This window comes from Rubritalea spongiae (genome assembly GCF_042652385.1).
Taxonomy (GTDB): domain Bacteria; phylum Verrucomicrobiota; class Verrucomicrobiia; order Verrucomicrobiales; family Akkermansiaceae; genus Rubritalea; species Rubritalea spongiae.
The window spans coordinates 1,608,443-1,666,113 of the sequence record NZ_JBHSJM010000001.1 but is presented as its reverse complement, the minus strand read 5'-3'; the positions used below and the strand labels follow the sequence as shown (position 1 = coordinate 1,666,113).

At 50.0% G+C, this 57,671-nt stretch carries 41 protein-coding genes (2 of these 41 running past the window's edge); 7 read left to right on the top strand and 34 right to left on the bottom strand.

Translation table 11 applies throughout. The annotated features are described in order from the left end of the window. The 4 genes in view from ACFPK9_RS07550 to ACFPK9_RS07535 are tightly spaced (at most 55 nt apart) and all read left to right on the top strand, a layout consistent with a single transcriptional unit that may run on beyond the window. Positions 1-226, top strand: partial view of an urease accessory protein UreF gene (locus ACFPK9_RS07550; protein ID WP_377094235.1) — the 3' end only. It extends 422 nt beyond the left edge of the window; 226 of the gene's 648 nt are visible here — the last part of the coding sequence; the start codon falls outside the window, past its left edge; it ends in the stop codon at positions 224-226. After that, a complete protein-coding gene (ureG, locus tag ACFPK9_RS07545) occupies positions 226-858 on the top strand; it encodes an urease accessory protein UreG (RefSeq protein ID WP_377094234.1) in 633 nt (210 codons plus the stop codon). The genes ACFPK9_RS07550 and ureG overlap by 1 nt, the downstream gene beginning before the upstream one ends. Before the next feature lie 55 nt (positions 859-913). Next, on the top strand, positions 914-1,693 hold the full coding sequence (locus ACFPK9_RS07540) for an urease accessory protein UreD (protein ID WP_377094233.1): 780 nt from the start codon (positions 914-916) through the stop codon (positions 1,691-1,693). 13 nt (positions 1,694-1,706) lie between these two features. Next, positions 1,707-1,919, top strand: coding sequence for a hypothetical protein (locus ACFPK9_RS07535; RefSeq protein ID WP_377094232.1), 213 nt, complete (start codon positions 1,707-1,709; stop codon positions 1,917-1,919). 332 nt (positions 1,920-2,251) lie between these two features. Here the strand turns inward: ACFPK9_RS07535 and ACFPK9_RS07530 are convergent, their stop codons facing one another. From ACFPK9_RS07530 to ACFPK9_RS07515, 4 genes are all read right to left on the bottom strand, one after another. Continuing rightward, complete coding sequence (locus ACFPK9_RS07530; RefSeq protein ID WP_377094231.1) at positions 2,252-3,040, bottom strand: SGNH/GDSL hydrolase family protein; 789 nt, start codon at positions 3,038-3,040, stop codon at positions 2,252-2,254. 79 nt (positions 3,041-3,119) lie between these two features. Continuing rightward, entirely contained in the window at positions 3,120-4,907 is a 1,788-nt protein-coding gene (locus ACFPK9_RS07525) for an arylsulfatase (RefSeq protein ID WP_377094229.1), read from the bottom strand. Between the two features lie 678 nt (positions 4,908-5,585). Beyond that, the gene (gene carB, locus ACFPK9_RS07520; RefSeq protein ID WP_377094227.1) at positions 5,586-8,810 is read right to left on the bottom strand and encodes a carbamoyl-phosphate synthase large subunit; all 3,225 of its coding nucleotides are present in this window, start codon (positions 8,808-8,810) and stop codon (positions 5,586-5,588) included. Between the two features lie 159 nt (positions 8,811-8,969). Next, positions 8,970-10,022, bottom strand: a complete 1,053-nt coding sequence (locus ACFPK9_RS07515; RefSeq protein ID WP_377094226.1) for a PIN/TRAM domain-containing protein — start codon at positions 10,020-10,022, stop codon at positions 8,970-8,972. Positions 10,023-10,149: 127 nt separating this feature from the next. Between ACFPK9_RS07515 and ACFPK9_RS07510 the strand changes: the two genes are divergently transcribed. Further along, complete coding sequence (locus ACFPK9_RS07510) at positions 10,150-10,623, top strand: dihydrofolate reductase (RefSeq protein WP_377094225.1); 474 nt, start codon at positions 10,150-10,152, stop codon at positions 10,621-10,623. A gap of 138 nt (positions 10,624-10,761) precedes the next feature. Here ACFPK9_RS07510 and ACFPK9_RS07505 read toward each other — a convergent pair whose 3' ends face one another. The 18 genes from ACFPK9_RS07505 to ACFPK9_RS07420 all read right to left on the bottom strand — a co-directional run bounded on the left by ACFPK9_RS07505 (position 10,762) and on the right by ACFPK9_RS07420 (position 36,653). Continuing rightward, the gene (locus ACFPK9_RS07505; protein ID WP_377094224.1) at positions 10,762-11,448 is read right to left on the bottom strand and encodes a PEP-CTERM sorting domain-containing protein; all 687 of its coding nucleotides are present in this window, start codon (positions 11,446-11,448) and stop codon (positions 10,762-10,764) included. 161 nt (positions 11,449-11,609) lie between these two features. Next, entirely contained in the window at positions 11,610-15,626 is a 4,017-nt protein-coding gene (locus tag ACFPK9_RS07500) for a sulfatase-like hydrolase/transferase (RefSeq protein WP_377094223.1), read from the bottom strand. 33 nt (positions 15,627-15,659) lie between these two features. Continuing rightward, complete coding sequence (locus ACFPK9_RS07495) at positions 15,660-16,379, bottom strand: hypothetical protein (protein WP_377094222.1); 720 nt, start codon at positions 16,377-16,379, stop codon at positions 15,660-15,662. Positions 16,380-16,557: 178 nt separating this feature from the next. After that, a complete protein-coding gene (locus ACFPK9_RS07490) occupies positions 16,558-17,280 on the bottom strand; it encodes a PEP-CTERM sorting domain-containing protein (RefSeq protein WP_377094221.1) in 723 nt (240 codons plus the stop codon). Between the two features lie 245 nt (positions 17,281-17,525). Further along, positions 17,526-20,792, bottom strand: coding sequence for a sulfatase family protein (locus ACFPK9_RS07485; protein WP_377094220.1), 3,267 nt, complete (start codon positions 20,790-20,792; stop codon positions 17,526-17,528). 116 nt (positions 20,793-20,908) lie between these two features. Continuing rightward, the gene (locus tag ACFPK9_RS07480; protein WP_377094219.1) at positions 20,909-22,924 is read right to left on the bottom strand and encodes a serine/threonine-protein kinase; all 2,016 of its coding nucleotides are present in this window, start codon (positions 22,922-22,924) and stop codon (positions 20,909-20,911) included. Between the two features lie 6 nt (positions 22,925-22,930). After that, positions 22,931-23,527, bottom strand: a complete 597-nt coding sequence (locus tag ACFPK9_RS07475; RefSeq protein WP_377094218.1) for an RNA polymerase sigma factor — start codon at positions 23,525-23,527, stop codon at positions 22,931-22,933. A 206-nt stretch (positions 23,528-23,733) separates the two neighbouring features. After that, positions 23,734-25,236, bottom strand: coding sequence for an arylsulfatase (locus tag ACFPK9_RS07470; RefSeq protein WP_377094217.1), 1,503 nt, complete (start codon positions 25,234-25,236; stop codon positions 23,734-23,736). Positions 25,237-25,319: 83 nt separating this feature from the next. Then, positions 25,320-27,701: a glycosyl hydrolase family 95 catalytic domain-containing protein gene (locus ACFPK9_RS07465; protein ID WP_377094216.1), complete on the bottom strand. Its 2,382-nt coding sequence runs from the start codon at positions 27,699-27,701 to the stop codon at positions 25,320-25,322. Positions 27,702-27,897: 196 nt separating this feature from the next. Then, on the bottom strand, positions 27,898-28,725 hold the full coding sequence (locus ACFPK9_RS07460) for a PEP-CTERM sorting domain-containing protein (protein WP_377094215.1): 828 nt from the start codon (positions 28,723-28,725) through the stop codon (positions 27,898-27,900). A gap of 74 nt (positions 28,726-28,799) precedes the next feature. After that, positions 28,800-29,471, bottom strand: a complete 672-nt coding sequence (locus ACFPK9_RS07455) for a response regulator (protein ID WP_377094214.1) — start codon at positions 29,469-29,471, stop codon at positions 28,800-28,802. 9 nt (positions 29,472-29,480) lie between these two features. Continuing rightward, positions 29,481-31,445 (bottom strand): sensor histidine kinase, encoded by a 1,965-nt coding sequence (locus tag ACFPK9_RS07450; RefSeq protein WP_377094213.1) that lies wholly within the window; start codon positions 31,443-31,445, stop codon positions 29,481-29,483. Positions 31,446-31,651: 206 nt separating this feature from the next. Then, positions 31,652-32,377 carry a hypothetical protein gene (locus ACFPK9_RS07445; RefSeq protein ID WP_377094212.1) on the bottom strand — a complete coding sequence of 242 codons (726 nt, stop codon included), beginning with the start codon at positions 32,375-32,377 and terminating at the stop codon, positions 31,652-31,654. A gap of 68 nt (positions 32,378-32,445) precedes the next feature. After that, the gene (locus ACFPK9_RS07440) at positions 32,446-33,189 is read right to left on the bottom strand and encodes a hypothetical protein (RefSeq protein WP_377094211.1); all 744 of its coding nucleotides are present in this window, start codon (positions 33,187-33,189) and stop codon (positions 32,446-32,448) included. A gap of 103 nt (positions 33,190-33,292) precedes the next feature. Further along, on the bottom strand, positions 33,293-33,961 hold the full coding sequence (locus ACFPK9_RS07435; RefSeq protein WP_377094210.1) for a PEP-CTERM sorting domain-containing protein: 669 nt from the start codon (positions 33,959-33,961) through the stop codon (positions 33,293-33,295). Positions 33,962-34,208: 247 nt separating this feature from the next. Beyond that, positions 34,209-34,868: a PEP-CTERM sorting domain-containing protein gene (locus tag ACFPK9_RS07430; protein ID WP_377094209.1), complete on the bottom strand. Its 660-nt coding sequence runs from the start codon at positions 34,866-34,868 to the stop codon at positions 34,209-34,211. Positions 34,869-35,130: 262 nt separating this feature from the next. Further along, positions 35,131-35,808, bottom strand: coding sequence for a PEP-CTERM sorting domain-containing protein (locus tag ACFPK9_RS07425; RefSeq protein ID WP_377094208.1), 678 nt, complete (start codon positions 35,806-35,808; stop codon positions 35,131-35,133). Positions 35,809-36,032: 224 nt separating this feature from the next. Further along, entirely contained in the window at positions 36,033-36,653 is a 621-nt protein-coding gene (locus tag ACFPK9_RS07420) for a PEP-CTERM sorting domain-containing protein (protein WP_377094207.1), read from the bottom strand. A 541-nt stretch (positions 36,654-37,194) separates the two neighbouring features. On the opposite strand from ACFPK9_RS07420, the gene ACFPK9_RS07415 reads away from it, so the two are divergent. Next, positions 37,195-38,547 carry an IS5 family transposase gene (locus ACFPK9_RS07415; RefSeq protein WP_377096537.1) on the top strand — a complete coding sequence of 451 codons (1,353 nt, stop codon included), beginning with the start codon at positions 37,195-37,197 and terminating at the stop codon, positions 38,545-38,547. Continuing rightward, a complete protein-coding gene (locus ACFPK9_RS16130) occupies positions 38,538-39,104 on the top strand; it encodes an REP-associated tyrosine transposase (RefSeq protein ID WP_417750559.1) in 567 nt (188 codons plus the stop codon). Before ACFPK9_RS07415 ends, ACFPK9_RS16130 begins: the two co-directional genes overlap by 10 nt. 378 nt (positions 39,105-39,482) lie before the next feature. Here ACFPK9_RS16130 and ACFPK9_RS07405 read toward each other — a convergent pair whose 3' ends face one another. The 12 genes from ACFPK9_RS07405 to ACFPK9_RS07350 form a co-directional block, all read right to left on the bottom strand. Then, positions 39,483-40,097 carry a hypothetical protein gene (locus tag ACFPK9_RS07405; RefSeq protein WP_377094205.1) on the bottom strand — a complete coding sequence of 205 codons (615 nt, stop codon included), beginning with the start codon at positions 40,095-40,097 and terminating at the stop codon, positions 39,483-39,485. 172 nt (positions 40,098-40,269) lie between these two features. Continuing rightward, the gene (locus ACFPK9_RS07400) at positions 40,270-41,679 is read right to left on the bottom strand and encodes a DUF1501 domain-containing protein (RefSeq protein ID WP_377094204.1); all 1,410 of its coding nucleotides are present in this window, start codon (positions 41,677-41,679) and stop codon (positions 40,270-40,272) included. A 28-nt stretch (positions 41,680-41,707) separates the two neighbouring features. Further along, a complete protein-coding gene (locus ACFPK9_RS07395; RefSeq protein WP_377094203.1) occupies positions 41,708-43,462 on the bottom strand; it encodes a DUF1800 domain-containing protein in 1,755 nt (584 codons plus the stop codon). 669 nt (positions 43,463-44,131) lie between these two features. Continuing rightward, entirely contained in the window at positions 44,132-45,619 is a 1,488-nt protein-coding gene (locus ACFPK9_RS07390; RefSeq protein WP_377094202.1) for a FecR domain-containing protein, read from the bottom strand. Next, complete coding sequence (locus ACFPK9_RS07385) at positions 45,616-46,161, bottom strand: sigma-70 family RNA polymerase sigma factor (protein ID WP_377094201.1); 546 nt, start codon at positions 46,159-46,161, stop codon at positions 45,616-45,618. The genes ACFPK9_RS07390 and ACFPK9_RS07385 overlap by 4 nt, the downstream gene beginning before the upstream one ends. Before the next feature lie 438 nt (positions 46,162-46,599). Then, positions 46,600-48,087, bottom strand: a complete 1,488-nt coding sequence (locus ACFPK9_RS07380) for a sulfatase family protein (RefSeq protein ID WP_377094200.1) — start codon at positions 48,085-48,087, stop codon at positions 46,600-46,602. A 126-nt stretch (positions 48,088-48,213) separates the two neighbouring features. Beyond that, positions 48,214-51,813: a sulfatase-like hydrolase/transferase gene (locus ACFPK9_RS07375; protein WP_377094199.1), complete on the bottom strand. Its 3,600-nt coding sequence runs from the start codon at positions 51,811-51,813 to the stop codon at positions 48,214-48,216. Positions 51,814-51,971: 158 nt separating this feature from the next. After that, positions 51,972-52,652, bottom strand: coding sequence for a PEP-CTERM sorting domain-containing protein (locus ACFPK9_RS07370; protein ID WP_377094198.1), 681 nt, complete (start codon positions 52,650-52,652; stop codon positions 51,972-51,974). A gap of 144 nt (positions 52,653-52,796) precedes the next feature. Further along, positions 52,797-54,560: a protein kinase domain-containing protein gene (locus tag ACFPK9_RS07365; RefSeq protein WP_377094197.1), complete on the bottom strand. Its 1,764-nt coding sequence runs from the start codon at positions 54,558-54,560 to the stop codon at positions 52,797-52,799. A gap of 3 nt (positions 54,561-54,563) precedes the next feature. After that, complete coding sequence (locus ACFPK9_RS07360) at positions 54,564-55,199, bottom strand: sigma-70 family RNA polymerase sigma factor (protein WP_377094196.1); 636 nt, start codon at positions 55,197-55,199, stop codon at positions 54,564-54,566. A gap of 116 nt (positions 55,200-55,315) precedes the next feature. After that, positions 55,316-56,746: a sulfatase family protein gene (locus ACFPK9_RS07355; RefSeq protein ID WP_377094195.1), complete on the bottom strand. Its 1,431-nt coding sequence runs from the start codon at positions 56,744-56,746 to the stop codon at positions 55,316-55,318. Positions 56,747-57,042: 296 nt separating this feature from the next. Beyond that, positions 57,043-57,671, bottom strand: the 3' portion of a protein-coding gene (locus tag ACFPK9_RS07350; protein WP_377094194.1) for a sulfatase. 751 nt of this gene lie beyond the right edge of the window; the window shows 629 of its 1,380 coding nt (coding positions 752-1,380); its start codon lies beyond the right edge, outside the window; it ends in the stop codon at positions 57,043-57,045.

The window sequence follows — 57,671 nt, the reverse complement described above, 5'->3', positions numbered from 1 at the left end:
CTTGTGTTATCAAACTTTTTCGATGGTGTTACAGTCGGCGTTGAAGCTTTTGCCAATTGGCCCCAGAGCAACACAGTCGCTTTTACACAGTGCGTTAGAAGTTTGTTGTGAGAAGCTCGGCGAGTCTCTTATAGTTCCGATTGATGAAATCGGAGCGTCAAATCCGATGTGGGATCTAGCTGCTGCTAGACATGAGCAAGCTCCCGCTAGAATGTTTATATCCTAATGAAAGAGAAATCTAACAATGCAATTCGCGTAGGTATTGGCGGGCCAGTTGGCTCAGGAAAGTCGACACTGTGTCTAAAAATTTGTGAGCGCTATGGCAAGGAGCGCAACATGGCGGTGATCACCAATGATATTTATACTCAAGAGGATGCTAAAATGTTGTTAAGGCATGATGCTCTTCCTGAAGATAGGATTGTCGGAGTGGAGACAGGAGGGTGTCCGCACACGGCGATTCGTGATGATATCTCGATGAATTTAGATGCAGTGGATCTGATGGAAGAGCGTCATGACGGGTTGGAATTTGTCTTGATAGAAAGTGGCGGAGATAATTTGACAGCGACTTTTTCACCTGAATTGGCTGATGTGTTTATCTATGTAATCGATGTGACCGAGGGTGATGATATCCCGAGGAAGGGTGGCCCGGCGATTGCGCATTCAGACTTTTTAGTGGTGAATAAAGTGACTTTAGCGCCATACGTGGGAGCGGATGTGGAGCGCATGCGTGGTGATTGTTTGAGCAAACGAAGTGGGAAGCCATTTGAGATGATGGACTTGAAAGAAGGGATTGGCTTAGTAGAGTTTTTTGAATGGTTTGAGCATGATGTGCTTTTTACAGATGTTGAGTTAGATTGAGATGTTAGCCACGTGTATACAGTCGAAAGCGCGTCTGAGGTTTGAATACTCAGAGATGGCTGCGCGCACTCAGATGGTGGAGCGGAAATTAGGTGGGCTGAGTCATGCAAGTAAGGCGTATCACGATGGTGATTTTTTATCGCTGCAACTAGTCAACCCAACCGCGGGCTTGTTTGCAGGTGATAGTTTGGAAATAGATTTAAGTATTGGGGAGCGAGCTAATGTTTCATTAACGTCTCCCAGTGCGACTCGATTCCACACGATGGGGGAGGGTGAGCATTCGGATTTTATCCAGAGGGTCGTGGTGGGCGAGCAAGCTGTGTTAGATTATTGGCCAGAAATGGTAATTGCTCAGCGTGGAGCTACGGTGCACCAGAGTACGATGGTTCAACTAGCGGCAGATGCTCGTATGGTATTGTTAGATAGTTTGGCTCCGGGGCGTATTGCCCATGGTGAAAACAATGCATACAGAAAGTACCGCAACGGATTCGACATTAAAGTGGGCGAGCGGTTGATTGCGCGCGAGAGAATGGAGCTGATGCCAGTGGATGGAGATTGGCAGCTGTTAGCACCAGATTGGAAGCAATGCTATATCGCCTCGGTTTGGTGCTTTGATCAAGAATGCGTGCAGCACGACTCTGAGTTTGAACGTGAGATTCGTGCGCTTGCATTGGAAGAGGGCTGCCTGTGCGCGTATAGCGATCTCGGTGAGGGACTAGCGGTGGTGCGTGTGCTGGCTGAGAACTCAGTGAACTTTCGTAGAATATTAGATTGTGTGAGAGAGGTCGCTCTTAAACACATTGTCCGTTACCCGATACAATTTAGGAAATTATAACCAAAATATAACAATGAAACTGAATACACTGAAAATAATTGTTCCGCTTACTTTGTTAGCGGCTTCGCAGTCACTGATGGCTCATCCAGGGCCTCCAGGACACTCACATGATGGTACTGAAGACTGGCCGTTCCCTGACTTTAGCTGGCCAATGGTGATTGCTGGCTTGTCTATTGGCGCTATTGCCTTAGCTGTCTATTATTATCAGAAGAGCCAGTCCGAGTAGGTATGATATATGCTAGCTTCGACCATAAATCTATCGTAGTCCGTCTCCCGTTAAAATCATACAATTTTAAGCGTGCTCTTACCCAGCGCGCTTTTTTCTTTAAATGATCTACAAGAAATCGCTTTCTCAGCGAGTATACCTTGTTGCTCCACCCCCTGCTCGTCGTCTTAGCAGTGAAAATCGACGGACAGCTTAGCGAATTGTACTCGGCCATGAGGAGTGCCGCCATTCCCACCCGACTCATGGTCGGCCTGCATCTACTCAAACATTCTCCGACGACGAGTCCACCGACAGTGGAAAGAGAATCCTTGTTTTCTTCTCATTTATGTTTCTTACTGATCCCCAGCCAACGTGCTTAGAATAAAGCGTGCTACTTCATCGCCCTGAGCATTTCGACCAGCCTCATTATAGTGGACGTCGCCAGGCGCGGCCCACCACTCGGAATGTTTCTTCTTTGTAAACGAAAACAGATCATTCACTGCGATCTCAGGAGTATTGCTCAACACTTCTAAAGCCGCTGCATTGTATTTCTCAGAATCACCTGCAATTCGTCTCGGTTTGAATGTTCCTTCCGGTACTGGGGTAGTCGTCGCGAAAATAAGTTTTGCATTGGGAGCAAGTTTCTTCAGGTACGTCACAATGTCACCGAGGTTCTTCTTATAGTCGTCAATCGATGTTCTCGACTCATGTGTGCCGTTTTCCTTATCTTCTTCTGTGACAGTGAGATCATGTAATCCCACGTTGAAATGAATCACATCCCACTCGAAGGTCCATGGATCCTCAAGCTGCTCGTCGCGCATAGCTTTGTGCATTTTTTCCATCATGGAAATGAGTTTAGTAGAGTTTCCTCCATTGTGGTATAACCGATAAATATTCGCCTTACCTTCCATCTTTGCCCGCAATGGCTGTGTGTAGCCGATGGATATTGAATCTCCATAGATCAGGACATTTGGAAGAGCTGGATCGTTTTTCACATAGGCAAATTCAGGGCGTTTTGCGAACCTTCCCGCCAGCTTAGCCCACGCGTCCTCCGCTGTTTCCTGTGCACCGAGAGGTACAGAAAGTGTTAGCGTGAGTAAGCTCAGTAAGGGCAGGCTAAAACAGTTTTTTATTCTCATCATAATAGTTTGTTTGTAGTTGTTAAGAGTTTGTATTCCAAGAGTGCTCAGAGGCACTTGTTAGTGAGAAAATTAGGGGCCTTTAGTCTAGTAACTCGACCTCGGTAAAGTAAGCCCCCCCAGCTTCACCTTTTGTATTATAGATATACGTAATCAAGTCTGTGTCACCTTCTGGCAAGTTGACTGTAAAATCTACACCTTTGCTGTCTTTTGGGATAGTGACCTCCTCAGTAATACCCGCGATTTCAATCTTAGCTTTAACTCCAACCACAGTCTTGTTAGTGGCCTTAGGGAGTTGACGCAGGGTGATACGGTAGCGACCAGCTTCCTTAACGTGTACCTTCCACGGAGCAATCACCTTAGGGAGCTTTTTGACTCGGCTAATGCTATAAGGTGGATAGCCTTTTTCCATAACCCAGTCTTGGGAGCACAGTTCTGTGGGATTATGATCAGGGTTTCCTAGATCAATACGTGCATAGCGATTCAGAATAATAGGTGAAACCTCATCCCAATAGGGCTGATGGTATTCCTTTAACCTCGCTACAACCTCTGGGAACTGAGCTGATACGTCTTTTTCCTGGGAGGGATCTTCCTGTATATCGTAGAGAGTGAACTTATGCTTTTGGGAAACCCTCCATGAGTTCACAAGCCGCCACTTTTGCGTCATCACGGCTACATCTGCATATTGTTCCGTGATAGGACTAGTGAACATTTTACCTCCGTGATGGTGAAGCACTAGATGGTCGCGCTGCCACCCTTCCGTCTCACCTTTGATAAGTGGGTTGAGTGAAATCCCATCCAGCTCATACTCCTCAGGAAGTGTAATCCCACAGAGTTCTGCGAGCGTGGGCAGGACGTCATAGTGAGCGGCTAGAGTGTCAATATCCTTCCCTCCTGTTAGCCCGCCATTAGCCCAATGCAAAAAGAACGGCACGCGGTGCCCTCCATCATAGAGAGAAGACTTCTTTCCTCTCATTCCTGCGTTATAGCCTTTCAGTGGCAGAGAATCTTGCTGCTGATTGAATTTACCACCACCCGAGGTTCCGTTATCAGTCATAAAAATCAGGATGGTATTATCCGCTATGTCTAACTTTTCTAGTTCGGCTCTGAACTTTCCAAAATTCCAGTCAATATTCGCGATCATCCCGTAGAAGTTCGCATTCACGATATCCTTGTTGTCTTTGTATGGAGCGGCCCATTTCTCATCGACATGGTAAGGTCCGTGTGGGGCGTTAAGTGGTAGATAGAGAAAAAACGGCTTGTCCTTATTTTCCTTCACAAATCGCAATGATTCTTGAAAGAAAACATCGGTGCAGTAGCCACTAAACTTCTCTAACTTTCCTTTCCTATCACCGGGAACGACTCTTTCATAAGTGTCATCAAAATAGTCGTTGCCTGGGTAATCCGTAGCTTGCCCGATGCCTCCAGCACGGTGCCAAACCACATCCTCAAACCCAAAATCCTGCGGGCGCTGCGGGGCATGATCTCCAAGATGCCACTTACCAAACATTCCCGTGGCATAGCCGTTGTCTTGGAATAAATTTGCGATGGTTTTATTCTCACGGAAGAGGATAGAGAGCCCACCCGTAGTGCGATATGCTCCAGTTTTGGCAGCATGTTTACCGGTCATCAGAGAGGCTCTGGTTGGAGTGCAAAACGGGCTAACATGAAAATTTGTAAACCTGATAGACTCTGCATGCATCTTGTCTAGCTCAGGAGTCTTTAAATAGGGATTCCCATGACACGCTAAGTCTCCATACCCTTGATCATCAGTCATGATCAGAATGACGTTAGGTTTTTCTGCTAAAGCTGCCACTGAGATTAGCAACCCAGTCACTCCATTGAGGACAATGCTTTTAAGTAATTTCACGGTTGTTGCTACTTAGATTATTTTGCGTTTCTTTCGTTTTTCTACAGACTTATACCATTCTCCCGGCTATATTGTCGGAATGGATGATTTTGATATGAACGCTAGTCAGCGGAGCTGATTACAATAAAGAGCGGCATTACTTCGGCTTCATTTCTGCGTTTTTCCTCAGTCATGTAGCCTGCTACAATCCTTCGTCATGCCTTGAGATGAAGGCCAAATTAACACCGCTATTCCGACAATCTATCCACTCAAATGGTATTACTACAGTTCGATTACCTTTTAAGTACCCTCAGCATGCAGTAATACCAAATCGCACTTCAAAAGAGACGAATGGTTCTTTTGTGTGGCTTGAAGAGTTGCGCTCCGCGAAAGAAAAGTGGTGTCGGGCACTTTGTTGATAAATCAGCGTTTCTCTTCAGTCACGATGCTCGCATCGCTTCTTCATCGAGCCTTGATTTCTTAACAAATTGTACCGCCATTCGTCTCTTTTGAATCGAGAAGTGGTATAAGTAGCTCGAAGACTAGGCCGTGTGGAAAATTGAATAAACGTTGCTGAAATTAAACCGGCTTACGAGTTTTTAGAAGAGCTTGCAGATTGTATCGTTCTTGTCTGGAAAAGAAAAAAAGCGCAGCGTGTTAGGCTGCGCTTTTGGAAAGTGGGGCGAGTTGTTTGGTCGATTAGATGAGGCCGTGGTAGGCTTGGATCGGTTTGACTTCAAACTTCTTGTTCTGCAGCGAGCGGATCGCGAGGACCGATGCTTCTGCAGCTGCGAGGTTGGTGCAGTGAGAGATCTTGTTAGCGACTGCGCCGGAACGGATACGAATCTCGTCTTCACGTGCTTCGTGACCACTTGGGGTGTTGATGACGAAGGAGATGTTTCCGTTTTTCATCATGTCGATCACGTTTGGACGCTTTTGCTCGGCGAGTTTGTAGACGCGCTCTACAGCGATGCCATTTTCCTTAAAGAACTTGTAGGTTCCGCCAGTGGAGTAAATGGTGAAGCCGAGTTCTTGGAGCTCTTTAGCTACCGGTATGGAAGCTGGTTTGTCGCGGTCATTGACTGAGAAGAAGACGTTGCCGCCAGTAGGAAGTGGGTTGAAGGCTGAGATTTGGGCCTTCGCGTAAGCGAGGCCGAGGTCTGCATCGATCCCCATGACTTCACCAGTGGATTTCATTTCAGGTCCGAGTACGATGTCGACGCCTGGGAATTTTGGCCATGGGAAAACAGCTTCTTTCACGCAGTAGTGTTCAGGGAGAACTTCTTCTGTGAAGCCTAGTTCCTTGAGTGTCTTGCCGGCCATGACTTTTGCTGCGAGTTTCGCGAGCGGGATGCCGATGGCTTTGGAGACGAATGGAACGGTGCGGGATGCACGTGGGTTGACCTCGATTACATAGAGTTCTTCGTCTTTCACGGCGAACTGGATGTTCATGAGACCGCGGACTTCGAGCTCGCGGGCGAGGTCTTTCGCTCCTTTGAGGATCTGCTCCTTGATATCTTCGGAAAGTGATGGTGCTGGGATGACACAGGCGGAGTCACCGGAGTGGATACCAGCGGCTTCAATGTGCTGCATGATTGCTCCAACTACGGATGTTTCACCGTCAGAGATACAATCTACATCTACTTCGACTGCGCCTTCGAGGAAGCGGTCGACGAGGATTGGGCGGTCTGGTGAAACGTCTGCTGCTTCGGAGATGTACTTGCGGAGTTCATCGTCTGAGTAGACGATCATCATGCCGCGACCACCGAGCACGAATGATGGACGAACGAGTACTGGGTAACCGATGCGGTCAGCGATGGCGACAGCTTCGTCTGGAGTGACGGCAGTGCCAGCTTCCGCTTGCTTGAGGCCGATTTTGTCGAGTAGCGCTGAGAAGAACTTACGGTCTTCCGCGAGCTCGATGGACTCAGGAGAGGTTCCGATGACTGGGACACCGTGGCGTTTGAGGTCTGCTGCGAGGTTGAGTGGTGTTTGACCACCGAACTGAACGATAACGCCGTCTGGCTTCTCTTGGTCACAGATATTGAGAACATCCTCAAGGGTGAGAGGCTCGAAGTAGAGCTTATCAGAGGTGTCGTAGTCAGTGGAAACTGTCTCAGGGTTAGAGTTAACCATGATGGTTTCGTAGCCGAGCTCTTTGAGAGCGAAGGATGCGTGTACACAACAGTAGTCGAACTCGATCCCTTGGCCGATACGGTTAGGACCTCCACCGAGAATCATGATCTTTTTCTGATCGTTCTCACGTGCTTCATTTTCGTCTCCGTAGGTGGAGTAGAAGTAAGGTGTGTAGGCTTCAAACTCAGCCGCACAGGTGTCAACGAGGCGGTAGGTTGGGATGATGCCGTGCTTCTTGCGAGCTGCGCGTACTGTGTCTTGGTCTGTGCCTTGAAGGTGGGCGATTTGAACATCGGAGAAACCATATTTCTTCGCTTTGCGGAGTTCGTATGGAAGCTCGAGAAGGTCATCAGATTTTGCAATGGAGAGACCTTCATCGACGATCTGCTTGAGGTTTTCGAGGAACCAGCGGTCGATGGCTGTTGCCTCGAAGACGTCTTCAACGGACCAGCCATTATCAAATGCAGTTTTGAGCCAGAAAATGCGTTCTGCGTTTGGAACGTGGAGTTTACGCTCGATGTCTTCACGCGTTGGCGCTTTCGCACCTTTTCCGTCGAAACCGAAACCAAAGCGGCCAGTTTCGAGTGAGCGGAGAGCTTTCTGCATGGACTCCTTGAAGGTACGCCCGATGGACATTGCCTCACCGACGGCTTTCATCTGTGTGGTGAGAACTGCGTCAGCGGTGGTGAATTTTTCGAAGGTGAAGCGTGGGAGCTTAGTGACACAGTAATCGATGGTTGGCTCGAAGGAAGCCGGTGTTACTCGAGTGATGTCGTTCTTGAGCTCGTCGAGCGTGTAACCGACGGCGAGCTTGGCAGCGATTTTCGCGATTGGGAAACCTGTTGCTTTGGAAGCTAGTGCGGAGGAACGAGAAACACGTGGGTTCATTTCGATCACGATGCAGCGGCCAGTTTCAGGATCGACTGAGAACTGGATGTTGGAACCGCCGGTTTCGACACCAATTTCACGGATACATGCGAAGGATGCGTCACGCATGATTTGGTACTCACGGTCAGTGAGTGTCTGGGCTGGCGCGACGGTGATGGAGTCACCTGTGTGCACACCCATCGGGTCAAAGTTTTCAATAGAGCAAATGACGACGCAGTTATCTGCACAGTCACGCATGACTTCCATTTCGTATTCTTTCCAGCCGAGGAGGGACTCTTCTACGAGAATCTCGCTTACTGGTGAGAGGTCGATGCCGCGGGCACAAATTTCTTCAAATTCTTCAACGTTGTATGCGATACCGCCGCCGGTTCCACCGAGGGTGAATGCTGGACGGATGATGAGAGGCATGGAGCCGATTTCTTTGGCAATTTCGCGTGCTTCTTCCATGGTGTGCGCGACACCGGATTGTGGGAGGTCGAGACCGATTTTGAGCATTGCTTCCTTGAAGCGGAGGCGGTCTTCGCCTTTGTCGATCGCGTCAGCGTTGGCGCCGATCATTTTTACGCAGTGCTTATCGAGTGTTCCGGATTTAAAGAGTTCCATGGAACAGTTGAGCGCTGTTTGACCACCGAGAGTTGGAAGTAGTGCGTCGGGCTGTTCCTTGACGATAATTTTTTCAACAACCTCAGGTGTGATTGGCTCAATGTAGGTGCGGAATGCAAATTCCGGGTCGGTCATAATCGTCGCCGGATTTGAATTAACCAAGATCACTTCATAGCCCTCTTCTTTGAGAGCCTTACAGGCTTGCACGCCTGAGTAATCAAATTCGCATCCTTGGCCGATAACAATCGGGCCGGAGCCGATAACTAGAATTTTTTTAATCGAAGTGTCCTTTGGCATGAAAGTAAGTCGTAAATTGAGGTGTTCATGCCTAAGCCGACCGAGTTTGTAAAGGATTGCTTGCAGCTTTTCTGCAGAAAGTTATTCGCAAATTGTGAATAAGTTGTGAGCAGTTGTGAAAGAGTTAAATCTACAAGGGTTTGAAGAGCTTAAGAACTTTTAATCAACTTTGTCCATTTCTGCAAAAACCATGACCCCTGCGGAGGTGTTGATTGTAGAGATGACGGTGACGTCTTGCGATGTGCCAATCTTTGATACTGCGTTATTTACGACGATCATGGTGCCGTCAGGGAGATAGCCAACTCCTTGGTGTTCTTCCTTGCCAGTGCGCACAATGGCTAGGTGGAGTTGTGCCCCAACAGCGACTTTGGGCTTAAGAGAATCTGCGAGGTCGTTAATGTTAAGAACTTTTACGTTCTGTAGGCGAGCGACTTTGCTAAGGTTGTCATCGGTGGTGAGAAGTTTGGCGTCTAGCAAGCGAGAGATTTGCATGAGGAGCGCATCGTGGCTCTCATCTGGGTTGGAAGTGGCAGCGTCATGAATGTTGACTTTGACGCGTTGAGAGTTCTGCAGGTCTTCGAGGCAGTCTAATCCACGTTGTCCTCGTTGGCGTCGGCTGGGTGAGGGGGAATTCGACATGATTTGCAGCTCTTCTAACACGAACCTAGGAATGATGAGGTTATTGTCGAGGAAGCCCGAACTCATGAGGGAAGTAAGTCGTCCGTCAGTGATGACATCGGTGTCTAGCAGAAGCGGTTGACCTTTTTGATTTTCTTGACGGAAGCGAACGTAGGGGATGACGAAGGCAAAGTCGTCTTGGTTACTGCGAAGAGCGAGAACGGTACCGATGAAGCCAAGAGTGGCGTACATGGTGACATTAAAGGTGATAATGAAGTCGTCAGGCCTTTTAATAATGCTTTCGAAGGTGACGGTGAAAAGTTCGCCAATTTTCACAGTGGTGAGGAGCCATGCGCAGAAGAGGCCGATAACGAGGCCGAATGTCGCAGTGGAGAAGCCTCTGATAGTAAACTGCTTCATCAAGCTTTCTACCATGATGAAGAACGCGCCCACAGCGAGACCTGTTAACACTCCAGCCCACATGTATTCTGGGCCGAAACTCTGGAAGGCGAGAGCGCTACCAGCTAGCTCGCATACTAACAGGTAGAGCATGCGAGTGATGTTTACAGAGGTTTTGGTGTGTTTTTTTGCCACAGTAAAGGTCGAGGATAGAGGGATATACTGTGGAATTGTTTGGGGTCTTTGCAAGCATAAGATAATGTTAGATCAAATCATTGTACTTGTGTGAAGTGCTCTTAGAGCTAAGAATTTCAAGGAATTTATGAGTGCAATAAAATTGATTGCGATGGTTGCAATGACTTCTGATAGAGTTATTGGAAAGGAAAATGATCTTCCGTGGCACCTTCCTGAAGATCTCCAACTTTTCAAAAAAACTACGAGTGGGCATCCGATTGTGATGGGAAGAAAAACTTACGAGTCGATTGGCCGGCCATTGCCCAAGCGTCAAAATATAGTGATCACCCGTGATCGTGAATGGTCTGCAGAAGGTGTCGATGTGGTGCACAGTCCAGAAGCTGTGAGAGAGTTGGACCTACAAGATGAGACGGTTTTCATCATTGGTGGGGCAGAGATTTTTGCGCACTTCATGCCGTATATCGATGAGTTGTTAGTATCTCACGTTTATAAAAATTACGAAGGAGATACATTTTTTCCAGAGTTTGTAGAGTATTTTACGGATTATGAAATGGTCGAGAAGTTTGATGGTTTCGAGCTGCGCCGCTATCGCAAGCTGTGAAGCCTTAAGATAGAAGTTTTTTTGGGGGAGGGAAGGTCTGACGATTACAATCAGGAGGGCTGTTATTTGCCCATAAAAAAGGCCCGTCGATTTTTCGACGAGCCTTTACATACATATGAAAAAATTCCCAGATCGCGCTTACTTGCGGCGACGGAGGATGAGAGCGAGTCCTCCGAGGCCAAGAAGGGCTGTGGAGGATGGCTCAGGAACAGCAACTGCTGTGAGTGTGAGTGCTGAAAGTGTAGAAATGGTGTTGGCGTTGAGGTCGTAAGTGGAAATTACGAGGTTGCCGCTACCGTCTGTGCTGAGATTGGTAAAGTTCACATAGGAGTCTGAGAGAGAGTCCGCAACTGTGCCTAGTTGGACGCCATCGACTTCCCAACCTGTATTACGGTTTTCTTTCTGTGCTGCAGTTCCACCGGCCCAGTATGAACCAATAGTGAGGTCATAGCTGAGTGAGTCATCAAGGCCTGAAAATGTGAGTGTCCACTGACCTGCATTTGATTCAAAGAAGGCATCATTTTGAGCGGCATTAGGGAATACTGAGGAGTAGTCTGAGCTGATATTGCTGTCACCGCCGTCACCTGAATTAGCAGGAGTGTTGGAGAAGGTGAAGTCTACACCTGTGAGAACAGTGCCACTGGTGTTGATTACATCGGTGAATGTTTGGTTGCCAGGAGCAGCGTCGATGTTGAAGTTCGTAGCCGAGCCAGCGTCAGTGCCGAAATCGAAGCCGATGACGTCGCCGACAACAATCGCTGCGCTTGAGGTGCTTGCGAGTCCTGCGAGAGCAAGAGCAGCAAGTGGTAGTTTGCTTAGTTTCATATTCTTTGAGGTGTTTTGTATTTTGAATTCAAAAATGCATGTTGTGTGGAGAGTATGATTGTCCACCATGCAACTAGGGATGTGCGTGCTAAGTGGGGGCTTGGGACAGAAAAGATTGTTTTTAATGGTTTTCTAACCGCCGCTTAGAGGTGGCACCAGTGCTACTGAGGGTTCTCTTGCAGGCGAAAAAACATCTTGGGTTCAGCGAGATCAATGGGGTGCTCGAGTGGGGTGTCGCTCGGTGCGTCGAGTTGCTGTGCTGGATCCACTGGGACCCAAGTTTCTAGATCCGAGGATTGTTCCATCTCGAAGCGTCGGCCTTCTGGTACCTGATTGAGCCAGAAACGGACATTTGACCCCGCCGTGATTTCATGGAGGCTCTGGGTGTGTTTCGCCGTGATGTGGATGGCATTAAGGGGGATGGCCTCGTCATCACTGAGGGTGATGGTGAGATTCCCCGAACCATCGGTACTGAGATCTTCAAAGCTTGCTGGCACTATGATTGGACGCGAGTAGAAGGGATTACTGAGTACAAAGTCACTGTTGGTGAATGGGGCCTGGTCGTTATTGATGTAAGGTCTGAAGGAGGCGTAGGTTCGGGTTTGTGAAGATCCTCCAGCTGTGATGGTGAGGTTTGTGAGGCTGGTGTTTGTCTCGGGCATCGCTAGAAGCTGGATGTCATAGCAGTAGAGGTCGTTGAGGCCCGAGAGCTGTACTTGGATCGATCCTGAAGCTGTAGAGACTCCGTCATTGGCGCTCAAGTCGGAGAAGGGGGTGTCGAGGTAATTCCCGTACTCAGCCTCTCCAAAGCCAAGGTTACTGGCGGTCATTTCACCTGTATTGATACCGGTGGTTTGAATGGTGACGCCAGGAAGTATGGTGCCGGTCTGTGCATCATAGACTTCCGTGAGGGTGGTGTTCCCCGCGATGCTGTTCCAGTTGGGTTCAGCACCACTGCCCTCGGTGTTGCCTCCATTGCTGAAATCGATCCCGATGGTGTAGGCACTTTCTGTCTCGCGTTCGGGCTGAATGGGAGCAGGGATGGACCAGCGTGTTCCACTAGCGCCGGTGAGAATGAAACGATAAATGTATTGTCGGAACGGGTTTAGCCCTGTGATTTCGTGGCCAATGGGATCTTGATCAGTCACCGCTCCTAGATTTGCGCTGCCGCCACCGGCAGCAGTCGCCCAAGTGGTGGAGTCCGCTTGGCCTTGGTCTTCATATGCCCAAACGAGTTCCACGGAGGAAAATACTCCAGGTTCATCATAGCTTACCCAAGCGCTATCTTTTTTCGTTTTCACGGAGATAGGGAGCCCTGTGAGTGGTTCATCCACGTAGGGTTTTGTGGCATTATTGTTGTAATCGGTGATGTCGGGACGTCGGGTGGCTGGGTCGTCGAAAAATCTGGCTCCAGAGCCAATGCGATCTTTGTCGCCAAGTTCGCTGCGGGCGATTTCTACCTGTTCAAGTAAGCGCTGTACGATTTCAGGATATTGCGCTGCAAGATTGGTGGTTTCTTCGGGGTCTGTATCGAGGTCATACAGTTCGACTTCGTCGACTCGGTCCTGCCAGCCGCGCCAGAATGCCATCCATGCAGATGCTGGATTATTTCTACGAGGTAGTGTGAGTTTCCAGCGGGTGTCGCGGATGGCAGCGAGCTGGGTGTAAACGTAGTAGTAGTAATACTCATGCGGGCTTTCAGTTTCGGTACCTTCTATGAGCCCACGTATGTTTTTACCATCAATCTCTAGGTCATCTGGGATAAGGACATTGGCGTAGTCCATAAAGGTGGGGAAGAGATCCATCAGGGTGACGATTTCGTCTGAGACAACATTTGGGGTGATGGTTCCCGGCCAGCGCACGATGAATGGGACTCGGGGGCCGCCTTCTAGTGAGCGCATTTTTGAACCACGGAGTGGGAAGGCGCTGCCGTAATAGCCTTCGAGGTTGCTTTGTGTCCACGGGCCGTTGTCGGAGCTGTAAATGATGAAGGTGTCTTCCTCGATACCCAGTTCGTCGAGCTTGTCGAGAATGGCTCCCATGCTCCAGTCGAGCTCTTCGACAACAGCGGTGTAGACATCTAGGCCTCGAGCTGCTGCGCTGTCACGGTAGCTTTGGCGCGTGGCCAATGAGACGTGAGGCATGTTGTGGGCGAGTTTAAGAAAGAATGGTTGATTGGCATTGTGGGCATTTTCCATGAAGTCCATTGCCTCATGGGTGTAGTTATAAATCATCTGGTCGGCCTCGCTTTGGGTGAGGTCTGAATCTGCGTGTGCGGAGCCGGTTATGTCCGCACGAACGATGGCTGTCTGCACATTGGTGCCTGTATCTACGGCGCGCACTCCATTGTGTGATGGGGTGCCGTAGAAGTAGTCGAAGCCTTGGTCAATAGGACCTCTTCCTGGGTTGAAGCTTGATGCTCGCGAGCCTTCTCCTGAGTTGTGCCATTTCCCAATAAGTGCGGATGTGTAACCGGCATTTTTGAGAAGTTCTGGGATCATGATTTCCTCGGCATGTGGCTCCGTGTGATGGTGCTTTTCGTTATTATGCTCAGCGATACGGATTGGGTAACAGCCAGTGAGGATACCAGCTCGGCAAGGTCCACAAACTGGCATAGGTACATAGCCAGAGGTGAAGCGAATGCCCTCAGCAGCCATGGCGTCTATTCTTGGGGTGAGAATGTGGGGAGAACCATAGACGCCGAGATCGTTGTACCCTTGGTCATCTGTGAGGAAGAGGATGAAGTTTGGTCCTTTCTCTGCAACGGTGATGGTTACAGTGACGATTTCACTGCCGTTATCGCCGTCAGTGACAGAGAAGGTGAAAGCGTCTGTCCCAGAAAAATCTCCATTTGGGCTGTAGCTCCAAGTTTGGCCGGAACCTGTCAGCACTCCATTGCCGGGGTCTGATTCGATGGTGTAAACGAGGTCGCTTCCGCTTCCTGTTAGGGTGATTTCGAGGGGGGAGCCAGGCTCGGTGCGTAGGTTTTGCGTAAAGGCTTGAGGAGGGGCATCGTCAAATGACTCCGCTGAGATGGTGAGCTCGGCAATCGATGCCCAGTTATCACTGGTGCTGATGTCAGAGATGGTGAGCACGATCTCACCTGCTGTAGGTGTGATGCCAGTGAAGTCCTCATAGCCATCCACATTAGTGCCGTCGTAGGAGTTACTACGAATGTCGGACCCTACTGTCCACTGGTGCTCGAAAGAGGCGCTGTTGCGGAGGAAACCTCCAGAAAGGTCGTAGGTTTTGCTGTCATCCAAACCGGAAATGGTGACGGTGAGGGTGTCATCAGGGCTCTCGTTTTGGGCAAAGATGTGATCGGCATAGATGGTGGCATCATCGCTGCCGGAGCCAGCAAGGTGGTTTGCTCCATTTCCTGAGATGCCAGAGATGCTAATGCCTACTGAAGTTGCTGAGCCATCGCTGGAGCGTACGAGATTAGGGAGCGAGGTGGTGGCGGATTCCATCGCAAACTGATTCCAGTGCGTGCTGGCTGGAGGGGTAGTACCAAAGTCGATTTTGATGCTCTCTTGAGATACTGGAGCAGGATCGATCGCTGTGAGAAGCAGTGCTGAGACCGCTCCAACAGTATTGCCGTCATTATCGGCGGAGGTGATGGTGAGCACGCCTCCTGAGGAGCTGAGTCCAGAGAAGGTCACATAAGCAGTTTCTGGGTCATCGACTACAGTGGTGATGGCATTGCCATTGACCTCCCAGCGAGTTGAACCATTGGCCTGTTGGGTAGCGTTTGCGCCCGTGCGGTTGGCGCCGATGGTGAGTGCGTACTCGAAACCGTCGTCGAGTCCTGAAAAGGTGAAAGTGAAAGCTCCCGCATTGGCGTTCTCGAACCACCAATCCTCTTGCGCATTGGTGGGGATACTGGGGTGGCTGGCGCTGACCGTTGAGTCTGCGTTGTCGCCGCTGGTGCCATTGATTTCGGTGGTGAAGGAGATGCCAGTGAGGATGGTTCCCATGGTGCTGATGACTGAGTCTACGGCAATGTCGTCTCCAGGAGAGTCGAGCACATTCCAGTGGGGTGGGTTCGGGCTGGTATTGTTGCCAAAGTCGATGCCGATGCTATTGCCAGCAGAGATGGCTGCATGGGCAGGAAGTGCGGTGATGAGTGAGGCGCAGCATAGAGTGGAACGCCAAAGAAGTGCGTGAATGGGCTTCATAAAAGTGTTGTGTGTGGTTGGCCTGAAGAGGGTTTATTCTCCTTCTTTGAGCATCAGGCTGGTGCCGCCAATAGTGATGAGAGTGGCGCATTCAGGGCCGGCGGGTCCCTCTACTTTAAGAGCCAATGAGGCAATGACGGCAATCTTGAGAGCCTTCCCGTCCGCGTTGAAGCTTTGGTTCGAATGTGCGCGGATGACGAGGCTGCCATCTCCTTGAGTGCGGAGACTCGTGAAGGTCACAAAGGCTTTTGTAGCATCGCTGGCGTCTGTTTCGCTAGAGGTGCTGCCGTTGATGGTCCAAACGGTATCCGCATTGTTATTGTTGATAGCATTCGCGCCACCTAGGGTGAGGCTGTAGGTTAATGTGTCATCGAGTTTGGAGAAACGGAGGGTGATCCCTTCGTGCCCTTTCTGGATGTTGACGCCCATCCAGTCGCCAAGAGCACTTGCTGGGAATGCAGGAAGGCCTGGCATTTCAGAGCGGTCCTCAGAGTCATCATTGTTGTAGACATTTTCAGCAGCGAACCGCCACTCAAACTGGACGGCATCGATTGGAGTACCGGTGGTGTCGGTGAGTGCGCTTTGGTTGCGGGTGGCACCCTGCTTTGTGAGGATAGTGCGCCAGTGAGGTGTCACACCTGCTGCGTTACCAAAGTCGATACCCAGTGTCCTACCAGGAGTCAAAGGAGCCGCTTCAGCTGGTGGATGTAAGCAGAGGATGCTTGTGAGTACAGGTATCAGGGTGGTTTTCATGGCGCGTGGGTGGTTAGGGAACTGCTCGCTAGTGTGTGGCGCAGTGCTCTGAGCTGGGTTGTCTCATTATGGTGTGCCGGCTGGGTCCTAGATTGGGACATTCTCAAGGAAAAAAGAAAGGCCCACCGATTTCTCGATGAGCCTTTCCAACATATGAAAAAAAATTCCTAAATCGCGCTTACTTGCGGCGACGGAGGATGAGAGCAAGTCCACCGAGGCTAAGCAGGGCTGTGGAGGATGGCTCAGGAACTGCAGTGATAGTGAGTTCAGAGATGGAGGCGATATCAGCAGCGCTAGAAGCTGCGACAGTGAGGGTGATCACCCCTTGTTGGCCAACAGGCTGCCCACCGTCGATGCTGGTGACTCCAATGTTAGAGAAGGTGTGGAAGTTGTTATAAACGCCACCACTTTCAGTGCTGTTTCTTGAGTCAGTACCGACAGTGTAGGTATTCTCAAAGGCATTTGAATCACGCAGGAAGCCGCCAACTAGATTGTAGGTAAGACTTTCGTCCAAGCCTGTGATGTTGAATGTGAGTGTGCGTGCTGCGATAGACCCACCCGTATTATCAAAAATGTGGTCTCCGTAAATGGTAGCGTTTGAACTACCACCGAAGGCGCTGGCGTCGAGGTGGTTGGCACCATTGCCGCCATTGTTAGTAGTTGTGGCTCCTGTCAGGGTGATGGAAACACCTGTATTGGCTCCATCCGCGAGTCGAACGAGGTTGTTGGTGGAGAAGTCGCCTGCGGCCCCAGTACGAGTGAACTGGTTCCAGTTTGCTGTGCTCGGAGCAGTGGAGCCAAAGTCAACACTGATGACATCGCCGAGGATGATTGCGGCGCTTGAGGTTCCTGTCATCCCAGCAATGAGGAGGGACGCAAGAGCTAGTTTGTTTGCTTTCATACTATTGAGGTATTTTTATTTTGAATTCAAAATGCATGGCTGAGAGCTCTGTGGATCCCAGCCTGCAAGTATACCTGTGCGTGCTGGCTAGGGAGTTGGGACAGAAAAGGTGTATTTTTATAAAAAAAGGCCCACCGATTTCTCGATGCACCTTTTGCTGGAGGTGAGAGGAGCATGAATATGGGCCCGTCAGTGAATCTACTTTGAATAAAGGTGGGAGCGCCCTGAGGAATGGAGGACTTTGTTTACTGGTCTTGGAGGTAGACGCGATAAAACGCGCGGTCTGAGGCGGCTCTTTCTGCCGTATTGTCCGTCCAAGTTCCTCCTTCGACATCGGTCGCAACGACGTGCCAAGAGAAGTTGTGTGCAGATAGGCTGCGCTCGACGGTGTATTGATTGCCTGTGGCAATCGGCCATTCGAGGGTGACAGACCCATCAGAATTCAGCATTTGTTTGTTAGTGATGCGGAAGTAGTCTGTGCCATCGGTTGGGTCTGTGCCGAGTGTCTGCTCTTGCAGGTTGTTAAACTGGTCTCCGTCAAAGTCATCCTCTGCGTTCAGTGTGGTTAGGTCACTGGTGAGGTTTGCTTCAAACAGGTCATTCAAACCGTCTCCATCGGAGTCTGCTCGATAGATACCAGCGCTTAAGTTCGTTGTGTTTCTGGAAAAACTTCCATTGCCATTGACGACAAAATGAATGCGCTCGCCACTTTCGACGCTGGTTTCGAGATTAAACGGGGTCGCCCCAAAAGATGCATGGCCGGCTGGGTAGGAGTGCTCGAAGAGGACTTCACTGCTGGAGCCATCAGGGGCGGTTTTAATAATGTAAAGGTCTAAGGGTTCTAACAATTCTAAGTTTCTGCCTCTGCTCACGCTCCCAATGATGAGGATGTCTTCCGAGACGCCACTGGTCCATTGGGCGACTGTGGATATTTCATTGCTGGTGTGTCCTGGGTGGATGATGAGAGCATTTGAGGGTTGTGCCGCATCTCCATCGTAGGGGCGCTCGAGCCCGACAGCGGGAAGTCCGTCTGTGGAATTGTTCTGATTGTCAGGGTCTTGGTAGCCCGCAGCGCCATTGCTGCCAAGATTCGTGTTGAAGACTAAGTTGTTAGAGGTGTGCCCGTCTAGATAGTCTTCTTTGCTGGTGGCGTTTGACTCGAAGTAGTTCCAGAAGCCTGTAGAGCTGGAGTCAGAAATGCCGAGCCCAGCGTTAAAGCTTGCTGTGGTTTCTCCAGATAGAGTGGATTGGTAATCTTCCTTAATGTCGGCGATTGGTGAGAGCAGTTCTACGGGGTCGAAGATCGGAGAGGTGCGAGCGCTTGCTAAGAACTCGGCTCTCAAGGCTTCGAGTTCAGCCAAAACTTCGCTGTTTTCAGGATCTTCAATGACATTGACTTCCTGGTAGGGGTCAATGGCGAGGTTGTAGAGCTGTCTGGATGGGGCTCCTGAACGAATCGAGCCATTGACGATGTCACTGTTCACATGTCCTGACAGGGCAGTGGCTGCGACGTTGTTGCTAAAACCTCCATCTTTTTGACCTGGAATGTAGACCCAGTCTCCATCACCTATTTTTTTTCTGATGGCGCGGTGTTGATTGGTGCTGGGTGAATAGAACATGACATCTCGCACGGGTGTTTCTGGTGAGCCGACCAATGCTGGTGTGATGTTATAACTGTCAATGGCATCGTCTGCTTCCAGCTCGACATCAAGGATGCTCGCCATCGTCTGCATCATGTCTACGCTGGAGATAAGGTCGTCGCTCACGGTGTTGGCTGGGACTTTCCCTGGCCATCTGACGATGAAAGGAACGCGGTGGCCACCTTCCCACACGCCAAATTTATAGCCGAGGTACGGCCCGTTGAGGCGATGGCCATATTCGCTGATGGTGAATTGGCCCACCTCATTGGCCATGCCCCCGTTGTCGCTCGTAAAGATAATGAGGGTTTCGTCATACACTCCGAGCTGCTGGAGATGATTGATGAGGTCTCCCACCAGCCAATCAAGTTCGTGGACGAAGTCTCCATAAATACCCGCTAAGCTCGTGCCTTCAAATTGTTCAGCGGGAGTAAAGGGGTGGTGGATAGCGGTGGTGGCATAGATCATGAAGAACGGGTCTTTATGATTTTCGGTAAGCCATTGCTTCGCTTTCCCAGCTAAGTGGGTGCCAACCTCTTTGTCGCGATAGAGAAGGTGCGCTTGTTCCGCTCCTCCGACAAAGCTTAACAGGACTTTACCTCCTCTGTTAGGAGCTCCCCAATCGGTTTGGTTTTCGGTGTTTGCCCTTTGTTCGTAAACAAAAGGGTCATTGGGGTCTAAGCCGACTACATAGTGGTTTTCCACAAAGACATAAGGAGGGGCGCTGTTCACTACAGGGACGCCATAGTAGTAGTCGAACCCCACTTCTAGAGGGCCTGGAGAAAGCTTGTAGTTCCATTTTGGATCGATAGTTGAAGTGTTGCCTTGGGTGAAGTCATTAAAGCCGAGATGCCATTTTCCGATGAGTGAGGTGGTGTAGCCTGCCTCTTTCATCACATCGCTGACGGTTTTAATCTCATCATCGAAGAGTAAGGGTTGGTTCGGAGGAATGGGCGAGGAAAGATTGTCTCGGAATGGGTAGCGCCCGGTGAGAAGAGAATAGCGCGATGGGCAGCAAACCGCAGAGCCTGAGTGCGCGTCAGTAAATCGTCTGCCCTCGATGGCTAGCTGGTCAATATTGGGGGTGAGCATCTTTGTGGCTCCCTGACAGCTGATGTCACCATAGCCTAGGTCATCGGCATAAATGATAATAACGTTGGGCTTTTTTGTCGGTGGAGTGGAGTCGACTTCTGCAGGGGTGCTGGGTGTGAAGAACAGTGGATTGGCTTGCACTTGCGGGGTGACGTCTTCCAGGGTGAGCGTCTGTTCGCCGCCCGTGACTTCCATTTTTAATCCAGAAATGACATTGATCGTATTGCCGTTGGCATTATCTGCAGTGGTGATTGTGATGCTACCCTCGGTGGGCGAGAGCTCGGAGAAGGTTACATAGGACGTGGCAGCTTCTAAGGCGTCGGTCACCATGGTGTTGCCATTGATGATCCAAGTGGAATCGGCATTGTCAGCCTGCACTTCAGTGGCGTCAGGACGGTAGCAGCCTAAGGTGATTTGGTAGATGAGCCCGTTGTCGAGTCCGCTGATCGTGAACACCATTTGGCCATTGCTTGCCGTTTCGTACCACCAGTCGTTTTGTACGGCGCTAGGTATATCAGGGAAGGATGGAGAGGTGCTGGTGAGGGCGCTTGACCCTGTGGCACCTGTAGTGGCGATGGAGAGTCCCAAGATTTCTGTACCATCTGTAGCGACGAGGCTGGAGCTTGAGCTGTTGGGTGCTCCGAGAGTGTTCCAATGGGTCGCGCTGCCTGCAGCATTACTAAAATCGATTCCTACGATCGAGCCAACGTCGAGTAGTTGTGCGTTGCAGATGCAGACTGAGGAAAGGAAACTAAGGAGTAGGGTCGGTGTTGTGCGGCGCATAGAAGTGTCTTTAAGCTTGGGCTCATCCACTATGTGCAGACAGATTCGAGCTTTAGGACACTTTGGGAAAGAATTAGTAGCGGGAGGATGCTAGGTCGCCTAGTTCGAGACAGGCGTTAAGGGGTGTCAGTTTTGACCGTGATTTTTGCTCCTTCTAGGCTCGCAGGGGTCAAGATGCGCAGATTCCAGCGGATAGTACGCTGGTCGGGAGAAATGATGATCTCTTCTAGGTCTTGAATCACGATGTTCTTTTTAATAGCGAGATCTTTTACTTGGGAGATGTCGAGTTGTTTTATCGATGCTTTATTGAGGATGGAGAGGTTGAAAGACTCTGATGATCGAACGGTGAGAGCATTGACTCTGAGTGAGGCCATGAGATCTCCAAGGTGTTTACTGAGGCTTCCCTGTTGAGGGGGGCTTGTCGTAGTGATCGTGAGATGGTCGCTTGCAGGATCGTAGCTGGTCGTCAGCGTTTGAATTTTGTGCACGAGGTATTCTAAGGCAGCTGCGACCACTGGTGCGTAGTGGGTTTTGTCGCTTCGAGCTTCGCGATCATAAATGAGAATGGCCGTCATCAGAGGAAGGTGGTCGGGATTCAGCTCTTTTGATTTTTTATAAAAGTGGGTGAGTTGTGCAATGGTCGGGCGCTGCTGCTCTGTGAAGTTGAAATCTGGAAAAGCATTCACGTAAGTCATGTAGCCGACGAGTCGGTGCGTCTGAGCCGGTGGGTACTTGCTCGCTTCTTTAAAATTGAGCATGATGCAGCGATTGCTGAAGTACTGGAATTGGGCTTCTTTTGAGTCGGGGGCGAGTGCGAGTGCTTGGTCGATGAGGGAATTTGCTTGGCGTAAGGGAGCAAGCGGCTTGGAAAATACTGTTTTCTGTTTTAACTGAAGTGCTTTGTGGATCAGATTCTGGGCTTGTGAGTCTCTGGTTTCCGCTGTGAATTCGAGGAGAGCCTGGTGCTCAGAGGAGAGCTCTTCCATTTCGCCGCTGAGTAATTGCGTCTCCTTTTCTTTCTGTTTGAGGTTTTGGGCAAACCAAAGGCTGAAGAGTGCGATCACGAGCAGGGAGCATGCGGTGATGGTGGCGGGCACGCGTTGGCGTTTGATAAAGAGGGTGCCGCGTCTGAGAATGCTGGGCCGCTCTGCCTGAGTGCTGTGGCCGAGCAGGTAGAGATAGATGTCTTGTTTGAGCTCATTAGCCGACTGATAACGATCACATGGGTTATAGCAAATGGCTTTGAGAATGATGGAGCTCAGGGCTTTAGGGATGGACTTTTCTGGGAATTCTTTATGAGGGGCTTTGCGTTTTAGCTGGCGCGTCTGCTTTTGTATTTCGTGCTGAGTGCCAGTGAAGGGCGCCTTCCCCGTGAGGATGAAGTGGAGCAGGCAGCCGAGTGAAAAGGTGTCGCTGCGCTGGTCGCATACTGAGTTGGTCTGAAGCTGCTCTGGAGCCATGTAGCCGAGAGTGCCTTTGATTTGGCCCAGTGAAGTATGGTGGCGGGCATTGGTGAGCTTCTGGTGGGCTGGATTTTCACGCGTTTCTTGCTCGTGAATGAATTTCCCTAAGCCCCAATCGCAGACCAAGACCTGGCCGTAGCTGTCGCACTGGATGTTCTCTGGTTTGATGTCACGGTGGATCACGCCACGTGCATGGGCGTAGGCGACGGCGTCACAGATTTTGAGGAAAATCTCGAGCAAGATTTGGCGTGACGGGTTGTTTGCAATCGCATCGGCGAGGGTGGAGTCGCCTTTGAGATCCATGGTGAAAAATGGACGTCCCCCGGTCAAGACGCCGGCATCGTGGACACTGATGATGTTGGGGTGGTTGAGAGAGGATACGAGCCAGGATTCGTGGATGAATTCATCGAAAAATTCCGGACCGTGCTCTTTGCGCGGTATTGCAAGAGCGATGAAGCGTTGGGTCATCTGATCGTAGCAGCGATACACCTCCTTGAGTGCTCCTTTGCCGATGAGAGTTTTATTGGTATAGCGCTCCTCAATTTCTAGGAGCTCATTGAAACTCGGGCACAGTGTGTCGAGCACCTCCTCGTCAAGTTGGTCGACTTGCTTGTAGATACCCTTGAGCCGTTGGTCGGGTTGGTAGGGATTGGAGCTGTGTGGGGACATTGGGATTTAGCCTTCGAGCTCATGAATGACGGCCTGCACCTCTAGGAATAGGCTACGTTTGACGCGCTTGCGCAGGGTGTAGACGGAAGAGATGGTTAAGCCTGTCCGCTGCGCTATTTGTTGGGCTGAGATTCCTTGCAGACCTAATTCAAAGACCTCGATGGCTTGGCCTCGGTATTCTTTTCTGACCCGCTTCATCGCGACGTTGGTGACGTAGGTTTCCCATTCTTCTTCGATATATTGATCAATGTCGGTGGTTTGATCCTGCTGGCTGAGTTGGGCGTCTCCAGCGAATTTATTCATTTTGACCTGCTGGCTTTCGCGTTGGCGGAAATGCATGAGGGCAGTGCTGCGGATGACCTGTTTGAGCCATGTGCGGAATCGCGCGCGCTCGCGGTCGTACTTAGGCAGGTCGCGCATGAGGATGATCAATGTTTGCTGCGCTAAGTCGTCGATATCACTGCTGCTGACATTGAGCTGGTGAAGGATGTAGTAAATGAAGCGCTCGTAATGCTTGTTCAGTTCATTCCACGCGTGATCGTCGTTGAGGTCAATAGCTCGACGAAGGAGTGAGTAACGGGTGTTTTGAGAACTGTGCGACATGCAATAAGGGGGACTTCTATTGAAAGTGCACGGATCGCTTTCTTGGAACAAGTCTCAAATCATTAGAGAGCTAAAGCCTCTTGCATTTACGGTATGAGCGGTATGTTGAATTCAGAAAACCCGCCTTTACCATAAGCGAGTAGGGTCAGATCCTAGGAAGACGTTTTGGCTATGGTCTGAGCGTATCGTTTTCTCAGTATCGAAAGTTAAAAGCTGGCGGGAGCCCATTCTGGGATGGCTCCTTGTTCTAGCTGTTTTTTATAGCGTTCCGCTAGGGGGTAACTTTTCTGAATGCGGAGGTCGGAAAGACCTTCATTCACCATCAGAGGGACTGTTTTGTCCCACCAGGCGTCATAGGATTTACGCAATTGGTCGACGACTTCGGGGTAGGATGACGCGACATCGGTAGTTTCACCTGGATCAGCTGAGATGTCGTAGAGTTCGGCGTTGTTGACGAAGCGCCAACGGTTAGTTCGCACCGCGCAATTGACAAATTTAGCACTGGCTACGTCTTTCGCTTTTGGGTGCTTGGGTTCCCAGCGACCGACGTGGACGAAGAGTTCACGGTCTTTCCATTCTTCCTTGGGGTCCTCGAGTAAGGGCATGAGCGAGCGTCCGTCGAGTTCTTGCATTTGCTCTGGAAGTTTGGCGCCAGCTAGCTCGCTGAAGGTCTTATACATGTCGATGTGGGCGGTGAGGGCGGGGATGTCGACTCCTTCGTCGAGTACACCTTTCCAGTACCAAAATGCGGGAACCCGTGTGCCGCCCTCGTAGGGTGTGCATTTTTTCCCACGTAGACCGGCGGTGTAAAATGGGGTGACTTCCCCCTCTTTTTTACCGCTCACGTGGCTCATGCCGTTGTCGGTCATGAAAATAATCAGGGTGTTTTCGAGGGCGTCCCACTCTTCGAGTTTCTGCATCATTTTACCGAAGTTCTCATCGATGTTTTCGATCATGCCGAAGCGTCCCGCGGGGCCATTTTTTGGATTGGCGTCCCAGCCCATTTCTTCGAAGCGTTTGGTGTATTTTTTCGGAGCAATGTTTGGGGTGTGGGGGGCATTGGTGGAGATGTAGGCGAAGTAGGGTTTCTTTTCCTCATGCTGCTTTTTGATCCAGCTGAGACCTGCATTAAAAAATAAGTCGGTGCAGTAGCCCTTGGTTTGTACGATCTGGTTGTTGTGGAGCAACACGCTGTCGTAGTAGGTGTTCTTGCCGTTGGCTGGGAAATCTCCATAGACGGTCTGGCCGATGCCGCCAGCTCCGTGGATTAGGGATTCGCTGAAGCCACGGTTGTGTGGTAGGTATTCCTCGTCGTCACCTAAGTGCCATTTGCCGAAAATCCCTGTTTCATAGCCAGCAGATTGGAGTGCTTGAGGTAGGGTGAATGTCTTGAGATCCATGCGTTCGCGGAGCATGATAGTGTGAGTGATGCCTACTCTAAATTCGTGGCGGCCGCTCATGATCGCAGCACGCGTGGGAGCACAGGCGGTGCTGACGTGGAAGTCGGTGAAACGCGTGGATTGGTCGTAGAATTTATCGATATTTGGTGTCTTTAGGAGTGGGTTTCCTAAGCAGGAAAGGTCACCCATTCCTTGGTCATCAGTCATTACCAAAATAATATTGGGGCGGCTGTTTTTTAGGTCTTTTGCTAGGGCGAGCTGTGGCAGAACTAAAGCGAGAAGGCTGGTGAGAAGGATGCTATTTTTCATAGTGAAGAGCACTTTCAGATACTGAGTGAAATAGGGCGTTCTTTCAGGCTTGATGCGGGCGCATGAGAGCGGGGGGAATAGAGCTATTTTTTGTAGTAAAATTGGTGACCTGGGAGGCGTTTTGTTTTTTCGCTTAGGCCGAACAAGTGGCTGTTTTTCTCATTGATGGAGAGTGGCGCGATTTGCATGTCCGCTTGAGTGATGTCGACGGGTGTGAAGGTGACTGTTTGGCCTTTTTTAAGGTCGATAGTATACATGCCGTCCTCTGTGCGCTCCACCTTGTCCACGGGGGCTTCGGAGCCATCGATGTAGATTTTAGGGTCTTTGATGTCGGTTTGGACAAAGCAGGGAGAACCCGCTAAACTTTCAACGGAGACAAACTGCGTCGCTCCCGCTTTTTTCTTAGCGCTTACGAGAAAGGCTCCCTGCGTGCGCAAGTCTTGGAATGCGACGTCTGCCCAAATTTTTGGTGTGCCTCTGAAGACACGAATTTTGCCATCCCAACTTTGGAGGAGCATGTCGTGGAGAGCTGTTGCGAAGGAGAGGGGGCTCTCGATGACTGGGTTGCCCTCTGCGTACATGGTGGTAGTAGAGACGTTTTTGTGTTTGATGAGAAAGTCGAGGTAGTGATAGGCCTTTTCTGGGTCTCCAGCCATGGCGTACATGGAGGCGGCTCCTGTAGCGGTGTAGCCAGTGACGGGCATGGCGGTGTCTTTTTGTACTCCGTTGATGCTGGTATCGAGCCAGTGATCCAATGATTTGGTCAAGAGCTCGACGTTTTCTGGAGTGTCGGGTTTGAGCACTGCTAAGGGATAAAATGCGAGCAAGTGTGAGTAGTGGCGGTGTGGTTTATCAAAGGGGATGTCTTTGGCGATGCGTAGACCAGTTTCATCGATTTGGAATTCGACGAGATTGTCGACGATGTTTTGCCACTCAGTGGTGAGGGGGTCATTGAGGGTGAATTCCTGGTTGATATCGAGGAGTGTCTGGCAGCTCCAACGCAGCAGTGCGATGGTGAAGTTGACGTCTTGGCCGTTACCTCCAGGGTATTCGGGTGACCAACTGCGTTTGATGTGAATCTTTCCGTCTTCGGATTTTACCGGATTCTCTTTTAGGTAATTCAAGTAGCTGTTGACGGTTTGTTTGAGCAAGGGAAAGAGGCCGTCGCGCATCCGTTCTCTGTCGCCAGCAAATTCGCAGTGCAGCCAATAGTTGTTCATGATCCAGGCCAGCATGTCGGGGACCTTGCCGTTGTCATAGGCGCAGCAGTCTTGTGGAAAACAGGCGGCGATGGCGGCGCTGTCTTTCCATCGCTCTGGGACATTTTTCGCTAGGTTTGCGGCATACTTGTCTAAGTTATTAGGCAAGGATTCGCCGACAGCTAGGCGGTTGGCAGTGAGGTGGGTCCAGTACTGGAGTTGTACATTTAAGTCGCCCCAAACCATTGGCCAAAAGGTGTCGTGGTACCAAGGCCCCATGAGGTCGAGAATGGGTCCATTTTCACGCATGGCTGAGCCGAGTTTGTACATTTGAATCCAATAGAATGCTTCTTTCTCTGAGTCATTGATGGTGAGAAAGCTATGCGGGTAATAGGTGTGCCACCATTGACGATGAGACTCGAAGAAGCTGTTGTTTTTGATTTGCTCGCGGCCGCGTTCGAGTGAGGATTTCACTGTTGCTTTACTGTCGGTTTTCCCAGGGAAACTGTGGTGCACGCTGGCGAGCATTTTTTGTTTAGCGGCAGGGTCTCCACCGATCATCCAGCCGGTGGTGGTTTCGCCGCGATGGTCGTGGAGTGCTTGCAGACAGAAGTGTATTCCTTGTTCGGTGCTGAGAACAGGTTCTGGTGGGAGTGGGTAGGGAGCATTTCTCATCCTATCCCAGCTACCACCCTTCGGTCCACGGCTGGCATCTAAGGTTTTGCGCACCGAGGAATAAGGGACTGCAGGTTTCCAAGTGATTTTGACTGACTCGCCGTTGCTTGCGTCTGTTTCAAAATAGATCACATCCATTTGGCTGTGTGAAAGGCCGTGGATTTCATAGGAACCTTCGCTTGTTGTGACCGTTCCTGTGAGTTCAGCATTCCAGAGGCTGAGGCGTAAATCAACGCCAGTAATGTCCCCTTTAGATTCTAGTTCGAAATGCCCCAATGGGAGGCGGCAGCGGTAGATCCATAGGTTTTCTTTGCCATCGACTGGCAAGCGATGGTCGTAGTAATCGTGGCGCCCAGTATGGATCGACATCACATTCTTTTTTGTGCCTTGATAGAAAAGAAATCCGACATTGCCATTTCCTGAATAGGGGGCGAGTTCCCAACGCTTCGGGACCATATCCCAGACCATGTCGTGGCGGGAGAGGAATGCGTTCCAATCGATAGCCGTTTTTGTTGATGCCGAGAGTGAGAGCTGGCTGGTGGCGAGCAAAGCGATGGCCGACAAGCAATGAATAAGAAAGCGAATAGACATAAAAAATGTGATGTAGGCAGCTGTGGTTATGAATGGTGTTAGTTGATCGTTTCAGACTCTCGCACTACTTTCGTCGAGACGTCTATCCCGAGTTCACGCTATGCGGGTGTGTTGGGAGCGCGTTCACTGTGCATAAAAAAACTCTCGGCCAATGTGCTGGCCAAGAGTTAGGAACATAGGTGTGAAGTTGTGTCATTTAGCGACGTCGGCGAGTTAGGAGGCTCAGACTGCCGAGGCCAAGCAGTGCGAGGCTGGAAGGTTCTGGAACTGCAGTGACAGTAAAGCTGGTTCCGTTGTCTGTGAAGTCGAGTGAGAGTCCTGAGGCTGTGCGCAGCTTATTGGTAGTGTCAGCTTGGAGGCTTACGAAATCAGTGAACACTCCACCGTAGTTTGCAGTGAAGGAGCTACCTACGGCATCGAAGAGGAAGTAGCTGTCGGTGAGGTTATCACCATTGTTGAATGAGGTAGTGACTGCTCCCGTGGAGATGAGCGAGCCTCCATTGAGAGTGAATGTGACGTGTTTATTATTATCAGCATAAAGGTTGAGATCGCTGCTAATATTTAAAACACCGTCGGAATTGACGAGATAATTGAGAGTGTTGCTGCTGTGGCGGTATAGGGTGGTTGCGTCGTTCATGTTGACGGTTACGTCGCCAGCAGTCCCAATACCGTCACCGACTGTGAGCCAGGTGCGTGATGTGTTTGAGATAGGTGCGCTACCGAAGCTGCCTGACAGGCTAAATGAGAAGGTACCGCCACTGTTGAATTGGAGATTGGAGGAATTGATGTTGGTGCCAGATGCATAGCCGGGTACGTTGGCTGTAGGCATGTTGCTACCATCAAAAATGATGGTGTCGTATGTTCCAGACGGAGATGATAAAAGAGCTGGCGCTGTGCCGCCGTCCCAGTTTCCTGCACTTGACCAGTTTTGGTCGTTAGCGTTGCCGTTCCAGATGTAGGTTGCTGCTGATGCGATGCCGCTTACGGATAAGCATGCGATAGTCGAGAGGATTGTTGATTTCATATCGTTTGGGATATGAAACGAATTTGTAATTTTGGTCTATAGCGAGTTTACGCTATAGACAGTGGGGGCGAGTTTTACTCGAGTGAAAATAGTCGGATTTCATAAGCCTTGCTAATGGCTTCTGCCGCATTGCGTACACGCATTTTCCGGTAGATGTTTCGCACGTGAGCATCGACGGTGTAGTAGCTGATTTGAAGGCGGTCCCCGATTTCCTTTTTGAGCATTCCATCGCCTAGGAGTCGGAGAACCTCGATTTCACGGTCTGACAATACTTCGTCAGTGCCGTTTTCGTAGCTTGGAGAAGTTTTCGGTTTGATTTGGCTTACTATATATTGGGCTACTGCAGAGTCTAGTAAGGTGCCGCCTGCTGCGATCGAGCGAATGCCACCGAGGATACTGTCGATTGTAGAGGATTTGAGTAAGTATCCAGCAGCTCCTATACTGATAGCTGCTACGACATCAGCCTCTTGATCTGAGTTTGAGAGGACGAGGACTTGTTTGCCGGGTGCAAGCTCAAGCATTTGTGGAAGGGCTTCTAGGCCACTCATTCCGGGTAAGTTTAAGTCGAGCAAGACGATGTCTGGTTGGTCAATGGCTGCCGACTGGGAAAGCCTGCGTAGTGCAATCTCAGCGGTGCCGTAGCTTGAGCAAAGTTCCATGCCTTCTTCCATCTCAAGGGCAAATTCGAGAACTCCTCGGTATTCGAGGTTGTCTTCCACCAACATGATTTTGATAGGTTTTGGCATTTTGGATAACTAAATTTTTCGTTTTGTAAGATTCAAGCGGATGCGTACACCACCCGAGGAGGATTTCTCTATCAAGGCTGTGGCTCCGAGAAGTTTTGCACGGCGTTGGAGGGCTTTTGATAATTGGCCATCGTATCCATGACCATTGTCTTCGACCATGAGGGAAATGCCTTGGTTTGTGGCTGTGAGCTCAGTCTTTACGTCAGTAGCCCCTGAGTGGCGAATGATGTTGATGAGGCATTCTTTGTAAAAAAGCATCAAGTCGATACGCGTGCGGCGTTTGAGTTGATTCAGTTTTTGTTCACCTTCAATACTCATTGCGTGGTTGAGATCTGCGAGTATACGTGAGGCGTCGCGTCTCATTTCTTCGACAAGGTTTTCGCAAATTCCTTCGGCTTCCATCATGTTTGCACAGTGGATGGCTGCAGTGCCGGTGCGCTCGGTGACGCCTCTGATACGGTCGAGAGTTGCGTTGAGCTGCTTCGGTGAGTCTGAGAGCCTTTTAGCCATATCTCCGAGTAGACCAATAGCGTGCAGGTTGGCTCCTAGTTCATCGTGTAAGTTTGCAGCTATCCGTTCGCGGATCCTTGCTGCTTCACGCGAACGAAGCATCTTTGTGTAAATTAAAACGACGGCCACACTGGCACCTAAAAGTACCGTGAGCCATGCCGTGATCCAAAGTAGTCGTTTTTGTCTGGCGTAGCGGGATTTAAGCGCTTGCGAGATGAGAGGCCTTTCATGCTCAAGTTTGTGTCGTTCAGCGAGTTCACCTAACCAGTCACGCATAGGTAGAATAGTGCCGTAGAGGTTGAGGCCGTCCGTGTAGCGTGAGAATGTCTGCTTATCATCGGATAAGGGGAAGTCGCCGGTGACTTGCTTGTCTTTTGCGACATTAGAGCCTTTTGAGATGAGTTCTATTTCGGCAAAGCCAACGCGATAAATAGTGGAGTCTTGCAGCTCTGTTGCAAATGGTTCGAGCACGCTGAGGCGCAGGAAACGACAGCGATGCTCAGGAAATGGCCACATCATGATCGTACTTTTTTCGAAAATAGATCTGAGTTGAACATCTAGTAGTACTTTAGGATCTGTAAAGTCTGCCGTCATGGAACCTTCTAGGCGAAAGTGGTGTGGGATTCCAAAGTCGCCCGCAAACGACTGCGGAGCGGTGTCACTTTGCTCAACAGCGTGTAGATGTAATCTGTCAATAGGGAGTACTTCCTCTAGGTCGATGATGAATTCAAAATGCTTGTTAGGAGGGGTTTTAGCCGCACTAGAGCTAGCTACTGTTCCCTTTCCACGAGGGATGTTCATCAGGTAGGGGGTAGTTCCGTCAGTGAGAAAGGATTTGTTCCATGATGGTACGTTGAGCTCACCTCCAGAAGTAGACACTGGTTTTTTCAAAGCCACGTTTTCGATAGCGTCAAAAATGAAAATCTCAGAAAGCTGGATAGCGTAGTTGTTAGTTCGTCTCCAGAGAGCTAGGTTGTGGACTTCTATTTTTACCCATTTAGCGCGCACCTTAGGGACTGAAATCACTAAAGGCGCGACCCTAGGAGCAACACGGTCACTGATGTTGTAGCTAGCAACAACCTGTCCCTCATCCTCTTTTGATGTTCCTAGTCTCACCGTAAATTCTTCAGGAAAGGCGTCGGATAGGAAACCGTGCTCGGAGTCCCTCCATAGTACGGGGACTAAGATGATTTCTTCGATTTCTTTTATCTCACCAAGATCGACTTGGATCCACACTTTTTGATTTGAGACTGGCTGGATCTGAGTGCGATAGCCGATGGCACCCACACCAGTGCGCGGGCTATAGCGGGCTATCATTTCTAGCCGTTTATCGATATCTTCTAACCTTTTTTCCAGTGCGTCTTGGGACATCTCCTTAACCGATTTCTCTATGCCTTCAGCCAATAAGCTTGGAGTAAAACAGAAGAAGGTTAAGAGGAGTGAAAGAAGAATACGATACGGCATGGATAGGATGATTACATTGAGATATGAGGAAACTTGGAGGTTGCCTAGCTAAAACTCAATGGATGCCGAGCAGTCTGACTGTGGAAGTGTATGAGTACAATTCTACTGAAATTTTTAATTCAGTAGAATGACAACATAGTGGTTCATGTGAGCTAGCCGACTATGCCGCGGCTCAATGAGTATCGCTCACTTGAGTGTAGACTGGCTTATTTCGTATGGTTAAGTAACAGGGTAGTTGAACCTAAATTGATCAAAGCTGCATGTTTGTCACTTGAATACGGAGCGATCGTAGCGGTGAGGGTGAGGCCAGCAAGAATGACGTGCTTAGTGCGTTTCTGTACAATAATCTTTAATGTGCCACGACCATCTGTGCGCAAGCCTGTAAGCGTGCCATAGCCAGCTTGTAAAAGAGATTCAAAGGATTGACCGTCCGCCGACCAAATAGCGTCAAAGTTTGGTCGACTACCTTGATAGCCTCCTGTCAGAGTGTAGCTTAGCGTGTCGTCGAGTCCTGAGAAGGTCAGGACGAAGTGCCCATCTTTATTGATGGGCATCTCAAGCGTGTCATTGGAAAGGATTCGGTCGCCAGAGATACTTGGTGCAGAGAGGAGTCCTGGACCGGGTTGGCCTTCTTGATCTTTTATACGGTTTGTGGACTGGCCTGTATTGTTGGTGAAGCTAAAGCTTACACCATTAAGGGGACGACCTTTTGTGGTTCTGAGAGGTTTTGTGTAGGTGAGAGTCTCTCCATTTTTGATACCTTTACCTTCAGTAAAATGGTTGAATCGAGACTTTCCTGGAGGAGCGATGCCTTTTCCATTGCCCGCATTGTCGAAATCAATACCAATCGTTTCTCCCACTCGGATATCCGCTAGGGAGGTGAGCTGGGAAGACAGGAAAGCGGTGGTGATGAGTGCTGCAAAATGACGCATAGTGATAAAAGCTGAGTGTTGGCTGTAGACCTGTTAGGTTTTAGTAGATAGCTGGAGCTTCGTAAAGCTTACTTCTTGTTAGAGTGCTTGGATGATTGGGAGGGGGTGAGAACGAGAGTCGATCCATTGAGATTGAGTACGGCAAAGCCGCTGGCAGTCTCAGCGCTGCCTTCGACGAGCAGGTTGTCGACGCTAATGCGGGTGCCAGCTGGGTGTCCTGAGCCTCCCCAGAAGTAGATGCGGAACTCCACGGAGTCGATGCCCTGGTAGGCGGGGTTTTGAGCGAGATTGACGCCGGTAGGCTGCCATGCTTTGTCGGTCTGTAGGACGGTGGTGTGCTGGTCTGAGGTGATGGCACTGGCGGGAGTCCACTGCGTTCCTCCGTTGGCCTGAGCCAGGATGGTAAAATGACAGGCCGATTTCTGCCCGGCTCGGGATGTGGAGATGGAAAAATGACTGAGATTGAGAGTGCCAGGAACGGCGGCTTCGAGGGTGAAGCTGAGGTAGTTTTGCTTTGTGATGGCGTAGTTGAGATCTTGGCCAAACAGCATTTCGTTAGTGTCTCCCCAGCTGCCCACGGCGGTAGCGGCACGCGATGCTCCACTCGCGTAGTAGCCACTGCTGTCGCCAAGCTTACTCCATTGTGCATTTATCAAGCCGCCATTGCCTGTGAGCGGGCTGGCTGTGACACTGGGCGAAACGACGCTGGGCACTTCACTCTGGGTGAAATGATAGGCAACCAGAGGCTCGGCCTGAATCGCAGGTAAGGAGCTTAGAGTTATGAAAGTGAAAGTTGGAAAGTGCTTCAGCATGGGATTGGTGTGTATCAATCTATGGTATTGGAGCATAAAAAAGGCCCAACGAGTGAACGGTGAGCCTTTTGGTTTCGATAAAGAAAATCTCTTTTTTAGAAGTTTAGCGACGACGGCGAAGTACAAGCGCGAGACCACCAAGACCGAGAAGGGCTGTGGAGGATGGCTCTGGAACTGCAACTGAAGCAGCCGTTAAAGTGAGTGTGCCTACAACAATATGGTTTGCTGTATCAATTCCTGGATTTGGGTCAGCTTGATCAAGACGAATAACTAAATTTCCAGATCCGTCTGTTCTTAGGTCTGTAAATGAGGCGTAATTGTTTGCCTGTTCTGTTTGGCCGTCTACTACCCAGTTTGTAGCGAAGTTGTTGTTACCTGCGTATCCTCCAGTCAGGTCATAAGCTAAGCTGTCATCGAGGCCGGAAAACGTGAGAAGAATGTGTGCTCCAGGTGCAAATTGAAAACCAGTAGCTTCGTTAGCAATAAGTGAATTGCTAGTTGCCGCTCTACCTGTGGCAAATCCGCTGTTATTTGTTGCGGAAAAAGTAACGTCTGCAGAGCCACCAGTGCTGAGAGAAGTTCCTTGATCGTCGAGAATCGAGCCTGAGAAGGATTCTGTGGCTGTATCAGCGATCGTGATGCTCGAAAAGGCGTTTGCAGAGGCTGCAGTACCAAAGTTCATCGTGATGCTTCTGTTTAACTGAAGCGTTGCCGCTTGTGATGTTGCTGCGCTGGCGAGGATGCCTGCGCTGAGGAGTGTTGTAATTTTCATATGTTTGGAAGTTTAATTATGTGTATTTCGGGGACTCCGAGACATAAAAGGCCAGTCGATTGATTCGATCAGCCCCTTTAGTTAAACCTTTTATGGTTAATGGGGTAAAGCAATTTACCATATGTCATAGACACTTGTGAATATGTGTTATCCACATGGCTAGAGTGCTTGTATAAAAAAAGGGCCCACCGAACTAACGATGAGCCTCTTGATTTCAATAAAGAAAATGTATTTTATATTTAGAAATTTAGCGGCGACGACGAAGTACAAGAGCTAGGCCACCTAGGCCGAGAAGAGCAGTGGAGGATGGCTCAGGAACTTTTGTGACAGTGATGTCGTCAATACCGGAAAAGCTGTTTCCAGCGCCATTGCTTGATTTGCCAGCGAGACGGATTGTGAAAGTGAGGGTCGTACCAGCATCGAGAGTTTCAAATGCGGTACCTTGAAGGCTGGCACTGTATTCATTCCATTGGTTAAGAGGGTTGGTCAGCTCGTTGATGATGAGATTTAAGGTCGTAACGCCATCAGATACGGAAAGGTTATGGCTATCGAAAGCATTGGTAGAATTGTTTGCTCTGTGTTGAAAGCTGATGGAGTCCAGTGTGTAGGATGCAGAAGTAGAGAGATCAAAGCTTAAGTCGACAGATTGTCCTGCGGTTGTAAACCCAAATTCAGCTTCCGATCCGCCGAGAGAGGCGTTGCCCAGTGCATTTCCGCCTGTGTGAAAGAGTGTGTTGACAGTGAATCCGTTGCTAACGACGTTTAAATCAGTGGCCGTGATGTCTGTTACGGAGGCTGAGTCGCTTAATGTAGAGCTTTCAAAATTGTAAAGAGCTAGTGTGGCCGCGTGCGCTGAGCTGATGCTAAATCCTACAGTAAGTAGTGTAGAAAGAGAAAATGTATTCATATATTTGGGATAGTGTTCTTGTCTTTATCTCCATTCCCTATGTTGAGATGACGACTAAACTAAAGAGCAGTGAATTTTGTGTAAAGAAACAGAGAATATGTTGTTTGAACTAATATATATAGGATATCCACATTTCGTTTCATGGTGCATGATACCTATGAGTTATGCGAGTAGTTCCGTGCCGAAGGGTGGTATTGAGAGGGTTAAATAAAAAAGACCCACCGAGTGATCGATGAGCCTTTTTGTGAAAGTAAAGTCGTTGTTACTTACGGCGACGCAGGATGAGCGCGAGACCACCAAGACCTAGAAGGGCGGTGGAGGATGGCTCTGGGACTGCTGAGATTACGACGTTGTCAATGTATGTTCCTGATGAGCTGTTCTGATTGCCAGCTCTGTCATCGAGGTAGATGCGGAACTCAACGCTTGTTACGACGTCAAAACCAGAGTCGGTAAGATCAAAGCTATAATTGGTGAAGGTGTCCTGAGCGATTGCTTGGTTTTGGAAACCACTCACTTCGATAAAGTTAGTGAAGCCGTCGAAGCTAGCTCTTACTTGGAAATCTTGAGCACCTCTTTGTGCTCTTGCGATATCGAAGCTGAGGGTGTCCATTGAAATGGTGCCGGAATCAGCTGAGATAGTGAAGCTCATATATTGATTTGCAGTGATCGCTCCAGCCATGTTGTCGTCTGTGCCTGTTGCGAGACCAAGGCCATTTGATGTGAAGGCATTTGCAGTTGTAACAGCAAAGTCAAATACAGGGCTAGTGAAATCAGAAGCGCTGACACCTGTTGCGGTGGAAGTTACAGAGAGATCGTTGAGGTCAGTTGGTGATTCCTCAATTGCATTATCCGTAAATTCATAAAGAGCGAGTGTGACAGCTTGAGCCGAGCTCATGCACAAGCCTGCTACAGCGATTGTTGAGAGAGAGAAATTACTCATAATTTTGGGGTGTTGTTTATCTATTGACCTCCACACCCTGTGTGGAGTGGTTGTCTCTAAGTTAGTTCGATCTGAAGGCTTTGTACAGAAATGGTGAATATGTTGTTTGAACTAATATATGCAAAATATCCACATCGTGTCCAAGCAGGGAGTCTGAACAAGACGAACTTTAAAAAAGACCCACCGAGTGACCGGTGAGCCTTTTTGTGAAAATGAAGTGGTTGTTACTTGCGACGGCGCAGGATGAGCGCGAGACCACCAAGGCCGAGGAGGGCGGTGGAGGATGGCTCTGGGACTGCGACTGAGCCGTTGAGGGTGAAACTATCAGAGTATACGCGAGCGTTACCATTGTTGTTTGCTGAACCGCCCCAGTAGATTCTGAATTCTACTGAGTCTGAAGTAGTAAAGTCTGCGAAATCGTAATTGTTTACAGTCTGAGATCCGAGCACTTGTGAACCAGTCCAGCCTTGGATTTCAACTTCAGAGCCTCCATCGATCGAGTAGGCTAAGCGAAAGTCTCGAGTGCCAACTTTTGCTGCTTCAGCAAGATCAAGACTTTCATAGGTAACGTTTGAGCCAGTAACAACGTAGCTAAAGTAATAGTTGCTAGTTTGGCCTGCACTGTTTGGTAGGCCATTGGCACCAGCTGCCGAAAGTTGATCAATAGTAGTTGCAATTGTGCCGTTAAGAGATCCGCCTAATGCTGAAGTGGAGGTGATGCCCGAGGCAAGAATGTCTGGTGTAGTCGATCCTGCTGTGTGCTCGTAACCAACCAATGTAGCAGCCTGAGCTGATGCTAAGCTTAAGCCTGTCGTTATGAGGGCTATCTGAGAGAATTTGTTCATGTTTTTGGGGTGTTGTTTGTGTATTTATCTCCATTCCCAATGTGGAGATTGAATCTAAATTAACTTGTGCTGAAGGCTTTGTACAGAAAGAGAGAATATGTTGTTTGAACTAACATATGTAAAATATCCACATTCAAGTCTGCGGGATGGTATGAGGTTTTCGGTATTCTGTTTTAGGTTTCTGGCATGATGAAGCGGTGATAGCAGCGGCAGTTGAAGGGTGGGATTGGTAAACCACTGATGACGCTGATTTGACTGATTTTTTGAATCTGGGTAATCTGTGGTGATGGGCGGTGTGCGACGGAGGAGGTGTGTTATAAGTTTTAAGAGATTGCGGGCAAGGGAGGGTGGGCTCCTCCTTCGGCAAGTCTTCGGAGGACAAGTTAGCTGAGCATGTCGGTTGAGGGGGATCGGCATTTCGTAGTCCCCCGTTAAAATCATTCAATCCTAAGCGTGCTCTTATCCAGCACGCTTTTTTCTTTAAATGATCTACAAGAAATCGCCTTCTCAGCGCGTAAACCTTCTAGATTTTTCTAACAGTATGCGCCCACCAAAGCATTCCAATCAACCTGAAACCGCCCACCTGTTCCAACCTCTGCTCATCGATATTCTTGACCCGACCCACGAGCTCGTCGTCTTAGCAGCGAAAATCGACTGGGACTGGCTCGACGGACAACTCTGCGAATTGTACTCGACCACGGGGCGCGCCGCCATTCCCACCCGACTCATGGTTGGCCTGCATCTACTCAAACATGCCAAGGCTCTCTCTGACGAAGAAGTCTGTCGACAGTGGAAAGAGAATCCCTACTTCCAACTCTTTTGTGGTGAAAAATATTTCCAGCACCGCTTCCCGATCGAGCGCAGCTCCATGACCCATTGGCGCAAACGCATCGGTGATAAGAAACTCGAAACCCTCATCAGTGAACTGCTACGAGTTGCGCATCAAACAGGAGCCCTGGACATTGAAAGCCTGAGCAAGGTCATCGTCGACACCACCGTCCAGCCCAAGAACGTCACTCATCCCACCGATGCCAAGCTCGCTTTGCGCGGACTCACAGAGCTTGTCAAAATGGCAAAACTCCACGGCATCAAACTGCGCCAATCTTACGCGAAGGAGGCCAAGCGACTCGCCATCATGGCTGGTCGCTACGCCCATGCCAAACAGTTCAAACGCATGCGTAAGACTCTCAAAAAACTCAAGGGACGTCTTGGCCGCGTGGAGCGCGACATCGCCCGCAAAATCAATGGCAACGCGGGCCTTGAAGAGACCTTTCGCCTACCATTTTACAAAGCCTTCCTCATCCGCACGCAGAAGCCGCGCGACAAGGTGAAGATCTACAGCTGGCACGCCCCGGAGGTTGAATGCATCGCCAAAGGCAAGGCGCACAAACCCTACGAATTTGGCATCAAAGTTTCGGTGATCACACCGATGGAACGCTCTGCAGGCGGGCTGTTCGTCCTGCACAGCGAAGCCATCGAAGGCCGGCCTTACGACGGCCATACCCTTAATCGGGTCATTCAGGCAACCCGAGCCATCAGCGGCATCAAACCCGAACGCATCTACGTGGATAAAGGCTATGTCGGTCACGACTACCCAGACAAGCGCGCAGTTTTTCGCAGCGGACAAATCCGTGGCGTGACCCCCGAGATCAAAAGAGAGCTTCGGCGACGCTCCGCGGTCGAACCAGTCATCGGACACATGAAAACCGACGGTCACCTAGGACGCAATTACCTCCACGGCAAGGATGGAGATAAGATCAATGCAGTTCTGTGTGGCGCAGGCCACAATATGCGCCTTCTGCTCAAGTGGTTCGCCACTTTTTTGCTCAAAATCCTCAGTACAATCTTTCCGCAAAAAAGCTCCAGCCACAGACCGGAGCTTCAATGCGCTTGAAAAATGCTATTTTTAACGTGGGACTTCTTAATGCCTTTGACTTAAGGCCACAGGCTACGCTAGATTGTTATACTGTGTTTGATCTTCCTTCTAGAAAGTCGCTTTGTCATGAACCTCCCTATTGGTTAAAATATCAGTCGGAAACTTGGTTCATCACTGTCAATTGTAGAGAGCGTGGTCATAATCAGCTGTGTCATTCAGGAGTAGCTGAAGTGATTTTTGAGAGTGTCAGGTTTAGAAATGAGCAAAAGGTGTGGTTCTGTGAGCTTCTTTTACTGATGCCAGACCACCTGCACGCTCTCATTTCGGTTCACCCTGATTCTTCGCTTCGCAAGGTGGTCTCAGATTGGAAACGCTGGTTGGCTAGGAATCATGATCTCAAATGGCAAGCAAACTTTTTTGATCATCGCATTCGTAACGATGCATCTCTGCATGAGAAATGGCTTTATATCCTCAATAATCCCGTAAAGAAGGGTTATTGTAGTTCTATGGATGATTGGGAATTTGTCTGGTGTGATCTTGAGGACGGAAAGGGTTTAAGAATGCGGAATGCGTAGGCGAGCAACGGCGTGTTTGGCAAACCCGCCCTACCATGTGGGCGATCTTAAACAGGAGGGCTTGCCGTTGATGAGAGGTTTGCGCCTGAGGATTTGTTCTGCGTTTAGCAAGGTAGGGCGGGCTCGCTGAGCACGCCGTTGAGGGTCTGATAGGCATTTTAAAATGGCTTTGATGGAATGCCACAATGTATACTGAATGATTGGGGGGCGTCTCGTACGGTGGTGAGGACGGAAAGGGTTTAAGAAAGCGGAATGCGTAGGCGGACAACGGCGTGTTTGGCAAACCCGCCCTACCATGTGGGCGATCTTAAACAGGAGGGCTTGCCGTTGATGAGAGGTTTACGCCTGAGGATTTGTTCTGCGGTTAGCAAGGTGGGGTTAGCTTGTGGGGTTGTGGAGGATGTCGTCGTCGGTGTGCATTTCTTTGTCGGGTCCGGCGGATTGGATTTCTACGTTTTTACTGGAGAGGAAGTGGAAGAAGTAGGGGGTCCCCCACTTATCAGCGAGTTCGCCGTAGCGGGTGATGCGCGGGTGGTTGTCTGGGAGGTAGGCAATTTTTCGATAGTTTTTGCCGAGGAGAGTATTGGTGATGTCAACGTTTTCCCCGGTATCGTAGTACCCTTGGTTGGCGATACCGCGCATACTATCGAGCAGAGTGTGAAGGTGGTGTAGTGCGGTCTTTTCAGGTAGATTCATGTCACGTAGGAGCTCAGCTTCTTCGGATAGTTGAGTTGGATCGTTTGGGTCGTTTCCGAGTTTGGCTTCAGCTTGAATGAAACGTTTGGGAAGGAATTTTTTAGAGGAGTCTTCGGGGGATTTGATTTGGGTGCGTTTTGGGGGTGCGCCCTTGTTGGTGTCGTGGAGGTGGGTGCTCGTGTCAGTATGAGTGGTGATGGCCTGAGGGATGTCGGGTGAGGATGTGGGGGATGGCCATAGGATCCAGGTGAGGAGAAGGGCCAGCGTGGTGATGCTCAGGATGAGTGTTCGGTTCATGGTGAGAATTTGGAGTGGGACTATGTGGTGTGAGTAGAGATTTCCCACGCGCTCTGGCACGTGGGAAATCTGTTGTTTGGGGTTTAGGAGGCTTCTCGTATGGAAACGTGCTATTTGGTTCTCTGTCCCAAGGGGTCGCCTCAGGTTCGACCTTGAGAATCCCTTTTCAGTTTTATCCGAAGAGGCCGGAGATGGGCACCTCGGTAGAGCCGGAGGTCCAGAAGTTCCGGATATTCGGTAGAATGGTTTCCATTTCGTTGTCGTTGGTGACACCGAACCAGTAGGCGAGACTGGCGTGGAGTTCATCGACCGAGGTAGTGGGGAGCATGCGGCCACGGCCAATGACAGCACTGGCCCCGAGGCTGAGGTCAGGATAATCACCAAAGACGCGTCCACCGCTGACTGGGCCACCCATGAGAATGTGGTTTGCCCCCCAGCCGTGGTCAGAGCCGCTGCCATTGGAGGAGAGCGTGCGGCCAAAGTCGGAAGCTGTGTAGGTCACTACCTTGTCGTGATAGCCGATTTCGTGCATGGCTTCATTAAAGGCATTGAGCGCGGCGGAGAGGGTTCCTAGCGCACCACCTAGGCGGGTGGTGACACCTTTGTGCATGTCGTAGCCACCTTGCTTGACGAGGAAGGTCTGGCGGTTCGAGTTGAGCCCTTCGGGACCTTGCGCCTTGATGTACTTGGCAACTTGGAGGAGCTGCTGGCCGAGCGAGGTGTTCGGGAAGGGGGTGTTGATGGTGGTGGTGGCCTCAATCTCTGCGAGTCGGTTGTTTTGCTCGATCGATTCCTCTCGGGTGTGATTGTAGTGATTCTGGATCACGCTCTTGTACTGGGTTTCGAGGTCTCCTTCGATGGCATTGCGCAGGTGGCTTTTTTCGTTCCAGAGTTCGAATTGGTTGGCACCACCTGATACGGAGAGTGGGCTACCGGAGCGCGAGGTTTGGAGGAGGTTGTTGCCACCGGGGGCGAGGTTGACGCTGGCTGAGGCGTTGTTATTTGCGGCATCGTTTAAGACTTCTGACATGCGGCCAATCCAGCCAGTGCCGGCGAGGCTGCCGCCCCGGACGTTAGGGAGTGAGTTTTGCCATTGTACTTGTTGGTCAAAGTGAGAGGCGAGCCCGAGTGGTTTTCTTTTTGTTCCATTCTCATATTCGGTTTTCGTCATTGGTTCGACGAGGGTGCCGATATTAGAGATGAAGCTGAGGTCGCCTGCATTGAACATATTGTTTACCCCACCCATATTGCCGTGGAGATGGTAGTCCCAATTCGTCTGGTTATCGATGATGTTGTGCATGTTGCTCTGGGCGATGGCTAGCTGAGCACGGGTGTCGAGGTACGTCTGATAGTCGCCGACTCCAGGTGCGAGCATGTTGTAGGAATCACAGCCGCCGGAGAGGAAGACACAGACGAGTCCTTTGTAATCTGTGATAGAGCCGGGGGTGCGAGCAGCCATCATTTTACTGACGAGACCGAGGTTAATGGTGGATGCCATGAGGCCGACTCCTGTCATTTTGCCACAGTCAGCAAGAAATGCGCGACGTCCTACTTCTTTATTAAAAAGGCTTTGTTCTTTCATGATAAATATTTGTTTCTGTTAGGTTTTGTTAGTTGGCAACGCTTGCTGCAGGTGAGGTGAAGATGACGGAGACGATCTGAGCGACTTGTTCTTCCCAAGTGTCAGCACTTCCTTGCAGGTCATTTTCAATACTCTGGGCGAGCGAGTATGGGAGCTGGCCGTGACAGAGGTAGACATCGATGTAACGGATCAAGCCTTTGGTGAAGCTGAAGTGTCCGTCGTGCATCAGCTGAATGGTAGGCAGCTGCGTAAGAACGGAGATATCATTCTTGATGTAGGCATTTGGTCCAGTGAAGGGGATGTTGTAGAATTGCTCGAATTCACCCACTGCATTTTGTCCAAGGATTTGTGCCTCTGGTGCTGTTAGTTCGATGGATAGTCCTGGATTGGCGGCTTCAAATGCTGCGACATAATCACCGATCGGTCCGTGAGATGGCGCGTGGCCGGCATCGTAGAAGTTGAATACTGAATTGGCCGAGAGCACTGCCTGGCCGTAAGCTCGATCACTTAGTGTAAGACGAATGATACCATCTTCGTAATCACTTGTTGCGCCCGCGAAGCGGTAGAACTGAGCGAGTTTTAAGAGAGGCTCTTTAATTTTTCCGCTGAGTTCATCGACTGGATTTGCTCTGACAATATAGTTTCTGCCAGATTTTTGCTTCACGTAGTTAATGGCATCGCGTGCTTCTGTGTCTAACAAGATAGCTTTGAGTACAGCTTTGAAGTCTCCTGAAACACCAGTGCCGAATGGGCCATTTCCGTACCAAGCATCGGTGACGCGCTTGACGTAGTCGTTTGATGGGTTAGAGGAGGTAAAGCGCTGAATCAAGAGCCGCGAGAAGTACGGGGCGGTGCTTGGGTGATCGGCGAGGTTGTCTAAGGCCATGGCGATGTCGGTGTTGCCTGGCTGACCTGCAGGGAGGACGACTCCATTGAGCAGATGCTTTTCTGATTCATCATGGTACTGTTGGTGCATCGACATTGGTCCGTTGCCGAGTAGGGTGAGATTCTTAGAGAAGAATCCGCGCTGGTCATTGATCGAGAGACCGGTGAAGACTTGGGCGAATTCGACGATGTCGTCGTTATCGTAGTTTTCGATAGGAGTACCATTGGTGTCGGTCAGGATATTCCCGTAGGCGTCTTGGGCGTAGACACCGCAGGAGAAGAGCTGCATGACTTCGCGTGCATAGTTTTCATCTGGGTGGGTGCCGAGTTCGGGATCAGCCTTGGCGTTTTGTGCGTGACTGAGCCAAACGCCCATCATGGGGGAGTAGGTGACGTCATGAAGGAGGTCGCGGTGGCTGGTGAAGGCATTGTTCATCAGCATATCGTAGTATTCGACGTGTTTTTTGAAGCGACTGCGATAAAGGTTGTTCCAGTAGTTGGTGGAGACGACGCAGATTTGGCTGAGGGCAAAAGCCATGCGGTGGCGCAGTTGGTCGTCTGAGTTGATGACTTGATCCCACCATGCTTGATGCCAGTAATCTCCAGAGGCATTACTGTTATATGCATGGCCAAGGGGGCTGTTCAGCATTTGGTTGACCTTACCAAGGTAGGTGGTGCCGATGGGGAGGGCGAGTTGCTGGTCGATCCATTCTTCGCAGGCTGGGATGTGGCCGATAGCTTGGATGCGAGCTGCAAGGGCGTCGATTTCGGCAACGGTTCCACCAAAAGCGGCTTGAGAGAGGAAGTGGGATGCCTTTGACTTGAGGATCAGATCATTTGAGGTGGCGTTGCTGGCGTAGTATTCGGCATTTGCTGAGGAAAGTGAAAGTGCACTCACGCTGAGTAATGATAGAAGAGGGCGTAGGAATCGGCCGTTTTTGAATCTGCTAGGTTTTGTTAGTGTTAATTTTTCACCTCTGCTAGATGGGGGTAGCAGAGTGAGGTCTGGGTTGTTTTTCATTATGTTTTTTGGTTTTTGGTTTTAGTCATGGGGGCACGCATGACGGAGGGAAGACAAGCGTTTGGTTTTGACACGGGCGACAAAGCAGGGGGGCGAACTGTAGTGTTATGAAGAAAATTCCTCATAACTATGAACTCGATTGCTGCCTATTAAGATGGCATTTGCGTTCGATGGGGAAATCTTACAAAGAAAGTGTATTTTTTTTACACGAGCTATGTAGACGGGTGTTCAAAGGAGGAATAGGCGCAAGGCGCGGAAAATGGGAGGGGAGGTTTTTGAGGGTGCGGAGTGTCGAAGGACAAAGGACTTAGGATGCATCGCGTTGTGGCGCTGTCGCGATGGGGATCGATGGGGATCGATGGGTGAGCCGTTAGGCTGGGGAGGGACGCCCCGCTCCGCGCTGTCTAGCAGAGTGGTTGTCTTGATGGCATAAAGGCGCGAAGATGTGAGAGGAGTTAAGGAAAGCCAGTGGTGTCACATTTCAGAGCAGAAGAAGGGGGCATTGCTGGAGGTCAGCGGAGAGGTGTCCCAACCATTTTGGGAGGCTTAGAAGCGGTGAGGGCTTTCTGCTGGGCCTAGTTTTGTAGGCGGAGTGGAGCCTTCGCGTTTGAGAACTATCTTGTCGAGTTCCACGCTGTTAGTGCGGAGGGATAGGGAGAGGGTATGGAAGCCTGGTTTGGGGATTTTGAGCACTGTAGTTTCGGTGCTTCTTTTGTCTCCGTGGAGTCGTTCCTGGCTGATGGTTTTTAGTCTCTCCCACTTCCATGCATCGAGGAGATGGCCGCTGAAGATGGCTTCGGACCATTGCCATTGAGTTGCTTCGGATGCGACGCCTAGGACGGTGGAATTGTTGAGCCAATCATGGTTGACGCAGGCAAAAATGGCATTGTCTTGTGGAGTGGTGGTGCGTGCGCGGACCCAGATTTTGTAGTTACCTGGGGTATGGAAGTAAGTGCGATAACTCAGGGTGGGGCCTTTTCCTCCATCCCATTCTGGAGTTGAGGAATTGGTCGGCTCGGAGTTTATAGTTTCAGCGAGGGCAATGGCTGGTGGCCGTTTTTCCCATTGGTAGCCGGCAACTTTGTTGTCGCGGCGATAGAAGTGTTCTGCCTCGATGGTGAGTGCTCCATTGTTTTCTTCAAAGCTTAATCCGCCTGCTTGGTGAGTGAGAGTACCTTTGGTATCGACAGTGGCAAATTCTCCCGCAGTGACGCGTTTGGTTAGTGGAGCATTGAGGGCTTTGAAGTTGACCGAGCCTTTTTCCATCACGATTTGGGTTTGCTCTTGATCGGAGGATAAGATGAAGCGCGTTCCGAGAACGGTGATTTCGGCTTGGGGTGTTTGGACGATTAAGGGAGCTTCGGATGGCTGTTTGGCGATGTCACAGAGTAGTGAGCCGCGCTGGAGTATGATTCGTTTGGATCCATTATTGGCAGTGACTTTCAGTTCAGTATTCTGTTTGAGAATAAGGGTGCTGGGGTCGTCGATAAAGCTGATGTGGAGTTCTTGTTGTTCCCCGGTCGTGATGTGGTCGCCGGTAAAGAGTGCTTGGTCTTGTGCTACGTTTAGTTGTTGGTCGGCTCGAAGAATGGAAGCTCCTTCAGCTGTTTGTGTGATGGTGGCGATGGGAAGGGGCGCTTCGGCGATCGGTCTGCTGAGATAGAGTCCGACGAGAAATGCGATACTTGCGGCTGTAGCGAGGGTGAAAGCGATGAGCGCGGTTTTTCTACTGGCTGGCTTAGGTCGAGTGGTCTGGAGTGTTTGAGCTTGGGTGATACGCTCGATAATTTTGTCTTCGTGCTCTTGCAAGAAGGTGTTGGCGCCTACAACCATGCCCACTTTGTCGGCGACTTCAGAGCAATCAGAGTCGGGACAGCCTGCGGCAAAGAGGAGGCCTTTCGTATGTAGTTCGGCGGCTAAAATACATCGGAGCTCTGGCTCCTGCGTTAAACGGTTGCGAAGCTGTTCGAGTTCGGTTGCCGAGATGCTATTGTCCCAGATTTTTTCAATGAGTACGACAATTTCTAGATTCATGTGCGCAGCCCACTTTCTATGCATTTGCGGAGAACGATTCTTAATCGGTGAAGGATGACGCTTACCGAGTTTTCCGTTCTCTGCAGTTTTTGTGCGAGATCGATGACGGAGGAGCCTCCAAAATAGCGCGACTTGATGATGTTGCGGTTTTTTTCAGGAAGGAGTTCGATGCATTCTCTGAGGTTTTGAATGCGTACGTGGTCTTGGTCATTGTAGTTTTCGTCGATTGCCGTGGCGAGTTGCTCGATGACTTCGATTTTGAGTTGCTCTTTGCGGTCTTTATCGCGGTAGATCTTGCGCAGGTGCATTCTCAATTTGTTACGGGCGATGCCATAGATCCAGGCGCGGAAGTTCGAGTCAACTTCGTAGCGTTCCAAGCTATTGTAGGCGCCAATGAAGGTTTCTTGGACGAGATCGTCTACGGTTTGATAATCCGATAGGTTACTAGCAAGGTAGGCTCTGACTTCAGGTCCATAGCGTTTCACAACTTCGCGGAATGCGTTGGTGTCGCCATCTAGAACCTGTTGTACTGCTTCTTTCATATTCTGGGATCCGATTTACTCCTAAAAACAGAACGATGGTAAATCTGCTCTTTTATTTGCATGATCACTCATAACCTTACAGGGAATAGTGATTTTTTTCAGGGTTTCTTATTATCGGGAGAGTGTTCTCGCTACTACCGATTGAAGCGAAAGAGTCCACTGTATTACATTTGCGTATGTGGGTGCTGATTGCGGGCGGTTGTCTTTCGCTAAGGTTTTACAACGGGGCTGTACTTCGGGGCTAAACGTATCAAAACGACACGTATGCTTTTGGGAGTATTTTAGGAACAAGGCGCGGCACGATACCTTCTAGATAAGTATACAAAATTCATCTCTCTAGATAGAGTTGAAGGTAGGTAAGGTCGCTTATTTAAATAGCTCAAGCCGGTGAAATGCACCGGCTTGAGGAGAAAGATAGTAGTGAGATGTGATTAGGGCTTACTTTTTCTTGCCTTTAGTTTGTTTGATTTCTTTTTCTTGCCAAGGGATGGAGCGATCGAAGAGTGGGCCGTATTTCTCGTAAGGTTCTTCAGCATTGGCGACCCAGTGCTTGAGGGCATTGTCGTATTTTTTACGCATTTCTTCGAGCATCGGAGCGGCTTCGGGATTTTTTGCGAGATTGGTAAGTTCTAAGGAATCCTTACCGAGGTGGAAGAGGTCTTCAGTTGGCTCCATGGTCTTATCACCGTACCACCAGTAGGAGTATTTGAGGTCCTTGGTGATGACCGTGAGATGCTTTGTCGGGGTCGTTCCGTAGAGGTTCATGAAGGCGAGCTCCTTGTGGATTTCAGCTTTCGGATCTTGAAGAACAGCAAGGAGGCTTTTGCCGTCCATGTTTTCAGGGATTTCCAAGCCAGCGAGAGTGAGGATGGTGGGGGCAAAGTCGATGTTGCCCGTCAGTGAGGAGGTGCGCAGACCTTTGCCGGAGTTAGGGCTACGTGGATCATAGATCATCAATGGAGCACGTGCTGATTCCTCGAGAGGAAGTACTTTCGAGCCATAGCCGTGGGCGCCGCAGAGGAAGCCGTTATCACTGGTGTAGATGATGACGGTGTTGTCTGCAACGCCTTGTTTTTCGAGCTCGTCTCGGATCATGCCGAGGGCTACGTCAATAGCATAAATTTGTTGGTAGTAGGTGGCCATGACTTTGTCGTAGTCGTCGTCATAGCCCCATTGCTCGAAGCGTTCCCATTGGCGTCCGGTCTTGCTCTGAGGTGAGAGATGGTCGGCGTGTTCGCGACCGTAGTTGGCTGGTCTCGTGAATGTTTTACCTTTATAAATATGGTCAAACTGTGGGTCTGGCGTCGCTGGTTTGTGTGGTGCTTTAAAACTGATGGAGAGGCAAAATGGCTTGTTGGCTTCCTTGGCCTGGCGGATGACATCTTGGCCGAATGCGCCGTAGGAAAGGGTGGAGTGCGGATACTTTTTAGCGTATTTCGCCATCGATGGGTTTCTGGCCGTCTTGTATTGAGTTTGTCCTTTGGAACCACCCCAGATATCGAAATCGCTTTCGGGCATGCCCTGCTTTCCATTGGGTCCTAGCCCATAGACATCCATGCCGAACTTGCCTGCAAAGGCTGTGAGATAGCCGGCTTCGCGCAGCAGGACGGGGTAGGATTTCGCCCAGATTTCAGGCTTCATGTGACCGTGTTCAAAGTTCGTACCCGTCTTGTATTCATACATCCCTGTAAAGGCGGTGGCGCGACTGGCCATACATATCGCTGTGGTATTGTAGTGCTTGTCAAAGATCATTCCATCTTTGCCAAGCTTGTCCATGTTAGGGGTTTGGACTTCATCGTTGCCGTAGATTCCGATCGAACTAAAGTTTTGATCGTCGGCCATGAGGTAGATGATGTTGGGTTTTTCGTTTGCTGTGGCGATGCCGACAAGCGTGAGTAAGGGGATAAGTAGGTGGGTTAATTTCATAAGATGAGTCGTTTAGAAATGCTAACAGACAGAATATTACGTTATCAGCGTAATATTCTGTCTGCTAAAGTGCTTTTTTTTAACCAAGCTCAGATATGAAGTCCAGCTCCTAGCTGGTGTGAGTGTTTATTGCTCTAGCTGTATCCGCCAGAAGGCTCGATCCTCGGAGCTTTCTACGTTGACGTCGAGTTCCATGGGGGATTGGTTGAGGAAGGGGATGTTTTCGACTTCTTGCCACGCATTGCTTATGCCGAGGTCTGTGGATTTTTCAATGCGGTAGTGTTGCCCCGGAGTGCCCTGAACCTGCAAGCTGGCGCTGCCAAATCCTGAGAAGTGAGTGATTTTTAGGTCTGGCGTGTGAGCTTCTGCGGATTGGGATACGGCGAATTGGAGAGTGGCATTGAGTGCGACTTCGTCACCCGTTTGGTCGCCCTTACTGCCGACGACAAAACTGATAGTGTCGTTGGCTGCGACAGTGATATCGCTGAGGTTGAAGGTGCCATCCGCTTCAAGCAATCGGCCATTGGCGCCGCTTGCTGTGAAGAGTTCGGTGTTGTTGTGGAACACGTGGACTGTGACAGAGTTATCGGAAGTTCCACCAATGAGGTCGCGGAAGCTCCCAGTGATGCTGGCCTGAGTTTTTCCGTACAAGACATCGTTAGGGTCGATGGTGTAGCGGGCAATGATGTAGTCACGGGATGGGTCAGCATCAGGTGTCAGGAGGAGGTCTGAGCCTTCGTTTGCCGCGTTTCCGGTGTTCCCTGAATTAATGACATAGGTTCCTGCTGAGGCGTTGCCGATTAATCCTGCAGGGGTGGAGCCTGTGCCGAGGAATCCAGTGTTTGCTTCGGTGCCGACGGGGGAACCGGCAACGAGTGCGAACTCCATACCGCCTGTGGCTTCAGAGGAATAGAGGTATTGCCAATTCGCTGGCAGGGTGTTGCCATCGAGGAAGGAACCTGCTGCGCTGATGCCATTGGCTCCGAACAAGGTTGCGCCCCGTCCTTTTTCAGCTTGTGAGAGGCTATTCCAATCGGGAACGTAATTGTAATCGGAGTTGAGGTTTACGATGGTGGGCACTTCTGGGAAGAGTGTTCCAGTACCGCGCTGGCCAGTGCCCATGACGAGAGCTCCAGTAGTTGGATCCGCATCGCCGAGCTCGAGACGAATCGCATCCGCGAGGGCGCTGAGTTCCGATACGATGCTAGGATAGGACGATGAGACGTCATCGCTTTCGTCTGGATCGGTAGACAGATCGTAGAGCTGGTATGTGGATGGTGGTGGTTGGATTTGATCCCACCATGGGAGTTGGTAGACGGTACGTGGTAGATGGAGTTTCCAGTCGCCTTTGCGGACACATTGAAGATTGTCACCAGAATAATAGTAAAAGACGGCATCTTCATCGCGAGCGATAGTTTGATTCTGGAGGAGGGGGACTAAGCTTGTGCCATCGTAGACGCGGTTGGCATCGAGTGATTCACCAATCAATTCAGTGACTGTCGGGAAAAGGTCCATAGCCCAGACCTGAGTGGTCAGCGTTTCCTCTGACGGTGTTTCAGGGGTTTGCCCTTTCCAATACATGATGAATGGAACGCGGTGGCCGCCTTCCCAAGTGACGTACTTGGAACCACGGAAGGGTGCATTGCCGTAGCTAGCTGGAGGGACGGCGCCATTGTCGGAGGTGAAGACGATGAGAGTATTTTCGAGAATGCCATTGGCTTCGAGCTCAGCGACCATTTGGCCGATGGCCCAGTCGACTTCTTTAATCACATCGGAGCGGGTGCCGTTGCCTGTGGCTCCGTCAAAGACATTGCCTTCGCTATAGGGTGTATGGGGGTAATTGTGGGCGTAATAGAGGAAGAATGGGCGGTGGCTGTTGTCACGAATGAGTTCACGCACGCGCTTGTTGTAGCGTGCTGAGAGCGTCTGTTGAGGGAAGCTAACGGATTCGATATGACTTTCATTATACAGCGTTCCTCCATTGCCATGGGTGCCGTAGTAGTGGTCAAATCCTTGATTGTAGGGGAGGAAGATTGGTTCGACGCCTAAGTGCCATTTGCCGACCATGCTGGTCTTGTAGCCTTGGCTTTTGCATTGTTCCGCGATGGTGATTTCGTCTGGATCGAGCCCTAGGAACCAATGGTTCTCGTTCGGATGGTTGACGGCCATTGGGATGCCACAGCGCGATGGGTAGGCGCCTGTAAGGAAGGCTGCTCGGGAGGGTGAACAGACATTGGAGGGAAGGACGAAGTTGGTGAACTGCATGCCACCTGTGGCGAGGGCGTCGAGGTTGGGGGTATCGACGCGTGTGGCGCCATAGCAGGAAATGTCACTGTATCCCATGTCGTCCATGAGGATGAAGATCACATTAGGGCGGTCAGTGGCCGCGCGCGGTGGCGTGGGTGCTGCGTCGCGGATTTGAACATCGTTGAGCCAAAACCCTTGGTTGCCTGTGTTCGTGCCGGTGATTTCCCAACGCAGGCTCGTGAGAGTGGTGGCGCTGTTAAGGATAGTGCCTGACTGTGGTGTTAAGCTGGAGCCGCTGAAGGAGACTTGATCACCTGATAGAACGATGCGGAAATCTTGTAGACCAGTGGGAGTGCTAGTTGTGTTGATGTGCTTGAGCGGTGTGAAGCCCATCGCGAGGTCACCTTCAGTGGCCGTCGCTGTGATGAGGTTGTTGGTGTTGGAGGAATGCGCTTGATACTTGAGACGGAAAATCTCGGTTGAGCCATCGTAGCCAATCACGGTGGTGTGCTTGTCATTGGAAGAGGACGCGCGGGTGGAGAGCATGTCGAAGTTAATAGCGATCGGGTGGGTGGAGAAATCGATCCCAGATCCATCGATGGCGAGCTCAAGGTATGAGCCTTGGAGTGAGGCGCCATCTACGCCGTAGACGGTTCCCCCAACAAGGGTCTCGCTGGCGTTAAAGAAGCTCGTGCTCGGGAGTGAGCCTCCCCAATTGGCTCCGATCGTCATGTCGTCGAGATCGTCAAAGCTGGCGGCGCTATTTGCTTCCGTCGGGCTGAAGTAGACGATCACATCGTCTGCAGGGAGCTCTGGTGTGGGTGGTGCGGGAGGTTGGGGGGGAGCGATGCTGGTAGCGACAAGAGCTAACTGGGCGACGCCCGATTGGCGGATGTCGTCGGTGAGGGTGATCTCGAGTTCGCCGTTTGTAGAGCTTAGGCTGTTGAAGTAGATGTAGCCGTTTGCGGGAGTGCCGTCGGAAGTCTGGGTGCTCACGCCTGGGATGCTCCAAGTCGTGGAAAAGTTGCTGCCATTTGCGCTGCGCGCGAGAGCGGCTGAGAGATCGTAGTAAAGAGAGTCGTCGAGCCCAGTGAAGGTGAGGGTGATGGTGTCGTTGCCCGAACCATTATTTCCATTGGTGCTGAGAAAACCGTCCGAGTAGACGTCGGAATCGCTGGTATTGATTTCGGTTAAGCCGGAGGATGAGGCGACGTTACTTGCATTGTCGAAAGGGTTGGTAGCGGTGACTGTGAGGCCGACACCGAGGTTAGAACCATCAGAAGCGCGTACGAGATCAGCAATGGAGAGATTGCCGCTGTTAATGATATTGTAGTTGCCGCTGGCGGGAGTGGTGGCTCCGAAGTCGACGTGGATGACATCGCCTGTTTGGATAGCCGCCTGGAGGGGGGACGCTGTCAAACCAAGTAGAGAAGTCGTGAGACTAAGATATGTTAAGACTCTCTTGTGTGTTGGTATCATAGTGTCCATTAGTATAAAATGTATTGGTTTTGAAATGCTATTTTGAAGCGTGTTGGCTCTGCATAGCTGGATGTGTCCCCTAGTGGGTGTTTGATAATGTCAAAAAGAGCCCCCTGAAAATCAGGGGACCCTTCAAATATGAAAAAGTAAAATTCTGATTACTTGTTGCGGCGAAGAATCAGCGCGAGACCTCCGAGTCCAAGAAGAGCAGCGCTGCTTGGCTCAGGAACCGCAGTAACTGCTGTGAGGCTGAGTTGGGCAAGGCCAGATTGGCGTAAGTTATCAGTAAGTGTGATGGTCAGGGTGCCTGGAGCTGTCGTTTCTACACCGAGAAACTCAACGTAACCACCAGCTGCGGTACCATCAGCAGTTTGTGTTGTCTCACCTGAAATCACCCAGTCTGTGTCGAAGTTTTCACCTCCTGATGTGCGAGCAAGTCCACCAACGATGTCGTATCTGAGGCTGTCGTCTAGTCCAGTGAAGGTGATGGTGATAGTGTCATTGCCTGCTCCGTTATTGCCAGCGGTACTGAGTAATGTGTCGACATAGACATCTGCGTCAGATGTGTTGACATTAGTAAGTCCTGCAGTGGAAGCAATAGCGCCACCGCCATCGTAGGGATTGGTTGCTGTGACAGTAAGCCCGACACCTGTCGTGCTTCCGTCAGTGAAGCGTACTGTGTCAGCAATAGAAAGGGCTGAGGAGTTAATGGTGTTATAGTTGCCAGTGGCAACAGTGTTTCCGAAGTCCACGAAGATTTGGTCTCCAGCGATAATAGCCGCTTGGGCAGAGCTCGCAAGCGTGAGGGCTAGTGCAGGTAGTAGAAGTTTTTTCATCATCTATTTGAGGATTAATTGTGTTTGTTTAGTGGATCATGGCGGAGTGCAACTGATCCATCTACCTGCTTAATCGAAACGGAATCCGATTTTTGGACACGTTAACGTGAAAAAAGAAAAATGAACGCATTGGCCTCGGTGCGCGACTTATCTAAAGAGAACTTCACATTGGGGTGTCGGTCTAAATAAGCCCACATTGTCGCGATGGTACTGAGTGTCATCCAGAATGAGTCGACGCATTGGGAGGGTCGCAAGCAAGTTGAAAGCTTTAAAGTGTCGGTTTTTTAATGAAAAGGTGTTTTTTAAGGTTGGGTTGCCAGATAAATTGAGCGTTTTCGTGCGTGTTGCATATTTGAACTGTAGATCTTCTATCTGTGCAGTTTCTTTGAGCATGAATGCAACCAGTTTGCTGTGCTCTTTTGGGGAGCGTATTTTCGCATCGTATTTCAGCATGTAGAGACGCAAAAAGTCTCGGTGTGGGAGCTGAGAAAAGATGTGGATGAGCTGAGAGGTGTCTATGCGACTACTGGTTGGTTGTGCATCAGCAATGTCGATGAGGTCTTGTGCGCCTTTCCACTGGCTCGCTTCTAGATAAAATGCGGCTTCTTCGAATTGCTGTAGGACAAAATAAATGACACCGAGTCGTCGGCTCGCTTCTAGGTTGTTGGGGTCGCGCTCCAGAGCAGCACGCGCACTTTTAAGAGCTTGGTCAAAATCAAAGTTAATCATCTGTCCTTGGGCGAGCAAGAAGAGGGTGTCGGAAAAATCTTGGTTGGCTTTCCTTGCTTTTCTCCTAGCAGCAATGACGTCATTGAGCCGTGTTTCAGCAATAGTCCGCTGGGATTCTGCTTCTATCTTAGCTGCGACTGCTTGTGATTCACTTTGTTTAATAGCGTGAACGTAGTAGAAGGAGGAGCAAAGTAAGACGAGTAGAGCACTTGTTGTGATTGCTGTGAGAGCCTTGTTCCTGATGCAGAAGAGGCGAAGTTTCGTCCAAGGGGGGGCCTCCTCTACGAGTGTGGCAAACCCGTTTCTGTATGCTTCTACTTCCTGCTGGAGTTCAGATGCGGATTGATAGCGGTCACTGGGACTTTTTGCTAATACTTTGACGAGTAGGGGAACGAGACGTGATGGAATACTCGGTCTATCGAACTGGTTTAAAGTTCCGTTCTGAGTGTTTTCCAATATTTCATCACGTGTCTTTCCAGCAATCGGAGGCTCGTTCGTGAGAAGAAAATAGAGAATGGCACCGAGTCCAAAAATATCTGAAGTGGGTGCTTTTTTATAATCAAAGGCAGCCTGCTCTGGAGCCATGTAACCGAGGCTGCCCTTGATCAAGTCTGGACGCTTAGGGGCTTTGATTAAATCAGCTTCGGGTTGTTTCTGAATGCTCGAGGCAAGCCCCCAATCAGCCAGCAGTACCTGACCGTGTTTTCCAATACTCACATTGTCAGGTTTGAGATCGAGATGTAAGACATCGCGCTCATGGGCATAGCTAACAGCATCACAGAGTTGTACAAAAATTTCGAGTCTCTCAGCGAGAGTGGGGCTATTCGCTGATTCTATAAGCTCGGTAAGCGTGTGTCCTGAGTTGAGCTCCATGGTGAACCAAGGAAGTCCCTTTTGAATCCCAACATCATAAATCCGAATGATGTTGGGGTGTTCGAAGCTTGAAGCAATCTGGACTTCTCGGAGGAAGCCAATGGCCTCTTCTAAGTTAAATGTGCCTTCACGCATTTGGGCAAATGCCACGTCACGTGCGCAATGGGTATCGGTGACCTTGTATACTACTTTTGAGACTCCTTTACCTACGAGCTGGTAATCAATATACCTTTCCGCTTCGAGTAGCTCATGGATATGAATTTCTTGATCATAGAAATCATTGAGATGCTGTTCAAAAGATTCGCTCATGGCTTATTCTAGATCGTTGCGTAGTCGTCGAATTTCTACGACTAGGTGCTCTTTAACGCGATTTTTGATGCGGTAGATCGTATTTTCTTTGAGGTTGAATTGTTCTGCCAGTTGTTGAACGGAGCTTCCTTTGAGGGCATTTTGAAAGACTTCAATGCTTTGAGTCGTGAAGGTTTCTTGTATATTTTTTAAGGCTTTTTGACAGAGGTAAGACTTCCATTCCTCATGCATGAGCTGGTCGAGTAGATCGGTGTCCCCAAGTTCTGAATCAAAGTATTTCTTGATACGCTTTTGTTCTGAATTTTTGGATCTGAAATAGCTTAGGGCAGTGTTTCGGATGACAGAATAGAGCCAAGTCCTAAATTTAACTTCATGGGGTTTGTAGTCGAATTTTGGAAGCTGCTTCCACAAAATAAGGAGGATGTCTTGACTTAGGTCATCCACTTCATTTGGCTTCACACCCACCTTGACAAGGATGGAGGTGATATAGTCCTGATAGGCCGTGGAAAAAGTTTTCCATGCATCTTGATTTTCAGGGTCCTGGACACGTTGGATCAGTGTGAGCCTAGTGGTATTCATTGGGAAAGCAGGATAGTAGCTGTGCTTAGATGCACGATCGTATACCGATTCGTGGCTCATTTGCTACCCTCGAATTATAGAGAGCTATCTGTTAGGCTCTGAAAATATTCGCAGTCAGTGAGCTGACTGGCTTATGTGATACATGCTCTGGGGCGGTTGTGCTATGCGCTGAGACCTTACAGATTCTGGTATTCTGGGTTCACGCATCTGCCCTTCCATCGTTTCATAGTGGCACGTAATCCTTCGGCGGATTCTGGCTCTTGTCCACGATCTTTGGTTTCGATGATCCACTGGTCGAGAATTTTGCGATGTTTCTTCAGCTCTTCTGCGTAGTCGGGATCGGTAGCGATATTTCGTGTTTGGTAAGGATCCGACTGTAGATCATAGAGCTCTTCGGCAGGGCGGTGAGGTGCGAAAAACCAAGCTTGTGCTTCATTGAGTTTACCCTCGGCGAAGAGCTGTTTGAGTAGCTTGGTGTAGGGCTTTGTATCACGGTATTGAGGCTGCATGTAGGGGCGGTCAGTGAGGCCGTTGCGGATGTAACGGAAATTGTCAGTGCGTACTGTACGGATGCGATCGATCGTAAAATCACAGCGGTCACGTGCGCCAATGACAAAATCGCGGTGGAAGTCAGGGGCGAAGAGATTTTCACCTTCCATATACTCTGGGATGCTGATCCCGGCGAGGGCGAGGCTGGTTGAGGAGATGTCGATTCCATTGACCAAGTCAGTGCGTGCTTTGCCTGAGTTGATGGCCTCGGGTTTGCCGTACCAAGTGATGGTGAGGGGGACGTGAAGGCCTCCGTCGTAGCAAAATTGCTTGTCGCGCAGTCCATTGTTCCAACCATGGTCTGAGAAGACGAAAACGATGGTGTTTTCTAGCAATTCATTTTCTTTTAGTTTAGCAATGATTTCACCGACTTCGCGATCCATGACTCTGGCGGTGTCGTGATGGCGCGCCCATATCTTACGTATTTCAGGGTGGTTAGGGTAATAAGGGGGAAGTGTTACGGAGTCTGGGTCAAGGGAAGTAATCTTGGCTCTGCTTTTTCCGCCTTTGAGCTGGATTTGACCAAAGAAGGGTTGATTGGACTGTAGTGTATCAAAGCTAATACTCAGTCCTGAATGGCCTTGGGCGAAGTTTTTCTTGTACTCGCCGTTGTAGAGCTTTTGGCGATCATAGGAAAAATTGTAGTCGTCTTTACCTTGGTTGAAGGTGAAATAGCCGGCTGCTTTGAAGAGTTCGGGTAGGGTTCTTACTCCAGCTGGGAGCTGAATTTGTGAATCAGGTGTGCGGGAGCTACGGTGATTGTGGATCCCTAAAGAGGTCTGCATGCAGCCAGTTATGAGAGCGGAACGCGTGGCAGAGCATACTGGGGCTGGCATGAAGGCCCGGGTAAAAAGGACGCCGTCCTTGGCGAGTTTATCGATATGAGGAGTTGGGTTCTGCTCGACTCCATAACAGCTCATTAAGGGGCTTTGGTCCTCAGCATAGATCCAGAGGATGTTGGGTTTTTCCGCTAATCCTAGAGAGGAAAGGCAGACCAATGTGAGAATCGTCAATGAAGAACGGATGAGCGGGAGCTTTGGGCGTGTGATGTGGTCCATGGTAGAATTTAACGATCACGAGGGATACGCTTGCGGCGGGTCATTCTGTCAGCGCTCCAATTGAAACTCTGGTCTCTGTTGTGATTGTTTGTTGTTTTTTGCTCTTATTGCGTAGTTGTTGGACATATTTTGCAATCAGTCTGCGTAGACAATGGGTCGATCATCATTCATCCTGCATTCGAAATTAACCAAGAGAGAGGTTTATTTCTTCATATGTTATGGAGGGGCCCCTGGATGTACTTTCAGGGGTCTTTCTATGTAAGGTCGGTGGTGTTTACTGACCGACTTTATAATTACTAATCCATTACTGGTGGCATCTTGGCATCTACTTTCTTTAGCCAAGCATAGAGTTTGGCGCGCATGCGTTGTGCGAGTTCTGGATTTTCTGTGAGCACATTCTTTTTCTCCATTGGGTCTTGTTTGAGATTGAAGAGTGCGTCTGGGATGGTGCCGTGACCTTTGTAGAGTTTCCAGTCATCCATTAAAATCGCAGAGCCCATGAAGTATTTTACGTCTGGGCGATTATGTGGGTAGTGCCAGTAAAGAGCATCGCGATCGAGATCGTCAGCACCTTGGAAAAGCGGTTTGAGGTCGAGCCCTTCTAGCTGGGTGATTTCCTTTGTAGATCCTCCTGCTGCGTGCACAAAAGTTGGGAAAAAGTCCATCGAGTTGACTGGGGTGTCTGTGCTGGTTCCTCCTTGGATCACTCCCGGCCAGCTCACTACCATCGGGACGCGAATGCCACCTTCTAACAACGATCCCTTTTTGTCGTGCAACCATTGAGTTGGCTTGTGGCCTCCATTGTCGGAATAGAAGACAAGCATGGTGTTTTTTTCTGAGCCCGTTGCCTTCACAGCATCCAGCACTTTACCCACAGCATTATCCATACTCTCTAGCATTGCTAAATAACGATCCCCGCCATTTT

Excerpts from the sequence above, each read along its gene's own strand:
- ureG (WP_377094234.1), top strand. The coding sequence starts at position 226 with ATGAAAGAGAAATCTAACAATGCAATTCGCGTAGGTATTGGCGGGCCA.
- ACFPK9_RS07540 (WP_377094233.1), top strand. The coding sequence starts at position 914 with ATGGCTGCGCGCACTCAGATGGTGGAGCGGAAATTAGGTGGGCTGAGT.
- ACFPK9_RS07535 (WP_377094232.1), top strand. The coding sequence starts at position 1,707 with ATGAAACTGAATACACTGAAAATAATTGTTCCGCTTACTTTGTTAGCG.
- ACFPK9_RS07530 (WP_377094231.1), bottom strand. The coding sequence starts at position 3,040 with ATGATGAGAATAAAAAACTGTTTTAGCCTGCCCTTACTGAGCTTACTC.
- carB (WP_377094227.1), bottom strand. The coding sequence starts at position 8,810 with ATGCCAAAGGACACTTCGATTAAAAAAATTCTAGTTATCGGCTCCGGC.
- ACFPK9_RS07510 (WP_377094225.1), top strand. The coding sequence starts at position 10,150 with ATGAGTGCAATAAAATTGATTGCGATGGTTGCAATGACTTCTGATAGA.
- ACFPK9_RS07505 (WP_377094224.1), bottom strand. The coding sequence starts at position 11,448 with ATGAAACTAAGCAAACTACCACTTGCTGCTCTTGCTCTCGCAGGACTC.
- ACFPK9_RS07500 (WP_377094223.1), bottom strand. The coding sequence starts at position 15,626 with ATGAAGCCCATTCACGCACTTCTTTGGCGTTCCACTCTATGCTGCGCC.
- ACFPK9_RS07495 (WP_377094222.1), bottom strand. The coding sequence starts at position 16,379 with ATGAAAACCACCCTGATACCTGTACTCACAAGCATCCTCTGCTTACAT.
- ACFPK9_RS07490 (WP_377094221.1), bottom strand. The coding sequence starts at position 17,280 with ATGAAAGCAAACAAACTAGCTCTTGCGTCCCTCCTCATTGCTGGGATG.
- ACFPK9_RS07485 (WP_377094220.1), bottom strand. The coding sequence starts at position 20,792 with ATGCGCCGCACAACACCGACCCTACTCCTTAGTTTCCTTTCCTCAGTC.
- ACFPK9_RS07480 (WP_377094219.1), bottom strand. The coding sequence starts at position 22,924 with ATGTCCCCACACAGCTCCAATCCCTACCAACCCGACCAACGGCTCAAG.
- ACFPK9_RS07475 (WP_377094218.1), bottom strand. The coding sequence starts at position 23,527 with ATGTCGCACAGTTCTCAAAACACCCGTTACTCACTCCTTCGTCGAGCT.
- ACFPK9_RS07470 (WP_377094217.1), bottom strand. The coding sequence starts at position 25,236 with ATGAAAAATAGCATCCTTCTCACCAGCCTTCTCGCTTTAGTTCTGCCA.
- ACFPK9_RS07465 (WP_377094216.1), bottom strand. The coding sequence starts at position 27,701 with ATGTCTATTCGCTTTCTTATTCATTGCTTGTCGGCCATCGCTTTGCTC.
- ACFPK9_RS07460 (WP_377094215.1), bottom strand. The coding sequence starts at position 28,725 with ATGAAATCAACAATCCTCTCGACTATCGCATGCTTATCCGTAAGCGGC.
- ACFPK9_RS07455 (WP_377094214.1), bottom strand. The coding sequence starts at position 29,471 with ATGCCAAAACCTATCAAAATCATGTTGGTGGAAGACAACCTCGAATAC.
- ACFPK9_RS07450 (WP_377094213.1), bottom strand. The coding sequence starts at position 31,445 with ATGCCGTATCGTATTCTTCTTTCACTCCTCTTAACCTTCTTCTGTTTT.
- ACFPK9_RS07445 (WP_377094212.1), bottom strand. The coding sequence starts at position 32,377 with ATGCGTCATTTTGCAGCACTCATCACCACCGCTTTCCTGTCTTCCCAG.
- ACFPK9_RS07440 (WP_377094211.1), bottom strand. The coding sequence starts at position 33,189 with ATGCTGAAGCACTTTCCAACTTTCACTTTCATAACTCTAAGCTCCTTA.
- ACFPK9_RS07435 (WP_377094210.1), bottom strand. The coding sequence starts at position 33,961 with ATGAAAATTACAACACTCCTCAGCGCAGGCATCCTCGCCAGCGCAGCA.
- ACFPK9_RS07430 (WP_377094209.1), bottom strand. The coding sequence starts at position 34,868 with ATGAATACATTTTCTCTTTCTACACTACTTACTGTAGGATTTAGCATC.
- ACFPK9_RS07425 (WP_377094208.1), bottom strand. The coding sequence starts at position 35,808 with ATGAGTAATTTCTCTCTCTCAACAATCGCTGTAGCAGGCTTGTGCATG.
- ACFPK9_RS07420 (WP_377094207.1), bottom strand. The coding sequence starts at position 36,653 with ATGAACAAATTCTCTCAGATAGCCCTCATAACGACAGGCTTAAGCTTA.
- ACFPK9_RS07415 (WP_377096537.1), top strand. The coding sequence starts at position 37,195 with ATGCGCCCACCAAAGCATTCCAATCAACCTGAAACCGCCCACCTGTTC.
- ACFPK9_RS16130 (WP_417750559.1), top strand. The coding sequence starts at position 38,538 with ATGCGCTTGAAAAATGCTATTTTTAACGTGGGACTTCTTAATGCCTTT.
- ACFPK9_RS07405 (WP_377094205.1), bottom strand. The coding sequence starts at position 40,097 with ATGAACCGAACACTCATCCTGAGCATCACCACGCTGGCCCTTCTCCTC.
- ACFPK9_RS07400 (WP_377094204.1), bottom strand. The coding sequence starts at position 41,679 with ATGAAAGAACAAAGCCTTTTTAATAAAGAAGTAGGACGTCGCGCATTT.
- ACFPK9_RS07390 (WP_377094202.1), bottom strand. The coding sequence starts at position 45,619 with ATGAATCTAGAAATTGTCGTACTCATTGAAAAAATCTGGGACAATAGC.
- ACFPK9_RS07385 (WP_377094201.1), bottom strand. The coding sequence starts at position 46,161 with ATGAAAGAAGCAGTACAACAGGTTCTAGATGGCGACACCAACGCATTC.
- ACFPK9_RS07380 (WP_377094200.1), bottom strand. The coding sequence starts at position 48,087 with ATGAAATTAACCCACCTACTTATCCCCTTACTCACGCTTGTCGGCATC.
- ACFPK9_RS07375 (WP_377094199.1), bottom strand. The coding sequence starts at position 51,813 with ATGATACCAACACACAAGAGAGTCTTAACATATCTTAGTCTCACGACT.
- ACFPK9_RS07370 (WP_377094198.1), bottom strand. The coding sequence starts at position 52,652 with ATGATGAAAAAACTTCTACTACCTGCACTAGCCCTCACGCTTGCGAGC.
- ACFPK9_RS07365 (WP_377094197.1), bottom strand. The coding sequence starts at position 54,560 with ATGAGCGAATCTTTTGAACAGCATCTCAATGATTTCTATGATCAAGAA.
- ACFPK9_RS07360 (WP_377094196.1), bottom strand. The coding sequence starts at position 55,199 with ATGAGCCACGAATCGGTATACGATCGTGCATCTAAGCACAGCTACTAT.
- ACFPK9_RS07355 (WP_377094195.1), bottom strand. The coding sequence starts at position 56,746 with ATGGACCACATCACACGCCCAAAGCTCCCGCTCATCCGTTCTTCATTG.